Origin of the sequence: Micromonospora sp. S4605 (assembly GCF_003176715.1) — a bacterium.
Lineage (GTDB): Bacteria > Actinomycetota > Actinomycetes > Mycobacteriales > Micromonosporaceae > Micromonospora > Micromonospora echinaurantiaca.
In genome coordinates, this window is record NZ_QGSW01000172.1 from 1 (window position 1) to 46,913 (window position 46,913).

Here is a 46,913-nt window from a genome sequence, read left to right on the forward strand (position 1 = left end):
AGTCCGGATCGGTGCCGCGTTGCACAGCGGGACGGGCCTCCCCGACGGGCCCGGCGGCCTGGGCGGGCCAGGCCGGATCGTTGGCGCGTGCGGTGGCAGCGGGATGGTTCGGCCTGGCGGGATCGGCGGGCCAGACCGACTGGTCGGCGCGGGTGGGCTCGGCGGGGCGCGGCACGTCGACAGGGTCGCGCCCGGGGGTCTGGCCGCCATCCGACGGCTCGGCTGGCACGTTGCGCGGCAGGACCGGATCCGGCCAGCCGCCCGTCGGGCGGGGCGTCGGAGCGGGCCGGTCGGTCTTGGGGATGAACGCGGTCGGCTCGTCGGCCGGGTCGCGGTGTCGGCCGTCCCGGCTCTCCCACCAGTCCTCCGGCGCGCGACTCACCGGGGCACCGTCGCCGAACGCAGGGCGGTCGAGTCCTCGAACGCCGGGACGGTCACCGTGGAGACGTACTCCTTGTAGCCGAGCTGGTAGTGGTCGACCGCGTCCTTGAACAACCGGACTCCCTCAGAGCCGGCGAGGGCCTGCTGGAGGGCAGCGGGATCGCCGATTGCTACGATCTTGAATGGTGGGGAGTACACCCGACCGTGCAGCAGCAGGGTGTTACCCACGCAGCGTACCGCGCTGGTGGCGAGCACGCGGACGTTCATGATTGACATGGCCTCCGCGCCGCCTGCCCAGAGCGCGTTCACCACCGCCTGGACGTCGCCCTGGTGGACGACCAGGTAGTCGTTGCTGACCCCTTCGGGCAGGTTCTGCTCGCTGCGCCGGGGGGCGTCGTCGAGTTCCACCGTGACGCCGGGCCCGGTGAGGGCGGTGAAGCCGGCGGCCTCCCGAGCGGCGTCGGCCCGCTGCTGCTGTTCCTTGATCGGTCCGTCGGTGTCGGCCAGCGCGCTGGTCTGCTGCTCCACCTCGTGGCGGAGCGCCGCGGCCTGGCGCTCGCTCGCCGCCACCTGCTCGCGGCGGTCCTCGATCAACTGGTTGAGCTGGGGCCGCCGGTCCTCGCGCAGCGCGGTGCCGCCGGCCGTGGTGGCGGTGGTGGTGAAGAGCAGTCCGGCCGCGGCGGCGATCAGCGGCACGCCGATCGACCAGCCCGGTCGTCGCTGCCGGGGTCGCCGGGGCAGCAGCGCGGCGACGGCCCGCCGGAGCACCTTCTGCCAGGAGGCCGCGCCGGATGTGTACTCCACCGAGCGTTCCTTCCGCGTCGTCTGGTTTCCGCCCGGCACCGCGCGAGCTGGTGCGGTGACCGATTCGCCCCGCCTTTTTCGGTCACCCGGTGCACCGGCCTGACCCCATTCGTGGCCTGGACGGGTCTTCGGGACTACGCTAGCTGTCGAACATTATTGGCCATGGACCGTCGCCCCCGCGCCCGGTTGTCAGGCCGGACGAGGTCAGTCATCCCCTCTGGAGAGCGTCGTGCCCAAGTCTCAGGTCCGCAAGAAGAAGGTGTACACCCCGCCGACGGACGTGCGTCCGACGGCGACGGCGGCGACGCGTAAGCCTAGCCCGGTGTGGTTGCCGGTCACCGCGGTCGCGCTCATCGTCGCCGGTATCGGCTGGCTGGTGGTCTACTACCTGTCCGAGCAGGAGTACCCGGTCATGTCGTGGGGTTACTGGAACCTCGCGGTCGGCTTCGGCGCGATGGTCGCCTCGCTGCTCCTGCTTTCCCGCTGGCGCTGACACCCGACCGCCGCCGCTGACCCGCCGCGGCAGCGCACCCAGGGCCGGCGTGGGCCGCGCGGCGAGACCGAGGCACCCGCTCCGCCCGGGCCCCTGTGCGGCAATCCACATCACTCGACGCGGCCCCTGCCCGGCGGTTCCGGGCGGGGGACCCTATGGTGTGCGCAGGGCGGCGTGGCCGGGTGCGAGAAGACTCACGTTACCGCTGGGTAACCTTGCGCGTAGGCTGCACTGCATGACCGAGCGGAGCGAGGTCATCGACCGGTCCGGTCGAGGGTGCGGCAGCGGCGACTCGCCGATCGCGCCCTGACCCGGCCCCCGGTCGCCGAGCCGCTCGCCAGGCAGCAGACCGGGAGGCCAATCTCGATGGGCAGCGTCCAGATCGTCACCACGATCCTCGCGTTCGCCATCACCGCCGTGGCGGTGGGGCTGGCGGTACGCGCGGTCATGAAGATGACGGCCGTCATCCGGCTGGGTCAGCCCGACCCGGAGCGGTTCGGAGACAAGGGCACCCGCACGAAGACCATGCTGGTCGAGACCGCCGGCCACACCCGGATGCTCCGGTGGAGCGTGGTCGGCGCGGCGCACTGGTTCGTGATGATCGCCTTCATCGTGCTCTCGCTGCTGGTGCTCGAGGCGTACTTCGAGGTGGTCAGCACCACCGGTGAGCTGCCGGTGATCGGGCACTGGACGATCTTCGGCCTGGCCACCGAGGTCATCGGGGTGCTCGGCCTGGTCGGCATCGTGGTGCTGATGGCGATCCGGCTGCGCAACCGGCCCAGCCGGCCGGGTGGCCGCTCCCGGTTCACCGGCTCCACCATGTGGCAGGGCTACTTCGTCGAGTGGGTCGTGCTGCTGGTCCTGATCTTCGGCTTCCTGATCCGCGGCTTCAAGGTGGCCACCGACCACTTCGTGTACCCGGCCTGGGCCACCCCGGTCAGCCACGCCCTCGGCGCCGCGCTGCCGAACTGGGAGGCGGGCGTCAGCCTCGCCGCGCTCATCAAGATCGTCATCTCGATGACCTGGCTCATCGTCATCTCGCTGAACGTCACCATGGGCGTGGCCTGGCACCGCTTCCTGGCGTTCCCGAACATCTTCTTCAAGCGCAACCCGGACCGGGCCGGTTCCGGCCTCGGCGCGCTGCGGCCGATGATGAGCGCCGGCAAGCCGCTCGACTTCGAGGAGGCCGACCCGGAGAAGGACCAGTTCGGCGTCGCCCAGGTGGAGCAGTTCACCTGGAAGGGCCTGCTGGACTTCAGCACCTGCACCGAGTGCGGCCGCTGCCAGTCGCAGTGCCCGGCGTGGAACACCGGCAAGCCGCTGTCGCCGAAGCTGCTGGTGCTGAGCCTGCGCGACCACGCGTACGCCAAGGCGCCCTACCTGCTGGCCGGCGGCGGCAAGGACCTGACCGGTGAGGAGAAGGCCACCGCCGCCCAGCTCGCGCACGTCGACGTGCTCGCCCTCGCCGAGGCCGACAAGCCGCTGATCGGCACGGCCGAGGAGGGCGGCGTCATCGACCCGGACGTGCTCTGGTCCTGCACCACCTGCGGTGCCTGCGTCGAGCAGTGCCCGGTGGACATCGAGCACGTCGACCACATCGTCGACATGCGCCGCTACCAGGTGCTGATCGAGTCGAGCTTCCCGTCCGAGGCCGGCGTGATGCTGCGCAACCTGGAGAACAAGGGCAACCCGTGGGGCGCCCCGCAGAACACCCGCGAGGACTGGACCAAGGGCCTGGACTTCGAGGTGCCGCGGGTCGGCGAGGTCGAGGACTTCGAGTACCTCTTCTGGGTCGGCTGCGCCGGCGCGTTCGAGGACCGGGCCAAGAAGACCACCCGGGCGGTCGCTACGCTGCTCAACGAGGCGGGCGTGACGTTCGCGATCCTCGGCGAGGGCGAGACCTGCTCGGGCGACCCGGCCCGCCGGATCGGCAACGAGTTCGTCTTCCAGATGCTCGCCCAGCAGAACGTCGAGACGCTCAACGAGGCGTTCGAGGGCCGGGAGAAGAGCAAGCGGAAGATCGTCGCGACCTGCCCGCACTGCTTCAACACGCTGGGCAACGAGTACGGCCAGCTCGGCGGCGAGTTCGAGGTGGTGCACCACACCCAGCTGCTGGCCCACCTGGTCGCCACCGGCAAGCTCACCCCGGTGCAGCCGGTCGACGGCGGGGTCACCTACCACGACCCCTGCTACCTGGGCCGGCACAACCGGGTGTTCGCCCCGCCGCGCGAGGTGCTCGGTAGCGCCATCGCCGGCGGAGCCGGTGATGGCCAGGGTGGCGCAGCGATCGACTCCGGTGAAGGCCGCGCCAGCGGCCTCATCGAGATGCCGCGGAACAGCGAGCGCTCCTTCTGCTGCGGGGCCGGCGGTGCCCGGATGTGGATGGAGGAGAAGATCGGCAAGCGGATCAACGTGGAGCGGGTCGAGGAGGCCATGTCCACCGGGGCGAAGACGGTCGCCGTCGGCTGCCCGTTCTGCTCGACGATGCTCAACGACGGCGTGAACGGCAAGGGCGCCAGCGAGCAGGTCGAGGTGGTCGACGTGGCCAGCGTGCTGCTCCGCTCGGTCAAGCCGGAGCAGGCGCAGGGCGACAAGGAGACCGAGCCGGTCGCCGGCTGAGGCGTACCGCCGCGGGCGCGGTGCCACCGGGAGGTGGTGCCGCGCCCGCGCCGGTTCAGGAGGTGGCGGCGGTCATCGTCGCGGCGGCCGCGGCCGAGGTGATCACCATCAGCACGGCGGCCTCGGTCTCCTGGATGGCCTTGCGGGTCGCGGCGGACGCCCAGTCGCCGGCGGCGATCTCGGCCAGCCGGCGCTTCAACCGATCGCGGGGCAGGTCCTGGAAGAGGTGCCGGTCCAGCCGGACCGCCCGGGCCAGGCCGATCAGCGCGGCGGTGCGCGGCTCCACCGGGCCGTCGGCGGCCACCGCTGCGGTCATCCGCTGCCGGGCCCGGGTCTCCGCCGCCGGCTCCGCCCCGGTCTCGGACGGATAGCGGGTACGCGGGAAGACCCACAGCACCCGGTCCGACTCCCGGCGCAGCACGCCGGCGGTGACCAGCCCGTCCAGCACCTGCTCGGGCAGGTCCCGGGCGAGCCGGCCGACCCAGTCCTTGGGCCGGCGACGCTTCTCGTCGGCGCCGATCCGGGCCAGTGCGTCGTCGAGTTGCCGCTGACCGAGCGGGGCCGGGTCGGCCACCACCAGGCGGTCGTCGACCACCTCGACCCGGCCGCCGAGCGCCAGTTCCAGCAGGAGCGCCCCGGCCAGCCCGTGGTCGAGGGCGGGCCGGTCGAGCTGGAGCGTCCCCTTGTCGTCGTAGGCCAGCAGGGCCAGTTCGTGCGCGAGGGTGAGTTCGGCCATGGCCTCGACGGTAACCCGGTGGGGGCCGCTCCACCCGCGACGCGCGGGTCGTGCCACGACGACCTGCCCGTGCGAGAATCGCGCCGAGGTGAGGCGACCATCGACGGCCTGCTCCTGACCACGCTGCTCCCCCTGGTCGGCTTCCTGCTGCTGACCAGCGGCAACGCGTTCTTCGTCGCGGCCGAGTTCGCCCTGGTCACCGTGGACCGCGCCGAGATCGACCGGCGGGCCGCCGGCGGTGACGGCCCGGCCGCGACCGTACGGCGGGCGCTGCGCGAGCTCTCCTTCCAGCTCTCCGGCGCGCAGCTCGGCATCACCATCACCGCGTTGCTCACCGGCTACCTCGCCGAACCCGCGCTGGCCCGGCTCTTCGCACCGCTGCTGGACCCGATCGCCGGGCCGGCCACCGACCGGATCACCCCGTTTCTGGCGCTCGCCCTGGCCACCCTGATCTCCATGCTCTTCGGGGAGCTGGTGCCGAAGAACCTCGCGCTGGCCCGGCCGATGCCCGCAGCGCTGGCCACCGCGGCGCCGATGCGGGCCTTCTCGCGCACCTTCGGCTGGCTGATCCGGGGCCTGAACGGCTCGGCGAACCGCCTGGTCCGCGCGTTCGGCATCGAGCCGCAGGAGGAGCTGGCCAGCGCTCGCTCACCGGAGGAGCTGGGCCTGCTGGCGGCCATCTCGGCCCGGGCCGGTGCGCTGCCACCGGACACCGCGATGCTGCTGCGGCGCACCATCCGATTCGGTGAGAAGCGGGCGGCCGAGGCGATGACGCCCCGGGTGGACGTGATCGCGCTGCGCGCCACGGCGACGGTGGCCGAGCTGCTCGATCTCGCCAGGCACACCGGCCGGACCCGGTTCCCGGTCTACGAGGAAACGCTCGACCTGGTCACCGGCGTCGCCGGGGTGTCGGACGCGCTCGGCGTGCCGCCGGACCGGCGCGCCTCGACCATCGTCGGCTCGGTGGCCCGCGAGCCGGTGTACGTGCCGGAGAGCCTCGACCTCGACGGGGTGCTCGCCGCGCTCCGGGCCGCCGACGCCGACCTGGCCATCGTGGTCGACGAGTACGGCGGCACGGACGGCGTGGTGACCGTCGAGGACCTGGTGGAGGAGCTGGTCGGCGAGATCGCCGACGAGTTCGACCCGGCCGCGGTGCCCGACGTCGGGCCGGTCGAGCTGACGGTGCCCGGCGGGGAACGCACGGTGCTGGTCGACGGCGTGCTGCGCTCGGACGAGGTGGTCGAGCAGACCGGGTTCCGGCTGCCCGAGGGGCCGTACGAGACGCTCGCCGGGTTCCTGATGGCCCGGCTGGGGCACATTCCGGTCGCCGGCGAGACGGTCGAGGATTCCGGGTACGAGTTCACCGTCGTGGAGGTGGAGCGGCACCGGATCGAGCAGGTCCGGGTGCTCCGTCCCGAGGACCCGGACGACGATGGCTGAGCTGCTGGTCACGGTGCTGCTGCTGCTCGGCAACGCGTTCTTCGTGGGCAGCGAGTTCGCCCTGATCGCGTCCCGGCGCACGGTGGTGGAACCGCTCGCGGCGACCTCCCAGCGGGCCCGGTGGGCGCTCTCCGCGATGAACCAGATCCCGTTGATGATCGCCGGCGCCCAGTTGGGCATCACCATCTGCTCGCTGGGTCTCGGCGCGATCGCCGAGCCGGCCCTGGCCCACCTGCTGGAGCCGGCGTTCCACGCACTCGGGCTGCCGGCGCCGGCGGTGCACCCGGTCGCCTTCGTGCTCGCCCTCGGGATCGTGGTCTTCCTGCACACCGTGGTCGGCGAGATGGTGCCGAAGAACATCACGCTGGCCGGGCCGGAGCCGTCCGCGCTCTGGCTGGGCCCGGCGATGCTGGCGTTCTGCCTGGCCACCAAGCCGCTGCTGCTGGCCATGAAGTGGGCGTCCCGGCGGGTGCTGCGGCTGTGGCGGATCGAGGCCACCGAGGCGGTCAAGACGGTGTTCACCGCCGAGGAACTGGCCGGGCTGGTGTCGCAGGCGCGTACCGAAGGGCTGCTCGACGCCGAGGAGCACGCGCGGATCACCGGCGCGCTGGCCCTGCACGCGCGGACCGCTGCCGACGCGCTGCGGCCCTGGTCGGCGGTGACCACCGTGGCCGAGGACGTCTCGCCCGCCTCGCTGGAGGTGCTGGCCACCCGGACCGGCCGGTCCCGGTTCCCGGTGGTGCAGCGCTCCACCCGACGGGTGCTCGGCTTCGTGCACGTCAAGGACGTGCTCGGGTACGCCGGGGTGAGCCGGCGGGCGCCGGTGCCGGCGGAGGTGTACCGGCCGCTGGCGGTGGTGCCACCGGAGCGTACGCTCGCCGATCTGCTGATCGCGATGCGCCGCGAGCGGCGGCACATGGTGCTGGTGAGCGACGGCCGCCGACCGCTCGGCGTGGTGACGCTCGACGACGTATTGACAGCGATCGTTGGCTGACGAACGCACACCCTTGGTACACAAGCGGTTGCGCAGGCGTGATGTGGACGTTGGTCGCCTTGATTCCGCTGCGGCGCTTCCCTAATGTGGGGCACCGGCCGCTGTGGGTCGTCTGCCTCGCCCCTTCCCCTCCGCGAGGCGCCCGGCGGTCGGACGCTAAGGAGTCGGTGCCGGTGGCAACCATGCCCCCTCATCGTCACGCACCGGGACGGCCTGCTCGTCCGGGTGGCCTGCGCCGGGCCGCCCACCGTCTGCTCACCCTGGTCGCCGCCGCGGCCGTGGGTGCCGGTCTGCTCGCCGCGCCGGCGTACGCCGCGCCCTCGGTCGACGAGATCGAGCGGCAGATCGACAAGCAGTGGGAGCAGTTGGAGCCCACCATCGAGCAGTACAACAAGGTGCGGGCGCAGCTGAAGAAGAACCGCAGCAAGTCGGCGGACCTGGAGAAGAAGATCCAGCCGCTGGCGCTGGAGAGCGAGCTGGCGATGGACCGGGTGGGCGATCTCGCCTCCCGCTACTACATCACCGGCCCGTCCCAGGACGTCGCGGCCCTGCTGGTCAGCGCCAAGCCGAGCACGCTCACCGAGCAGCTCACCCTCCTCGACCGGCTGGCCGCGCAGGAGCGCAAGCAGATCGAGGGTGTGCTCGCGGTCCGCAAGAAGTACGACGACCAGAAGCAGCAGCTCGACGCGCTGATCGCCGACCAGGTCAAGCAGCAGAACGAGCTGGCGGCGAAGAAGAAGCAGATCGACGCGGAGATCAAGCGGCTGGAGAAGCTGCTGCCGGTGACCACTGTCAAGACCGAGAAGTGCCCGACCATCAACGGCGTGGTCAGCGAGGCGGCCCGGATCGCGATCAAAACCGCCTGTGCCCAGGTCGGCGACCCGTACGTGTGGGGTGCCACCGGCCCGAACTCGTTCGACTGCTCCGGCCTGACCCAGTACGCCTACAAGGCCGCCGGGATCCACCTGACCCACTTCACCGGCGCGCAGTGGAACGAGGGCAAGGCCATCTCGCGTTCCGACGCCCGCCCGGGTGACCTGGTCTTCTTCTTCAGCGACCTGCACCATGTCGGGCTCTACCTCGGCAACGACAAGATGGTGCACGCGGCGCGGGCCGGCAAGCCGGTCAACGTCTCCAGCATCAACACCATGCCGGTCGCCGGGTTCCGCAGACCCGGCTGATCCGCCGCCGTACCGCACGAGGGCCCCCGGTCGATCGACCGGGGGCCCTCGGTGTTTCATGGCTCGGCGACGAGCCTTGTCTCACGCTGGGCGGCTCACTGGGGAGCGCCGACCGGGGACGGCAGGATCAGCACGTCGTCCAGGTTCACGTAGCCGATCCGGTGACCGAACTGGACCTGCACGTAGCGCAGGTCGCCGCTGACGACGGTCCAGTCGCCCGGGGACGACCCGTCGAAGGTGACGGCCCGGTAGTACTCGCTCGGCAGGACCCCGCCCACCGCGTACCGCTGGCCGGCGGTGAGCGTGTACTGCAACGGGGTGATCGCCTGGTAGGGCACCCCGGTCGGGTAGGCGTCCCGCTCCGGGTAGCCCCGCCCGTAGACCGGGATGGTGGCCTTGCCGGGCTTCGGCGTCACCACGAAGCCGGTGGCCCACTTCGCGGTACGCGCCGACGCCGGGTTGTGGAACCAGGCCTTCTGGCCGAGGTACCAGATCGCCGTCCAGTCACCGCGCACCTCGGCCACCGCGTACGTCTGGCCGGCCGACGCCCGGGCGCTGTGGTCCGGGACGTACATGGTGCCGGGCGATCCGTCCGGGTGTTCGCCGAGGTCCACGGCGAGCGGCGCGTCGTGGCTCGGCGCGGTGCGCAGCAGCACCGCCGACGAGCCGCGCAGCGGGCAGGGGTCGGTGACCGGCGGCGGCGGGTTCGGCACCCCCGGGGGCTGCCGCGAGCAGCCGGTGAACGCCGGCTGGTTGTCGGCGAACTCGGGGTCGATGGTCACCAGCCCGGTGTGGGCCGTGCCGGTGGTCCGGAACGGCGCCTTCAGCAGGTCGAAGTAGTGCGACCAGTCCCAGTACGGCCCCGGGTCCCAGTGCATCCCGGCGACGGTCGACGGCACGGTGCCCGGGACGTTGTCGTGCCCGATGATGTGGTGCCGGTCGAGTGGGATGTTGAACCGCAGTGCCAGGTGCCGGACCAGTTTGGCCGAGGTGCGGTACATCGCCTCGGTGTACCAGGTGCCGTGGCCGGCGAAGCCCTCGTGCTCCAGGCCGATGGACTTGGCGTTGACGTACCAGTTGCCGGCGTGCCAGCCGACGTCCTTGGCCTTGATGTGCTGGGCGATGTGGCCGTCCACCGAGCGCAGCGTGTAGTGCCAGCCGACGTAGTCGGCCCGCTTCACCAGGCCGACGCTCGGCCAGAAGTAGCCCTCGGTGTCGTGGATGACGATGTACTCGATCTTCTGCTGGGCCGGCCGGTTGCCCAGGTCGTGGTTGCCGTAGTCGCCGGCGCCCGGGCCGTACTTCTCGTACGGTGCCGGGATCCACTCGCAGCCCAGGCCGACCGGGCACTCCAGCCCGTCGGGCCGCTCACCGCGCCGCAGCCCGAGCTGGTGCAGCGTCGAGGTGTCCGGGTTGACCTCCCGCGCGGCCAGGGTCACCAGGTGCCCGTCGTCGGTCGTCCGGCTCGCGCCCTCCCGGAGCTGCCCGTACACCTCGTCGGCGAAGGCGGCCGCGGTGTCCTCGGCGCCGGCGCCGGAGTAGCGGGCCACTGCGCCGTACCAGGCCGCCGGGTCGCTGGCCGCGCCGACCGGGCCACCCAGCTCCCGCTGGTACGCGGCGAGCAGCGCCGCTCCGCCGCGGATGTTGGTGGTCGGGTCGGCGCGCAGCGCCTCCTCGCTGGCGCCGGTGAGCGCGGCAGCGGCCTGGAGGGTCTGCAGCGCGGCGTCGCCGAGAGCGGCCGGCGCCAACTCGGTGGCGGCGGGCGCGGCGACGGTCAGCGGCCGCGCCTCGTCACCGCGCGGGTCCTCGCCCTCGTCGATGTGACCACCGGCGGGTTGGGCGGTGACGTGGGCGGCGTCGGTGAGGTGCATCGGACCGTAGCCGCCACTGGTGCTCGGGTTGCCGGGATGGGTGTCCCAGCGCGATTCGAGGTACGACACGGCGAGCAGGACGCTCTCCGGCACGCCGAACTCCGCGGCCGCGGCGGCGTACTGCTGCTGCCGGTCGAGGGGCTCGGCGGCGGCCGGACCGGCGGTGAACGGGGTGACCGCCAGGGCGAGCGCCGCGGCGGCGGCGAGCAGGGTGCGCCTGCTCCTCGATCTCGTGGATCTCGTGGATTCTGTGGACCTTGTGGACCTTGCGGACAACTGCATCGGACCCCCTGGTCAGACGGGTGGACGATGCGGCCACCTTCACCCCGGGCCCGGCCTGTCGTCAATACCTTTCCATGCATCAACTCCTGAGGAAGAAAACCTTCGACACGTCCCGTCGAGAGCCGTGGATCGCCGGGGCGTACGGAGTGTCACGGCGACACGGGTTGCGGATTGATAACGACCATCTCTACTCTGGTCATTCGTCGGCCCGGCAACAGGTCCGTCCAACCCGGGCGGTAACGGTCCGACACCGCCGAATCGCTCGACGAGCGAACCGGGGAACCAGGTAACCCGGGGTGAATCCGCAGCCACTGCGGTAGGGCGTCCCCTTCCCGCCCGAACCCGTCAGCTAACCCGGTAGGCGGTCTGGGAAGAAGGAGTACGGAGCCCGGTGGCACACCATGCCCCGCGGCCACCGTCGGCACGGTCGGCGTACGCCGGCCCGGCGACGGCTGCGCCGCGTTCACGCTGGTCCCGCTTCACCACCGCACTCGCCGCCCTGGCCGGCTTCGCCGTCGTCCTGACCGGCGGCGCCACGGCGGCCCACGCCGAACCCACCGTCGCCGAGATCGAGCGCCAGATCGACGAGGACTGGAACAAGCTCGAACCGATCATCGAACGGCACAACGCGACCCGCCAGGACCTGGCCGCCAAGCGGAAGCAGGCCGACGCCCTGGCCGCTCAGATCAAACCCCTTCAGGCCCAGGTCGACGAGGCGATGGAGAAGGTCAGCGCGCTGGCCGTCCGCGCCTACAAGGGCGAGAACGTGCTCACCATCAACGCCCTGCTGGGCAGTCGCTCGCCGGGCGAGGTGGTCGGGCAGCTCGAAATGCTCGACCGGTTCGCCGACCGCCAGCAGCAGGACGTTCGGCAGGTCGCCGACCTGCGCGACCAACTGGCCGCCAAGAAGGCGCCGCTGGACGAGATGGTCGCCCAGCTCGCTCAGGCCGAGGCGCAGCTGGCGGCGAAGAAGAAGCAGATCAACGCCGAGATCGACCGGCTGCAGAAGCTGCGGATCAAGGTGTACGGCAACGGCGGCGGCGGGCCGCTGCGTCCCGCCCCCTGCCCGGCCAGCTATCCGGGCGGCGCGGCCGGGGTGGCTGTCAAGTTCGCCTGCGCCCAGATCGGCAAGCCGTACGTCTGGGGCGCCGAGGGCCCGAACTCGTACGACTGCTCCGGGCTGATGCTGGCCGCCTGGGCCAAGGCCGGGGTCTCGCTGCCGCACAACGCGGCGCAGCAGCGCGGGGTCACCAAGACGGTCAGCCGGGGCGAGCTGCGCCCGGGTGACCTGGTCTTCTACTACTCCGACCTGCACCACGTCGGCATGTACGTCGGCGGCGGCTGGGTGGTGCACGCCTCCCGGGCCGGGGTGCCGATCAAGATGAAGAAGGTCGACGACGGCCCGATCCACAGCTACGGCCGGCCGGGCTGACCGCGTACCGCCGAAAGGGCCCGCTCCGGCGTCGGAGCGGGCCCTTTTCCTGCCTGCGTCAGCGGGTCGGCCAGGTGCGCCACTGCTGCCAGGAGCGGCTCGGTGTCGGGCCGCGCTGCCCCTGGTAGCGGGAGCCGTAGACGGCCGAGCCGTACGGGTGCTCGGCAGGGGAGGAGAGCCGGAAGATGCAGAGCTGACCGATCTTCATGCCCGGCCAGAGGGTGATCGGCAGGTTCGCCACGTTGGAGAGCTCCAGCGTCACGTGGCCGGAGAAGCCCGGGTCGATGAAGCCGGCGGTGGAGTGGGTGAGCAGGCCCAGCCGGCCCAGGCTCGACTTGCCCTCCAGCCGGCCGGCGAGTTGGTCGCCGAGCGAGATCACCTCGAGCGTGGAGGCGAGCACGAACTCGCCCGGGTGCAGCACGAACGGCTCGCCGTCGGGCACCTCGACCACCGAGGTCAGCTCGTCCTGCTGCTGCGCCGGGTCGATGTGCGTGTAGAGGTGGTTGTTGAAGACCCGGAACAGCTTGTCCAGGCGTACGTCGATGCTGGACGGCTGCACCAGCGTGGGCTCGAACGGCTCCAGCGCCAGGGTGCCCGCCTTGATCTCGGAGACCAGGTCGCGGTCGGAGAGCAGCATCGGAACACCATAGCGAAGCCGCCCGGGTGACCTGCGTGTCGGACTAGGTGTTCGTACACCTGTTCGATAGACTGTCCACATGGCTTCCTGGTCCGAATTCGCCGCTGACGAGCCCCGACTCGCCGACGGGATCCGCCTTCTCATGCAGCAGTACGGGCCGGGCTTCGGCTACCTGGCCACGGTCCGCGCCGACGGCGGGCCCCGGGTGCACCCGGTCTCCCCGGTGATCACCGACGAGGGGCTGTTCTGCTTCGTGGTCGACTTGCCGAAACGGCGTGACCTGGAACGCGACGGGCGCTACGCGCTGCACTCCTTCCCGCCGGAGGAGAGCGACGACGAGGCCTACGTCGCCGGGCGCGCCCGCCCGGTCACCGACCCGGCCCGGGTCGCCCGGCTGGCCCGCAGCCACCGGGCCGCTCCGCACGTCGACTGGCGGCTGTTCGAGTTCACCGTCGACGTGGCGATGCTGACCCGCCGTGACGCGGGCGCTGCGGGTGGCCCCGGCAACGGTCACGGCCGCCCCGCCGTCCAGGTCTGGCTCGATCCGGGTGCTCCCGCCGACGCCCAGGCCGCCGACCCCGCCCCCCGGTTGCGCCGCCGCGAGGCCGCCTGAGCCGCGACGACAGCGGTGCCGGCTCCGTGGACCGGAGCCGGCACCGATGGCCGTACGTCAGATCAGGCCGCGCGGTACGCGTTCCACGCGGTCAGCATCCGGCTCGCCTGGCCGGCGGTGAACTGGTACATGCACGAGTCGTAGGTGTAGTCCATGAAGTTGGTGATCGGGTCGGCGCCCGGGGCGGTGCAGGTGTCCCGCCCGGTCGGGCACTGGAAGGCCGGCGAGGCCTCGGCCGGGGTGTCGCTGACGCCGTCACCCTGGCCCGAGCAGCCGCCCTGGAAGGTGTGGTAGAGGTTCAGCCAGTGGCCGACCTCGTGGGTGCCGGTGTCGCCCTGGTTGTAGTTGGCGGCGGTGCCGCCCGGCAGCGACTCGCTCAGCACGACCACGCCGTCCATGCTGCTCAGCTTGCGCTGCGGGAAGGTCGCCCAGCCGAGCAGGTCGTTGCTCAGCTCGCCCAGGTACACGTTGAGGGTGTTCTTGCCGCCCTCCCGCAGCGAGGACTTCATCGACCGCTCCGCCGACGAGCCCTGCACGATCGGGTACCACGCCGGGTTGGTCACCCGGTTGATCTTCTGCAGCTGGAAGCTGAACGCGGTGGCCGCGCCGCCGGTCGCGCCGCTGTAGGACTGGTTCAGCACGTTGATCTGCGACGTGATCATCGAATCCGGGATGTTGCCGCCGGCCCGGGTGCTGTTCTCCTGGATCACGTGCACCACGACCGGGATCGTCACGGTGGCGGCGAGGGTGCTCGCCCCGGCGCCGGCGCGGAAGCGCGCCCGCTCGCGCAGCGCGGCGGCCAGGTCGGCCTCCCGCTCGCGGGTCTCCGCGAGGGTCAGCTCGTTCGGTTCGTGCCTGGCCGCGCCGCCCGCCTTGATCCGGGCGTCGGCGTGGACGTCGGCCGGCTCGACGCATGCCTCACCGGGTGCGGCGGAGAAGGCCGAAGCGGCCGGTACGACGCCCACCGCGGCGGTGCTGAGCAGCAGCGCGAGGGTCGTCGACGCGACACCGGCGGCGCGCCGGGTCAGCAGGTCGGGACGAAGTCCCATGGGCCCACCTCTTTCTGGCGGCGCGACAGGGGGTATGTCACGCCGTGGCTGAGAACGTGGGCCAGACGTTACAATCGATCGACAGATTTGAGAATGACCATATGTTGCCGGACTGAAACTTTTTCCTGGCAGCGGCTGGTCCCTCGGCCGGCGGCCTGGCTGGGTCGGCGCAACATGCCGGAAGTTGTTGCCTCGCGGGGTCTGGGAGGCCGCAACGTCCCGGATGTTGTGTCGATCTTGCGCCGCGCCGCCCCGGGGCTGACGGCGCGGTACGGCGGAGGGGGTACCTGGATGCACCGGCGTGGTGACTCAGGTACAGTGGTGCCGCTTGCGGGTGTAGTTCAATGGCAGAACATCAGCTTCCCAAGCTGACAGTGCGGGTTCGATTCCCGTCACCCGCTCCACCGTGAGGCCCCAGCTCAGGGCAGGTTTCCTGGCTGGGGCCTTGATCGTTCCTGCCGGTTCCGGCGCTGGCCGTGCCCGCAACGTGCCCGATCCCTGCTCCCGGAACGCCACGGCGCTGTGAGGTCCAGGGCTGCTGCGCTCGCTGTCGGATGGCAAGCTCGTGCCTCGTGATCGATGATTTCGCCAAGGACCATCTGTACGGCCAGCTCAGGTCGATACGTCAGGCGCTGACGTGGAGGCTTGGTGGGGACGCCGCGAGAAATCCGGATCTCGTGGAGGTTCGCCCGTGAGGGCGGTCATCGTCGCGGCCGCGGTCGCGTTCATCATCTCCCTGTTCGGCACGCCGGTGGCGATTCGCGTCTTCACCGCACTCAAGGCCGGCCAGCCGATCCGATCCATCGGGCTCGCCAGCAACCAGGGCAAGAAGGGCACGCCCACGATGGGCGGCGTCGTCTTCATCGTGGCGACCGTCCTCGCCTACGTCGCCGGGCACATCGCCCTGACCACCCTGCCCGAGCGGCAGATCGCGCAGGAGGGGCCGACCATGACGGCCCTGGTGCTGCTCGGGCTGTTCGTCTTCTGCGGCGCGGTCGGCTTCTTCGACGACTTCCTCAAGGTGCGCTGGCGCAACTCCGATGGCCTGTCCGCCAAGGGCAAGCTCCTCGGCCAGGCGATCGTCGGCGGCGGGTTCGGCATCGCCGCGCTCTACGTGCCGAGCACTGCCGGCCAGACCGTGGCCAGCGAGCACATCTCGCTCATCCGCGACATCAGCTGGCTGGACGTGGGCAAGGTCGGCGCGGTCATGGTCATCGTCTTCGTGATCATGGCGATGTCGAACGGCGTGAACCTCACCGACGGCCTCGACGGCCTGGCCACCGGCGCGTCGATCCTGGTGCTCAGCGCGTACGCGCTGATCGGGTTCTGGCAGTACCGGCACTGGTGCGCCGACGACGCGTACGCCCGCGTGAACGACTACTGCTACCAGGTCCGGGATCCCCTGGAGATCGCCATGATCGCTGCGGCGGCGGCCGGCGCCTGCGTGGGCTTCCTGTGGTGGAACACGTCCCCGGCGCGGATCTTCATGGGTGACGTGGGCTCGCTCGGGCTCGGCGCCCTGATCGGCGGGCTCGCGGTGGCAACCCGTACGACGCTGCTTTCGATCATGATCGGCGGGCTCTTCGTCATCATCACGACGACCTGGGTGATCCAGATCGTCTCGTTCCGGACCACCGGTAGACGTGTCTTCCGGATGGTGCCGTTGCACCACCATTTCGAGTTGGCCGGATGGAGCGAGGTCAACATCGTGGTCCGGTTCTGGATCGTGGCTGGCGTCTGCGTGGCGGTCGGTCTGGGCCTGTTCTACTCGGATTACTTGGCGGCTGTTGGATAAGAGCCAGGCGAAAGTGCAGCCCCGGCATTGGTGGTTGCCGGTAATCATCGGGCCGGAGATGACACAAGCCACGGTGAGAGTTCGTCAACGAGGCGGGAGTCTTGGATGGGTCCACCGGGGAAACGCGATGAGGATTGGTTCACCAGCGTCTACGCGGCCTATTACCCACACGTGGTGAAGTACGGCCAGCGTCGGCTCACCAATCCGGACGCGGCGGCTGAACTCGCCCAGGAGGTGTTCGTCGTCGCCTGGCGGCGCCGCCGCGAGGTTCCGGACCGCAGCCTGCCCTGGCTGTACGGGGTGGCCCGGCGCCTGCTGGCGAACGAATGGCGAGCTCGGAGAGCTGCGCCGGAGGTACTACCGATTACCGACGCTGGCCTTCTGCGAAACCGGGCTCGTCCGGCGCCGACGCGACAGTGGGCGTGGCCGATCTCCACGCCGCTCTGGCCACCCTCGCCGACCTCGACCAGGAGATCCTCCGGCTGGTCGGGTGGGAGGAACTGACAGTTTCCGAGGCCGCTCAGGTCCTCGGCTGTACCCGCACCACCGCTGCCGTGCGTCTGCACCGCGCCCGTAGGCGCCTCAACGAAGCCATGTCGCACCGAGTTGTACCGCCGGCGCAGCAGCCGGTGTTGGCGTCTCCTCGAAAGGCCATCTGATGTTCGGAGAAGAGCGAACGCGTACCCTCCTCGGTCCGGCTGACCCGGCCCGGCACAGCACCATCGCACCGCCGCGGCTGTCGGCACACGATCTGATCGTCCGCGCGGAGGCGGTCGCCGAGCCGACCGCCCAGCACCGCCGGGCCCGCCCGACCCGCCGGCTGGTTCTGACCGCCGGGGCGCTGACCGCCGCGGTCGGCGCCGCCGCGATCGTCCAGACCTTCGGCCAGTCCAGCCCGGACACCTCGGGGATCGCCGGTCCGCCCGGGGCGGATCCGGGGGTGGTGCTCGTGCCGGTGGCGTACGGCTCTGACACCCGTGATGCGGGAAGCGAACTGCGCGCGTTGGCCGGCCGGCTTGTCGACGCGGAGTACGACGACCGCACCGGTCGGTACATGTACCACCACACGAAGACGTGGGGCGACCCGGTGATGACGTCTGCCGACGGTCGCCACCATGTCGCTTTCGCCGACGAGACCAAGGTCTGGCAGGCGGCCGACGGGACCGGCAAGCAGATCACGACCCAGCTTGAGCCGCAGTATCCGGACCAGGAGTCCCGGGATTACTGGCAGCGGAACCTCAAGCCCAAAGCTGCCGCCTCCGGAACGCAGGCGCCCGACGACATGCCGCTGCCGCCGGAGGACCTCGCACCGCTACCGTCGGGTCGAGCCCAGTTGACCGACCTGCTCAAGGTCAGGTACGGCGCGGGCGCCGTCAGCAAGGAGGTCAGCAGGGTGTACGGGCGGTACGTCGTTCCGCGCCAGACGCGAGCTGAGATCCTGCGGGTCCTTGCCGATGTGCCCGGTTTCCGGTGGCGGGGCCAGGTGACCGATCGTGCCGGCCGCAAGGCTGTAGCCATCACCTTCGACGACCGCGAGCACAACCAGCAGTCCCTTCTGATCTTCCACCCGAACACTGGGGAACTGCTCGCCCACGAGCTGCTGACCCTCTCGCCGGTACGGATCAGCTCGTACCAGGTGATCCTCGATACCGCCTGGGCCGATCAACCCAACTGAATCGCCGGTGCCGGGAGCCACTCCTCCGGGGTGGCCTCCGGCCACCTCCTGCAGCGCCTGGGCGATGGCCCGGCCAGCCTCCGCCGTGGCGTGCCGCGTTCGGCCATACTGGTCCGCCATGGACCTGGACGAGTATCAGCGCGGCGCCCTCCGTACCGCCGCTCCACGTGACAAGAGGAACGAGCTGCTTCACCTGGTGCTCGGGCTGGTTGGCGAATCGGGTGAGATCGCCGAGAAGTTCAAGAAGTGGGTTCGCGACCTAGACAGCGACGAGTCGCGGATCGACCGGGCCGACATCGCCAAGGAACTCGGTGACGTGCTCTGGTACGTGGCCGTGCTCGCCGACTACCTCGACCTGTCGCTGGACGACATCGCGACGGCCAACCTGGCCAAGCTGGCCAGCCGCCAGGGCCGTGGCGTGCTGAGTGGCAGCGGCGACAACCGCTGAGCCAGGGGTTCGGCGTACCCACAACCATCGACCGTGCGGATGCTTCGTCGGGGAAGTCGTACAGGACCTGGCCTGGGGTTTCCTTCTCCACGGAGCGGGGAGATCGGACGCGTGGAGCATCTGGAGGAGTCCCCCGAGGGTCAGCTGGTTCGGGAGCTGAGAGGGCTGAGCAGGGAGGAGGCCGGGCTGTCGTTCTGGTCCGCTCTGCAATACATAACGGACGCCGCCGCCGTCCATCGCGACGAGGAGCTGTACCGCGCCGCCCGCAAGATCGGCATGGCCGCGTTGTCCCAGGGCATCCCGTTGCCGTTCAACGCGAAGTACGTACTGTGCCCCGTCTGCCATGCCTATCCCGGTCAGAGCTGCAGCAACCTGCCGGGCCACGTCTTGGAGGACGAGTTGCACCCGGAGCGGGTCGAGCGGGGTCGGAAGCTGCGCGAGCTGATCAGAAATTGAAGCTGCCCCGCGCGCACCACGACGCGACGCAAGGGTGACCCGGGTCTGGTGGGTTCGGCCCGATAGCGTGTCGGCATGAACGAATCGACCGAGGGCGACGAGTACGAGGCCGAGTCCAGGCCGGTGCAAGCCTTGCCGGAGGCGACCGTCGCGGGAGACTGGCCTATCCTCGCCGCCATCGCGGTCGCAGTCGCAGGTCTGCTCATTTGGCGTCGACGGAGCCGGCGCGGCTAGCAGCGACACGTCGTGGCGGGTTCGGGCTTGCGGCCACGAGCAGGCACGAGACGCATCTCCGCCGACCTCCGGCCGCAAGCGCTTCGGGCATCACGACCCCTTGAGCGCGCTTGTCCGAACTGAGGCTCGCCGGACAGCGGTGCCCGGGAAGCGGTGCCTATCCTCTCGGCCATGGGAGCGATCAAGCCGTGGCACCTGTTCGTCCTGACACTCTGCTGCCTTGTGCCGACTGCCGCGGCGGTCGTTGGCGGCGTCTGGGCGGTCCGCCGATCCCGTAACCGTCGCTGACCGCAGTCGCCGGGCGCCTCCGGCCAGCGGTCGCTCGTCACGTGGGATGTGGTTCGTAGAACGGGCGGAGCTTCACGGCGCGGACGTCTTCGAACAGGACGTTGAGGTGCTCGTCGTAGCCACTGTCGGCGTGGGCGTGCAGCAGCAGGGTTGAATGGCTGATGCTGTAGCGCCAAGGGCGGAATCGGCGGTGCAGCGTGAGTGGGCCCATCGCCCGATCATGGCCAGAACAGCCACCCGTCGACCACCCGGCTCAGCGGACCCGGGAGGCCAGCCGATCTTGTCCGGTCCCCGAACGGACAGTGGCCGTCCGCGACCCGCAAGCTCGAAACTGCCGGCGATGATCTCAGTAGGATTTCTCCATGTCCCGGCCCGTGATCTTCGACCTCTTCCACACCCTGGTCCACGGTGCCGACGACGAACGCGACCGGGTGGTCGGCGAGATGGCGCTCATGGTCGGGGTGGATCCGGCCGCGCTGGTCGCCGCGTATCACGCCACCTGGCGTGACCGGCTTGTCCGGTGGGACGTGGAGGAGACGATCCGCGTCCTCGCCGGACGGCTCGGCGGCCTCCCGACCGACGAGCAGGTGAGCCGTGCGGCTGACCACCGACGATCCCTCGCGCGCCGAGTGCTGGGCTCGGTCTCGACCGCGACCCTGGACATGCTCGACGCGCTGCGCGACGGCGGGCATCCGTTGGCACTCATCAGCAACGCGACGTCGGAGACCGCCGAGGCATGGCCGCAGGGTCCACTCGCCCGCCGCTTCGACGTCGCGGTCTTCTCCTGCGAGGTCGGGCTGGCCAAACCGGACCCGGCGATCTACCGGACGACCGCTGAGCTGCTGGGCGTCGCGCCGGCGGAGTGCGTCTTCGTCGGGGACGGCGCGGATGGCGAGCTGGCCGGCGCGGCAGCGGTCGGGATGACAGTGCTCCGGACCACGGAGCACAACGACACCGACCCGAGCTGGGACGGGCCGGCCTTCGCTACCCTTCGCGACCTGCCCAGCCTGCTGCACCAGCCGCCCGGGACTTCTGGAAGTACCGGCCGCACGTCTCGTACAGGGCCACCGATGACCTGAGCTGAAGGCGGGACGTGACCAGCCTGCCGAGCAAATGGGCTCCTGTGGGTAGGGTGCTCGCCATGGTCGGGGACGCCGCATGCCGTTGACGAATCCGTGGCTGTCCGGGCCCACGCCGAACAAGCGACTCGACCGCGAACGGCTGGAAGAACGCATTCTCAACCTGTTGTCGTCGCAGAACATGTGTGTGCTCGCGACCACGGGTCCGGACGGCCCCCTGGCCACCCCGGTCCGCTACTACCCGCTCGGCTTCGCGGTGCTCTTCACCGCGGCGCCGCGTTCGCCCAAGGTGCGCAACATCGCCGCCGACCCGCGCGTCTCGGTCGGCGTCTTCGCGCCGCTGGTGGGGCTGGCCAGCAGCCGCGGCGCCCAACTGTTCGGAACCGCCAGGGTGCTGGATCCGCAGCATCCGGACCGTGCGCACTACTGGACGGCGTTCCGCTGGGAGAACGAGCACGCGGAGCGCGGGCGACCACTGTCCGAGCCGCCCGAGGACACCCTCGTGGTCATCGAAGCGGAGCGGATCGTCTACACCGAGCACTGGCTGCGGCGGGAAGGGTTCGCACCACGCCAGTTCTGGCGTCGCTGACGCCGCGTCCTGCGGCGTGACTGGCGGGTAGCACTGTCAGCGCTGCATCTCCCGCCACGTCGCATCAGGACAGGTGGCCGGTGGCCGAATTGGCGGACCTCGCCGCTGGCACGACGTACGCACCGGCCCGTGCCGCAGCTGCGGCGGCCTCGGCGGCGCGGTCCGCGGCGGCCTCGTCGAGTGGGTCACCGCTGAGCAGCAGGCGATGGTAGAGCGGAGCGGAAACGGCGCGGATCACCTCGCGGGCGTCGGTGCCGGCGGGCACCTCGCCGCGATCGGCGGCTCGCCGCACGCAGGGCGCCCACTCCTGCAGGCGCGTGTCGTAGAACCGGTGTAGGGCCGCCGCGGTCCGCTCGTCCCAGCTGGCGGCTGCGATCACCGCCTTGAAGAGGGGCCCCTGTCGCGGGTCGGTCAGCGTGCGCTGCACGAGTCGGGCGTTCGCCCGCAGATCGTCGAGGAGCGACCCGGTGTCGGTTCGGGGCAGTGATTCCTCGGCCATCTCCACCAGCAACTCGGCCACCAGTCCGGCGGCCGAGCCCCAGCGGCGGTAGACGGTCGTCTTGCCGACGCCGGCGCGTTCGGCGACCTCCCCCAGGTCCAGGTGACGGAAGCCCTTCTCGGCCAGTACGTCTCCGGTAGCCCGCAACACCGCTTGCCGCACCCGCGCGGTCCGCCCGCCGGGCCGCAGCGTCCCAGCCGGCGCCTCGTCAGCCGCCATAACGGGCCTCCAGTTTCGTTAAGGGCGGGTCGCTGCTATCGTAACCAAGCATCTAACGGAACTACAGTTCCGTTAAATGCTGCTGCTGCGAATCTAGGGAAGGACCGGTCATGGAATTTCGACGCCTGGGAGCGTCCGGCCTCAAGGTGCCCGTGTTGAGCTTCGGCGCCGGCACCTTCGGCGGTCGGGGGCCGTTGTTCGGAGCCTGGGGCACCACGGACGTGCCGGAGGCCCGGCGGCTCGTGGACATCTGCCTGGACGCCGGCGTCACGATGTTCGACACCGCCGATGTCTACTCCGACGGAGCCTCCGAAGAGGTGCTGGGCGCGGCGATCAAGGGGCGCCGGGACGGCCTCATCCTCTCGACGAAGAGCGGCCTCCCGATGGGCGACGGACCCAACGACGCCGGCTCCTCGCGGCTCCGGCTGATCCGAGCGTGTGAGGACGCACTGCGTCGGCTCGGTACCGACTACATCGATCTCTTTCAGCTGCACGCCTTCGACGCCGGCACCCCGATCGAGGAGGTGCTCTCGACGCTCGACGACCTCGTACGAGCCGGGAAGATCCGCTATGTCGGCGTCTCCAATTTCGCCGGCTGGCAGTTGATGAAGTCCCTCGCCGTCGCCGAACGCTACGGCTACCCCCGCCACGTCGCCCACCAGGTCTACTACTCCCTCGTCGGGCGCGACTACGAATGGGAGCTGCTACCCCTCGGGCGTGACCAGGGGGTTGGCGCCGTGGTCTGGAGCCCGCTCGGCTGGGGCCGGCTCACCGGCAAGGTGCGCCGGGGCGCGCCGCTGCCGGCACAGAGTCGCCTGCACCAGACCGCCGACTACGGCCCGCCGGTTCCCGACGAGCTGCTCTACCGGGTGGTCGATGTCCTCGACGAGATCGCGGCGGAGACCGGCAGGGCCGTACCGCAGATCGCCCTCAACTGGTTGCTGCGACGCCCGACCGTGTCGTCAGTTGTCGTCGGCGCCCGGAACGAGGCCCAACTCCGCCAGAACCTCGGCGCCGTTGGTTGGTCGCTCAGCGACGAGCAGGTGGCGCGGCTCGACGCGGCGAGCGCGACGACGCCGCTCTACCCGTACTTCCCCTACCACCGGCAGGAGGGGTTCGCTCGCGTCAACCCGCCGGCGGTCCCCGCCGCGGTCCACCCCGGTCGGGGTTGACCCAGGAACGACGAGGTCTCGGCTCCGCGGGCGTGCTGCGCCAGGTGCCGCCCTGGCGCTGGCCGCCCGACCGGCCTGAACATGCAACCGAAGGTTGCGCATCGGGAGGTGGCTGGGTAGGTTAGACGCAACCAAAGGTTGCGAAAGGGTGGTAGGCATGGAGTACGGATCGATCGAGCGCGACATCCAGGTCGACGCCTCGCCCGAGGTGGTCTTCGAGGTGATCAGCCGGCCCGAGCACATGCGGGAGTGGTGGCCCGACGACGCGCGGTTCGAGCCGGTCGCCGGCGCACCAGGCGAGCTCGTCTGGCGCGACGCGGAGACCGGCGAGACGACGACCGTCGCCCTCGCCGTCGTCGAGGTCGATCCACCGAAGCGGTTCTCGTTCCGGTGGTGCTACTCGGACCCGGACCGGGCCGGGAACTCGCTGTTCGTCACCTTCGACCTGGTCCCCGCCGGCGGGGGCACCCGGGTCCGGATGACGGAGACCGGGTTCCGGGAGATGGGCTGGGAGATCGCCCAGCTCGAGGCGCAGTACCGCGACCACGAGAGCGGTTGGGACCACTACCTCCCCGCGCTCGGCGCGTACGTGGCGCGGCTGGTCGCCACCGCATGAGCACGGCGATCGACGACGAGCTGTGGTCGGCGGTCGGCGACCCCATCCGGCGTACGATGATCGATCTTCTGCTCGCCGGCGGGCCGGGCACGGCCACGTCACTGAGCGACCGGCTGCCCGTCACCCGCCAGGCCGTCTCGAAGCACCTGGCCGTCCTGGACCGGGTCGGCCTGGTGCACGGCACCCCGGCCGGTCGGGAGCGCCGCTACCAGGTCGACGAGGCGCAGCTCGCCCGAGCTGTCGCCCAGTTGTCGGCGGTGGGCGCCACCTGGGACGCCCGACTCCGCCGGATCAAGCGGATCGCCGAGGCGATCGAACGCAGCCGCGACAACAACCACGTCGAACGCAGCCACGACAACAACCAAGGAGACTGAGATGGTCGACATCCTGCACCGGGTCGGCGTCGTCGCCCCGCTCGACGACGTCTACCGGGCGGTGGCAACGCCGGAGGGCATCGCCGGCTGGTGGACGACGGACACCACGGGCAAGAGCGAGGTCGGCGGGCAGTTGGCGTTCCGGTTCGGCGACGTCGGCGGCTTCGACATGGAGGTCCTGGAGCTCGATCCCGCCGGCCGCGTCCGGTGGCGGGTCACCGACGGGCCCGCGGAATGGGTCGGCACCGAGATCGACTGGCGCCTCGACCAGCGCGGCGAGTACACCATCGTCCAGTTCCGGCACGAGGGCTGGCGCGAGCCGGTCGAGTTCATGCACCACTGCAGCACCAAGTGGGCGACGTTCCTGCTGAGTCTCAAGGAGCTGGTGGAGACCGGGCGCGGCAGGCCGGCGCCGGACGACGTCCGGATCAGCGACTGGCACTGATCCCGGCTGCCGGGCCCGGACCGACGCGCCGACGCCGGTCCGGGCGCGGCACCCGCTCAGAGATGGAACCGGGTTCGGCACCCGCTCAGAGGTAGAGGCAGAAGGGGTGGCCGGCCGGGTCGAGGTGCACCCGTACGTCGTCCTGGGGTTGGAACTCCGCCAGGGTGGCCCCGGCGGCGACGGCGTGGGCGGAGGCCGCGTCCAGGTCGTCGACCTGGATGTCGAGGTGGACCATCATCTGCGGATCTCCCGGCCCGGCCGGCCAGACCGGCCGTACGTGGTTCGACTCGGTCTGGAACGCCAGGCCGGCGCCGCCGCCCGGCGCGCGCAACGTGACCCAGTCCGGTTCGTCCTCGTCGCGCGACCACCCGAGCAGGCGTTCGTAGAACCCGGCCAGTTCCCGGGCGTCGGGCGAATCCAGCACGGTGGCGGTCAGCGTCAGCCGAGGTCGATCTCCCATACCACCGTCCATACCCAGGTATCGGCGTGCGTCAAGCACGAGCGCTCCGGCCGGCCGTCCGCCCGGCCGGCCGGGACGCCGCGGCTCAGGCGCGCCCGCTCAGCCGTTCCGCGGCGTCGACGGCGTTGCGGAAGAGCATCGCCACCGTGGTCGGGCCGACCCCGCCCACCCGGGGCGTGATCGCGCTGGCCACCTCGGCGCACGACTCGTCGACGTCCGGCAGCAGCCGGCGGCCCTCGTAGCGGACGCCGGCCCCGATCACCACCGCGCCCGGCTTGACGTGCTCCGGCTGGATGATCCCGGGTACGCCGGCGGCGGCGACCAGGATGTCGGCGCGCCGGGTGTAGCGGTCCCAGTCCGGCACGCCGGTGTGCACGACGGTGACCGCCGCGTTGGCGGTGGGCCGCTTCTGCGCCAGCATGATCGACAGCGGCCGACCGAGCGTCGCGCCCCGGCCGAGGATGACCACCTCGCGCCCGGCGACCGGGATGTCGTAGTGGGCCAGCAGCGCCTCGATGCCGGCCGGCGTGCAGGGCAGCGGCCCGGGCAGCCCGAGCGCCAGCCGCCCGATGTTGAGCGGGTGCATCCCGTCGACGTCCTTGTCCGGGTCGACGCTCTGCAACGCCCGGTCGTAGTCGAGGTGGGCCGGGACCGGGTACTGCACGAGCAGCCCGTGCACCCCCGGGTCGGCGTTGTAGCCGGCGATCACCCGGTGCAGGTCCTCCTGCGTGGCGTCGGCCGGCAGGTGGGTGTGCGGCGACTCGAAGTCCAGCTCCGCGGCCTGGCGCTGCTTGATCCGGATGTAACCGGCGCTGGCGTCGTCGTCACCGACCAGCACGGTCGCGAGCGCCGGCACGACGCCCGCCCGGCGCAGCCGGGACACCCGGTCGGCCACCTCGGCGAAGACCTTCTCGGCGAGCGGCTTGCCGGACAGCAGCCGGACGGTGTGCGGGATCACGGCGGTGTCGTCTGCGATGGGCATGGCTCCCCCAACGTGGGTGCCCAGGCGGTCGACTCCCACGGCGAGCTCCCCGATGGTTGGTGCCATCCCCGTGCCGCCAGTCGCGTTCCCGTCCAGCTTGCCCCATCCGGCGTCGGCGGCGCCAGGCGACCCCCGGGCGCCGCCGACACCGTCGCCGGGAAAAATCTTGGCCGGTGCGGTCCGGAACCGGGCCACCCGTTCGTCACCCTGGTGAGAATCACCGATCAGGGAGTGCCGAGATGAAGTACATGATGTTCGTCTGCAGCGACACCGAGCCCGACACCGACCGGGAGAACTGGCCGGACATCGAGGCGTGGGTGGCCGAGAACGACGCCCGTGGCCGCCGGCTGACCGGCAACGTGCTGGCCGAGACGACGGCGGCCACCACGGTCCGGGTGCGCAACGGCGAGCTGCTGGTGTCCGACGGTCCGTTCACCGAGACCAAGGAGGTGATCGTGGGCTTCGACCTGCTGGAGTGCGCCGACCTGGACGAGGCGATCGAGGTGGCGCGGACCCACCCGATGGCCCGCGCGGGCCGGATCGAGCTGCGCCCCTTCGCCGACCTGGCCCCGGGTGACTGACCCACCGGCGGTCGCGACGGCGGACGCCGTCGCGACCGCCTGCGCCGACTCGTACGCCCGGATCGTCGCCGCGCTGATCCGGGTGACCGGGGACTGGACGCTGGCCGAGGACTGCGCCCAGGAGGCGCTGGCGCTCGCCCTCGAACGGTGGCCCGGCGACGGCGTGCCGGCCAACCCGGGCGGCTGGCTGATGACGGTGGCCCGCAACCGCGCGCTGGACGTGCTACGCCGGGCCTCCGTCGAACGCCGCAAGCTGCACGAGCTGGCGCTGCTCACGCTGGCCGACCCGGAATCCAGCGCGGTCGGCCGGGAGGCCGCGACCGGGGAGGAGATCGTGGACGACCGACTACGGCTCGTCTTCACCTGCTGCCATCCGGCGCTGTCGCTGGACGCCCGGGTGGCGCTGACACTGCGCGTCGTCTGCGGCGTACCGACCGCCGACATCGCGCGCGCCCTGCTGGTCAGCGAGTCGACGATGACCCGGCGACTGACCCGGGCGAAGACCCGGATCACCAGCGCCGGCATCCCCTACCGGGTGCCGACCGGTCCGATGCTGGCCGAGCGGCTGCCCGGCGTCCTCGCGGTGCTCTACCTGCTCTTCACCCGGGGCTACGACGCCGACGGCGAGCCCGCGTTCGCCGACGAGGCGATCCGGCTGGCCCGCCTGCTCGTCCGGCTCATGCCCGACCAGCCGGAGGTCGCCGCGCTGCTCGCGCTCTTCCTGTTGCAGCACTCCCGTCGGGACGCCCGGCGCGACGCCGACGGCAACCTGCTCACCCTCGACCGGCAGGACCGGGCCCGCTGGGACCACGCGGCGATCGCCGAGGCCGTGGACCTCCTGGCCCGGGCGCGCCCGGCCGGCCCGTACGCCCTCCAGGCCCGGATCGCCGCGTGCCACGCCACCGCCGCCTCCGCCGCGGCCACCGACTGGCCGGCCATCGCCCGGGCGTACGACGACCTCGCCCGGATCCAGCCGTCACCGGTGATCGGGCTGAACCGCGCGGTGGCGCACGGCTTCGCGCACGGGCCGGCGGCCGGGCTGGCGCTGCTGGCCGAGGCCCGGGCCGGCGGGGCGCTGGACGGCTACCCGCCGGCCGTGGCGGCCGAGGCCGAGTTGACCGCCCGCCAGGGGGACCGTGAGCGGGCGGCGGCGCTGTTCCGGCGGGCCGCCGCGATGTGCAGGGCGGAGTCCGAGCGGCGCGCCCTGCTGGACCGCGCCGCCGACCTGTCGACCTGAACCGCCGCCGACCGGATCAGGTGCCCACCGTCAGTGCCGGTGCGCGGCCATCCAGGCGGTGGCGTGGTCGACCAGTGCGGGCTGCGGCATCAGCCGGGCGGTCGCCGAGCCGACCCGACCGGTCGTCACCCGCCCGGTGGCGTCGAAGTCGGCGCCCAGGCGGTCGAAGTCGCTCTCGTCGGTCACCACGTCGACCCAGGTGGCCCACCGGCTGGTTCCGTCCGGCTGCCGCAGGGACGACCCGGTCGCCGCGCGCGGCGGCGCGGCCTGCCGGTACTCGGCGAGGTGCAGGGAGGTGTTCGAGTCGTACCCGCAGCCGAGCAGCAGCACCTTGCCGGCCAGCCGGTACACCACGCCGAGCGGCGAGCGCTCGCCCAGCGCGTCGTCCAGCGGGTGCCCGGCCACCACCTCCGCCGCGTGCCGGCCGAGGGCGGCGAAGGAGACCTGCGGGTGGTCGCTGCGCAGCGCCCCCGGCCAGGTGCGGACCGTCTCGGCCAGGATCCCCATGTACCGGCTGGGCGTGCGCGCCGGGTCGAAGCCGGGCGTCCGCTCCCGGATCACCGGCCACCACGCCTCCGGTACGGGCGGGTGCCGCCAGCCGGCCGGGTCGGTGTTGTCCGGCGTGTGGGTCGGTACGACCAGGGTCCCGTCGGGGCCGACGGCGGCCAGCAGCGCCTGCACGACCGCCTGGGTGCCACCGGCGACGAACCCGAGACTCCGGTACGACGAGTGCACCAGCACCACGTCACCGGCGGCGAGGCCGAGGGCGCGCAGGTCCGACGCGAGGCTGTCCACGGTGTGCGGCATCGACTGGTCCACGCGGCGCAGCGTACGAGGCGGAAGTGCCGTCGCCCATCGGTTTCCGGCGGTCAGCCCGCCGCGGCCGTGGGCAGCGGGTCGGCGGCGCGGCGCGGCAGGGCGGCCAGCGCCAGCCCGAGCAGCGCGCAGAGCGCGCCGGCCACGAAGAACATCGCGAGCGCGGGTTGCCCGAGCCATTCCCACAGCGGGTGCCAGCTCGGGTGCGGTTCGTCGAGGTGGTGGCCGAGCAGGTGCGGGACGGTCAGCAGGACCGGTGACCACCACAGGAACATGCTCACCGCGAACAGGACGGTGACCGCCCCGCGGGCCGGGTGCGCGGCCTCGGTGCGCCGGCTCGCCCACCCGAAGACCAGCCAGCCGAGGCCGGCGCCGAGCAGGCCACCGAGCAGGCCGGCGGGCAGCACCGCGGGCGGCGCGGTCCGGTTCATGGTGACCACCAGGTAGCTGCTGACCCCCTGGGGCGGCGAGGTGATCGTCACCCGCAGCGCGGTGTCGCCGCGCCGGGCCAGGACGGTGGTCTGGGTGTACCGCACGACCGAGGCGCACCACTTGTCGGTGCAACCGGAGTCCCCGGTGACCATCGGCTCGTACAACTGCCAGCCGGCCTCCCGGAGCCGCCGCTCGGTGTCGGCGACCGTCCGCTCGGCTGGCGCGGGGGGCGCGCCGGCCGCGGTGAGCAGCGTCTCGCCCTGCTGGTACTCACCGCCGTCCGGGAAGAGCACCTGGTCGAGGTTGCGCAGCCGCAGGGGCTGGCTGTAGAAGGTGAACAGGGCCGCCGCGGGCTCGACGTCGCCGAGCCGGTGACCGGGGAACACGTCGGCGAAGAGCGCGACGGCCTCGGCGCGGTCGGGCTGCGGGCGGGAGGTCTCCCAGGCGACCCGGGTGGCGGCGGCCGCGGTGAACAGCCCGCAGATGACGGCCGCGAGGGTCGCCCAGACGCCCACCGTACGGCTGGCCGGGCGGCCGAGCCGACAGCGCAGCCCGTGGCGGAGCAGGTCGACCGCCTCCCGCGGGGTCGGCCGGGTGCGGCTGGGTGGTGCGGCGTCCAGCAGCACGCCGACCATCTCCTCGCCGCGGGCGCGGCGGTAGGCGCGCGGGTGGCAGCAGAGCAGCCGCCGGTAGCGGCGGGCGAGTGGGTCGCCGGTCGGCGGCATGGCCGTCCCTTCGAAGGTGGCGCGGTTCAGGCGGTACGCGGGCGGAGCGGGCGCAGCCGGGCCTCGGCGGCGGTGGTGAGCTGCCGCAGCCGGGCGGTCTCGGCGTCGAGGGCGGTGACGCCGTCCGGGGTGAGCCGGTAGTAGCGGCGTAGCCGCCCGTCGACGGTCTCCTCGCGGTCGGGAGCGACCAGCCCCTGCGCGCTGAGCCGGTCGAGGGCGGCGTAGAGGGTGCCGGGCAGCAGCGTGACGCGCTGCTCGGAGAGGGCGGCGACCTCCTGGATGATGCCGTAGCCGTGCCGTGGGCCGGCGGCGAGCGCGGTGAGGATGAGGAACGTCGGCTCGCGCATCGGGGTCACGCGGGTCAACATATTCAGATCATCGATACATGGTCAAGGTCGGCTGCCCGACTCGGCAAGTTCCGTCGGTGCCGGTGGTTAGGCTGCTGATCATGCGGATTGGCATCGTGATCCTTCCCGACCAGCGCTGGTCCGAGTCGCAGCGCCGCTGGCGGCAGGCGGACGAGTGGAGTTTCGACCACGCCTGGACGTACGACCACCTGGGCTGGCGGGACCTGGTCGACGGGCCGTGGTTCGACTCGATGACCACGCTGACCGCCGCCGCGACGGTGACCTCCCGGATCCGCCTCGGTACGCTGGTCGCCTCGCCGAACTTCCGGCACCCGGCCGCGTTCGCCCGGCAGGTGACCGCGCTCGACGACGTCTCCGGCGGCCGGCTGCTGCTCGGCCTCGGCGCCGGCGGTATCGGCTTCGACGCCGCTGTGCTCGGCGGCGAGACGCTGCCACCGCGGCAGCGGGTGGACCGGTTCGGCGAGTTCACCGAGCTGCTGGACCTCGTCCTGCGCGAGGACGGGACGACCTGGCGGGGTGACTGGTTCGCGGCGGTGGACGCCCGGAACAACCCCGGCTGCGTCCAGCTGCCCCGGGTGCCGTTCGTGGTGGCGGCGAACGGACCCCGCTCGATGAAGCTGGTGGCCCGGTTCGGCCAGGGGTGGGTCACCACCGGCTCCGGCGGCGACGACCTGGACAGCTGGTGGGACGGGGTCGGCGAGCTGTGCGCCCGGCTGGACAAGACACTGGCCGCCGCCGGGCGCGACCCGGCGACCCTGGACCGCTACCTCTCGCTCGACTCGGCGCCGGAATTCTCGCTGCGCAGCGCCCAGTTCTTCGCCGACCAGGTCGAGCGTGCCGCCGCGCTCGGCTTCACCGACGTGGTGACCCACTGGCCCCGGGCCAGCAGCTGGTACGCCGGTGACGAGGAGGTGCTGGTGGACGTGGCCACCCGGCTGCTGCCCGAGCTGCGCCGCGGCTGACCGGTCCCTCCGCCGGCCCGACCGACGGCGGTTCCGTCGGCTACGGACCGAGGTCGCCGGTGGCCACGCCGCCCTCGCCGGCGGACACCAGCCGGAAGCGGATGCAGACGATGTCGGTGTCATCGGTGACCGGGGTGCCGACCCGGTCCCAGTAGGCCGCGTGCCCCGCCCGCCACTCCTCGATCGACCGGTCGCCCTCCCCCTCGGACCGGGCGAAGTCCCAGGACACCTCGGCGAACGGGACCACCTCGACGCCGGTCACCTCGACGACGCCGGCCAGCGCGTCCGCGTCGTCGACGAGGACCAGCCGCTCACCGACCTGCTCCAGCTCCTCGCCCTCCTCGGCGTACTCGGTGAGCAGGCCGGCGGTGGCGGTCTTCACCCCGGCCAGCACCAGCGTGTTCAGCCGCGTCCGCAGCTCGCCGGGAGTGCCGAGGGCGAGCGTGCGCAGTCCACCGATCCGAGGCCACATCCTGCCGAGGCTACGCCCGGGACGGTCGGGGGTCGCCACATTTGTCCCCCACGCACGGACGGTCCGGCGATACGGTGGGCGGATCGACGATCAGGAGGCAGCCATGGCGGACCGGCGTGCGGTGCTCATCCCCGGCCGAGGCTACGACACCCGGTTCCCGCTCTTCCTCTACCTCGGTGAGGCGCTGCGCCGCGCCGGCTTCGCCCTGCACGCCATCTCCTGGCAGGTGCCCGAGGGGCTCGGGTCGGACCGGGACGGGGCGGGCGCGGCCGCCGACTGGGTGACCGGGCAGGTCGCCCCGACCCTCACCGGGCGGATGGAACTGCTGGTTGGCAAGTCCCTCGGTACGCTGGCCGCGCCGCTCGCCGCCGACCGGGGGCTGCCCGCCGTCTGGCTCACCCCGCTGCTGCACATGGCGTCGGTGGTCGACGCGCTGGACCGCGCCACCGCACCGTTCCTGCTGATCGGGGGCACCGCCGACCCGTCCTGGGACGGCGCGGTCGCCCGCCGGCTCACCCCGCACGTGGTGGAGATCGACCAGGCCGACCACGCGCTGATGGTGCCGGGCCCGCTGGCCCGCTCGGCCGAGGCGCTCGGCCGGGTCTGCACCGCGGTGGAGGAGTTCGTCCGCTGAGCCGGCCGGCCGCCCGGTGCCACGCCCACTCGCCGCGACTGCGGGCAGCGAGGTGGCCCCGCCCGGCCGGTCAGGCGTGCAGGGCGTCGGCCGTCACCAGCCCGAGGATCCGTAGCTCGGCGGCGACCTCCGGGGCGCAGTCGAGGACCACGGTGGCGGTGCCGACCGGTTCGGCCCCCCGGGCGGCGCAGATCTCGTAGATCGCGCGCACCTGTGCCGCGGTGGCCACCCAGTCGTCCACCACCAGCACCCGGTCGGTCCGGTCGAGGGCGTTGTCCCGCACGGCCAGGTCCACCCGCCGACCACGGAAGTCCGGCGGGCTCTGCGCCCAGGTCAGTGGCCCGGCCGGCAGGCGACCGTCGCCCGGCTTGTGCGCCGGCACGAAACCCACCCCGAGCGCGGTCGCGGCGAGCGGTCCGAGCAGGAAACCGGTGACCGCCGGGGAGACGACCACGGTGGGCCGGGCCGCCCGGAACGGCTCCACCAGGGCCGGACCCAGGCGGGTGAGCACGTCCGGATCCCGCCACCAGCCGGAGACGTCGCTGACCAGGTGGCTGGCGCCGGGGCCGGGGTCGATCCAGCGGAACAACTCGGCCAGACGTTCGCTCAGCTCAGCGGGCATGTCACCCATCCTGCGGGATCGGCGCGAACCCCGGCGGGGCAGGCGGGCACCAGGCGGTCACCGGGCGGTCGACGGGCCGGGCGGCCCACCTCGGGTCGGATGATCGGCCACACGTATCACCGCAATTCCGGGCATACCACCATGATCACGTTGACTTCGGAAGTACTTCTCTCGTTACGGTCCGAGCCGGTTTGTTCAGATCGCGAAAGGACCGGTTCCGGTGGCTGGTAGGCACCACGTCCGTACCCGCAGGTTCTCCTCGCCGGCCGGGATCGCGGCCGCCGCGGCGCTCGGCGTCGCGCTCGCCGTCGGCGGCACCGTGGGCGCCGTGCAGCTCACCGCCGGCTCGGAGCCGGCGCGGCCGGTCGCCGTCGACCTCTCGCCCGCCACGCCCACCAGCGCCGCGCCCAGCTCGTCGAGCCTGAGCCCGTCGCCGAGCGTGACCGCGAGCCCCACGGCCACCCGGTCGCCGCAGGCGCCGTCGCGGAGCAAGCCCCGCACCGCCAGCCCGAAGCCGACCGCGACGGCGAAGAAGACCGCCACCACCAAGGTGGTGGAGAGCGGCTCGTGCGGCGCCTCCTTCTACTCCGACGGCCAACTGACCGCCAACGGCGAGAACTTCAACCCGGACGCGCTGACCGCCGCGCACAAGACGCTGCCGTTCAACACCCGGGTCCGGGTGACCAACCCGGACAACGGCAAGTCGGTGACCGTACGGATCAACGACCGGGGGCCGTTCATCGAGGGCCGCTGCATCGACCTGTCCCGGGCCGCGTTCGCCGAGATCGCGTCGCTCGACCTCGGGCACGTGGACGTGCGCTACGAGGTGCTCGGCTGAGCCCGTGCCCGACGGCGATCGGCCCGCCGACGGGGTCCGCGCGGCCAGAACCTCCTCAGTCGACGGGTCAGGTTCATTCAACCGTTCACGTCCATCAGGCATGCTGTCCCTCGTACGTACGCAACCCTTCCAGTCGGGCCGCGGCCCGCTGAGCCCCGGATCCCGCGCCGGTCTCGGCGCGGCCCTCGCCCTGCTCGCGATCGTGTCCTCGGTCGAGCTGGCCGACGGGCGGCCGGCCCACTACATCGCACTCATGGTGGCCGCGCCGTTCCTGGCCGCCGCGCTGGCGTCCTGGCGGGTGGTGCTCGGCGTCGGGGTCGTGGCCACTGCGATCGGCGCGACGTTCGCCCTCTGTGACTGGTCGATCTCCCTGGTCAACGGGGTGAACGTGGCCGGCATCGCGCTCGGCACCGGCATCGCGGCCGCCGTCGCCGCGGTGCGGCAGCGGCAGGCCGAGCAGATCGCCGAGCTGTCCAAGCTGGCGGCGGTGGCCCAGCAGGCGGTGTTGCGCCCGCTCGGCCCGCAGGTCGGCACGCTCTCGGTCGCCGGTCGGTACATCTCGTCCACCGCCACCGCCGAGATCGGCGGCGACCTGTACGAGGCGATCGACACCCCGTACGGGGTCCGCATGATCATCGGCGACGTACGGGGCAAGGGGCTGGAGGCGGTCCGGCTGGCCAGCATCGTGCTGGGTTCCTACCGGCACGTCGCGTACGAGCGGGCCGACCTGCGCGCCGTGGTGGCCGACCTGGACCGGGCGGTGGCCCGCAGCGTCGGCGACGAGGACTTCGTCACCGCGGCGCTGGTCGAGGAGCGGGGCGGGACGCTCACCATCGTCAACTGCGGCCACCCGCCGCCGCTACTGCTGCGCCGGGGCGCGGTGATCCCGCTGGAACCGCCGGCGCCCGCCCCACCGCTGGGCTTCATGCCGGTGGTCCGGCCCCGGGTCGAGCGGCTGGAGCCGGGCGACCGGCTGCTGCTCTTCACCGACGGGCTCGGCGAGGCCCGGCGGGACGGGGAGTTCTTCCCCACCGCCGACCGGGCCTGGCGGCTGCTCGGCCACGGCACCGTCGCCGACGGGCTGGCCTCGCTGGAGACCGCGCTGGTGGAGTGGGTGCACGGCCGGCTCGACGACGACATCGCCCTGGTGCTGATGGAGTACACCGGCTCCCGGGGCGGCTCGGACACGCCCGTCCCCAGCTGGGAGGTCGGCGCCGCCGAGAGCTGAGCGCGACGGCCGCCGGCACGGCGTACCGGGCCTGACGGACAGCTGAACCGCAAGTGTGTAATCGCTGTCACTTCCGGAACCGGGTTGTCGGTACCTACCCGTGAGTAATACAGTCTGGGTTACTGATCGGTAACACCTGTCCGGAAGCGGGGCCAGCGAGCATGACCCACTACAAGAGCAACCTTCGGGACCTCGAGTTCAACCTCTTCGAGGTCTTCGGGGCGGACCGGGCGTTCGGCCAGGAGCCGTACTCGGATCTCGACGTCGACACCGCGCGCAGCATCCTCGCCGAGGTCGACCGCCTCGCTCGCGAGGACCTGGCCGCCAGCTACTCGGACAGCGACCGCAACCCGCCGGTCTTCGACCCGGCGACGCACACCGCGCCGCTGCCGGAGTCGTTCAAGAAGTCGTACCGGGCGTTCATGGAGTCCGAGTTCTGGCGGCTCGACCTGCCGCCGGAGCTGGACGGCACCAACGCCCCGCGGGCCCTCTGGTGGGCGCTCGCCGAGCTGGTCCTCGGCTCGAACGCCCCGGTCTGGATGTACGCCTCCGGCCCGTCCTTCGCGCACGTGCTGCACGTCGAGGGCACCGAGCGGCAGAAGAAGTGGGCCAAGCTCTTCATCGACAAGCAGTGGGGCTCCACCATGGTGCTCACCGAGCCGGACGCCGGCTCGGACGTCGGCGCCGGCCGCACCCGCGCCATCCCGCAGCCGGACGGCTCGTGGCACATCGAGGGCGTCAAGCGCTTCATCACCTCGGGCGAGCACGACCTGACCGACAACATCGTCCACTACGTGCTGGCCCGGCCGGTCGGCGTGGAGGGCGTGGGCGGCCCGGGCACCAAGGGTCTGTCGCTGTTCGTCGTGCCGAAGTACCACTTCGACGAGGAGACCGGCGAGCTGGGCGAGCGCAACGGCGTCTTCGCCACCAACGTCGAGCACAAGATGGGCATCAAGGTCTCGAACACCTGCGAGATGACCTTCGGTGAGCACGGCGTGCCGGCCAAGGGCTGGCTGCTGGGCGACAAGCACGACGGCATCCGGCAGATGTTCATGATCATCGAGTACGCCCGGATGATGGTCGGCACCAAGGCGATCGCCACCCTCTCCACCGGCTACCTGAACGCGCTGGAGTACGCGAAGAACCGCGTGCAGGGCGCCGACCTGATCCAGCAGGCCGACAAGACCGCGCCCCGGGTGACCATCACCCACCACCCGGACGTGCGCCGCTCGCTGCTGCTGCAGAAGTCGTACGCCGAGGGTCTGCGCGCGCTGGTCCTCTACACCGCGTCCTGGCAGGACAAGGTCGCCATCGCCGAGGCGGCCGGCGACGAGAAGGCGACCAAGCTCGCCAAGCGGGTCAACGACCTGCTGCTGCCGCTGGTCAAGGGCGTCGGCTCGGAGCGGGCGTACGAGCTGCTCGGCCACGAGGCGCTGCAGACCTTCGGCGGTTCCGGCTTCCTCCAGGACTACCCGCTGGAGCAGTACGTCCGGGACGCCAAGATCGACACCCTGTACGAGGGCACCACGGCGATCCAGAGCCTCGACCTGATCTTCCGCAAGATCGTCCGGGACAACGGCAAGGCCCTGATGGCGGTGGCCGCCGAGATCCAGGAGTTCATCACCACCGAGGGCGGCAACGGCCAGCTCAAGGAGGAGCGGCAGGCGCTCGGCAAGGCGCTCGCCGAGGTGCAGAACATCCTCGGTGTGATGACCGGCTGGCTGGGCGAGGCGCAGGGCGGTGACACCCGGGCCCTCTACAAGGTCGGCCTGAGCAGCCGCCGGTTCCTGCTGGCGATCGGCGACCTGGTGGTCGGCTGGCTGCTCCAGCGGCAGGCCGACGTGGCGCTGAGTGCCCTGAACGGCGAGGTGTCCACCGCCGACAAGGCGTTCTACACCGGCAAGGTGGCCGCCGCCCGGTTCTTCGCCCGCGAGGTGCTGCCCCGCATCGGCGCCGACCGGCGGATCATCGAGGGCACCGACCTGGACGTCATGGACCTCCCGGAGGAGGCCTTCTGAGTCACGCCGTACCGCGCCCCGGCGCGGCGGCGAAGCCGGGGTGACCCGGCACCGACGGCCGGCGGGCAGCAGCCCGCCGGCCGTCGGCGTGTCTCCGGGCCGGGGTGTCGTTCCGGGTCCCTGCCGTCCGGATCGCCCCGGGGTCGGCCATAGCGGGTGCGACCGCGCTCGGGTGGGAAGTCGCGGGATTTGCCGGTGCCGGCCGGGTAGCCCGTCGGTGTGGCGGGTAACCCTCGCGCGACGAACGTCAGAGCACGCCCAGAGCCACCGCACGGGGGAGTGCAGCGCACATGGGCATTGGTAGCGGGATCTTTCTCATCGCCATCGGCGCGATCCTGACCTTCGCCATCCGGGCCAACGTCTGGTGGATCGACCTGCGCGCGGTCGGCTGGGTCTTCATCCTGGCCGGGCTGGCCGTACTGCTCACCACGCTCTGGTTCTGGCAGGACCGGCGCAAGCGGGCGCGGACGCTCATCGTGGAGGAGAACCGGCTGTCCCATCCGACCGCGATGATGCCGCCCCCACCGGACCCGCCGCCGCCGACGGCCCCGCCCTCGTGAGCCGGCCGGCGACGGCCTGAGGGCCGCCTCCGGAGCGCCGCGTCCACCAGCGGTACCCGAGCCACCCGCCGAGCACCGGGCGGGTGGCTCGACCACGTCCACCCGCCCGCCGGCTCAGCCGCGGGCGGTGTGCCGGTCGGTGATCTCGGCTCGCCCCCGGCCCAGTTCCGCCCAGGTCACCCCGGTGCGGTGCACCACGACGTCGCTGGTGCGAAGGCCGTCCTGGTCCGCCCGCTCCGGGTCGAGCAGCGCCGAGAAGAGCGAGATGCCCGGGTTGTGGGCGACCAGCAGCACCGTCCGGGCGGCCGGGTCGACCCGCCGGACCAGCGCCAGCAGGTCCTCCGGCTGCGCCTCGTAGGCGTCGGCCTCGTAGTGCACCGCCGGCGCGGGGCCCGCCGGACCGCCCTCCGGCGGCGTACCGGTCATGCCCATCGCCACCCGGTGCCAGGTCTGCCGGGTGCGCCGGGAGGCCGAGCAGATCACCACGTCGGGCAGCAGCTCGCGCCGGGCCAGCCAGGCGCCGGCCGCCGCGGCGTCGGCCGCCCCGCGTACGGACAGGCCCCGGTCGACGTCCGGCCCGTCGTCGGGCGGCTCGGCCTTGGAGTGCCGGAGCAACACCAGCGTCCGTTCCTCGGCGTACGCGTCCGTCATGTCCTCAGCTTGCCCGATTGGCGATCACAGCGCCGGGGTAAGTCGATGGATGCCGCAACCTCACCGATGGCCGCGGCGGAGGTAAACGCCAGCTGACAGCCGAGGAGGCGCCGAGATGGGCATTGGTGGCAGTATCTTCCTGATCGCACTGGGTGCGATCTTCGCGTTCGCCGTGCAGGCGGATCTGGGCTGGCTCGACCTGAGCGTCGTCGGCTGGGTGCTGATGCTCGCCGGGGTCGCCGGCCTGCTCGTCACCCTCTACTTCTGGAACTCCCGGCGGCGCACCGTGGTCGCCACCCCCGCCCGCGAGGACCGGGTGGTCGCCGAGCGGGTCGTGCCGGTGCAGGACGACCGGGTCGTGCAGGAGTACCGCGAGGTGCGCCGGCCGGGCCGGACGGTCTGACAGCGCCAACCACTCTTCCGGGGGCTCCGCGACGTGGCGGGGCCCCGGCGCGCGTCCTCCTAACGGAGCACGGCTTCGCCGAGGGGCGTACGCCGATAGCGGATCTCGTGCCGGTGTCGTTCCCCGGCGACGAACCCGGCCTCGCGCAGCACCGACAGGTGCTCGGAGACCGTCCCGGCCGCCAGCGCGTGGCGGTGGGCCAGCGTCGTCGTGCTGGCCGGCTCGTCGAGGCTGAGCAGCAGCACCGCCCGGGTCGTGCCGATCAACCGGCCCAGCGCCGCGTGCCGATCGGCGGAGAGTGGCTGCCAGAGCGTGCCGAGCCCGCGCGCCGGATAGATCACTGTGGGCTGCCACGGCGGGTCCACGATGACGATGACCTGATCCCACTTGAATGCACTGGGCGCCAGGACGAGCCCTTCGCCGCGCAGATCGCGACGTTCGTCGTCGCCGTACTCGCGGGTCAGCACGCCGTTGTTCCACCGCAGTCGTGGATGCAGTTCGGCGAACAACCGGTCCAGACCGCCTTCGGCCATACGTCGGGTCTGGAAGCCCACATCGGCGTCGAGCAACCCGCGTATTTGCGGCCAGACCGGTTCGACCAGGACCTCCCACGCCTGCCGCACGAGGGAGACCAGCGTCCGGAGCACGAGAGCCGGGTCGCCCAGCAGGAGCCGTCCGGTGGCGGACTCGGCCGCCCCCGGGCTCTCCGCCAGTGACCGTCGCACCTCTGCGCGTACCCGATCAGGATCAGTGGCCGCCACGGCCGCCAGCTCGTCCTCGAACCGGGCGTGCGGGCTGACCGGAGGCGGCGCGAGGAAGTCGGGGGTGTAGCCGCGACGCGGCTGGAGCAGGGCGATCGGCCGCAGGTCGAGTTCCCGCGTGTCGATGGTGTCGAGCCAACGGCGGTGCGGGCCGACGCCTTCGCGCGGGGAGAGCAGACGCACCGCGGAGAGCGTCTCGAACATGGGTGAGCTGGCGAAGCGGCAGCGCAGCAGGTCGGCAGGGCTGAATCGCAGCGTGATCGCCATCCGCACCACCGTCCGAAAGGAAAAGTGATTCGGCCGTCGCCGAATCACTGGCGGCCACGGTACCAGCGGTCGCAGAGTTCTCCCGTCCGGAACGACGATCATGAGGAGCAGACGATGGACCCGAGCGCCGACTGGGAGCAGCGCAGCGCGGACCTGTGGGCGGCCTTCAACGCGGCACCCGACGACTGGGACGAAGCGGAGTTCCGCGAGCGGGTTGGCGTCCTCGCCGACGAGTTGGGGCCGGACCATCCGGTGGCGGCGTTCGAGCGGGCCTGCGCCTGGGACTCGACCGGTCATTCGGACCAGGCTGTTCCGCTCTACCGCAAGGCGCTGGAGCTGGGCATCGACGGCATCCGCCGGCGGCGCTCTGTGATCCAGATGTCCAGCTCGCTGCGGAACATCGGGCAGGCCGAGGAGAGCGTCCGGCTGCTGACCGAGGAGCGCGACCGCGGCTCCGACGAGCTCGACGACGCGGTCAGCGCGACGCTCGCGCTGGCCCTGACCAGCGTCGGCCGGGAGCGGGAGGCGGTGTCGATCGCCGTCGGGGCGCTCGCCCGGCACCTGCCGCGCTATCAGCGGTCGATGGCCAACTACGCCCGGCTCCTGATCGAGCCCGACCAGTCCGCCAGCTAGGCGAAGAGCGCGAAGTAGATGGCGATGTGGTGACAGATCGCGGCGACCAGCGTGCAGGCGTGGAAGAACTCGTGGTGGCCGAAGACGGTGGGCCACGGATTGGGCCGGCGGAGCGCGTAGAAGATGGCGCCGACGCTGTAGATGGCGCCGCCGACGATCAGCAGCACCAGCGCGGCCACCCCGCCGGAGTGCAGGATGTCCGGCAGCATCGCCACCGACACCCAGCCGAGGGCCAGGTAGAGCGGCGCGGAGACCCAGCGCGGCGCGTGCGGCCAGACCAGCTTGAGCGCCACTCCGCCCAGCGCACCGCCCCAGACCACCGACAGCATGACCACCGCCGGCCGGAAGTCCAGCAGCAGGACGCAGAACGGCGTGTAGGTGCCGGCGATGAACACGAAGATCATCGAGTGGTCCAGCCGGCGCATGATCTGGTAGCCGCGCTCCGACCACACCCGACGGTGGTAGAGGGCGCTGGTGCCGAAGAGCCCGCAGACCGTCAGGCTGTAGACGACGCAGCTGACCAGCGGCGCCCAGCCGGGCCGGGTGGCGGCGATCGAGCAGAGCACGATCCCGCAGACGAGGGCGACGAAGAACGCGTACGTGTGCAGCCAGCCGCGCATCCGGGGTTTACCGATGTCGACCGGCTTGAGTCGAAGCGGTGCGGAGGTCGTCACGCCCCATAGGTTACGACACCGTAGGTTACTTGTTGGTAGTGCAACCGGTCACTCCCGCCGCGGGACCTCCGACCCTCCCGCCACCCCAGCCGGATCGGCGAGGATGGCCGGATGCGGATCCGACCCGTCGGGGCGCACGCCCTGCTGCTCGACTGCGCCGAACCGGAAGCCCACAGCGAGCCCGCACCGGCCGGCCCGGACGTCGCGGAACTGGTCGAGGCGTGGCGGGCCGAGCTGTGGCGCCGCCGGGAACGCGGTGAGCTGGACGCCGCCGAGATCGTGCCGGCGGCCAGCACCGTCCTGCTCGACGGCGTGCCGGACCCGGCCGCCACCGCAGCCCGGATCGCCGGCTGGACCCCGCGACCGCCCGCCACCACGGCCGCCGCCGCGACGGTCGAGATTCCGGTGACGTACGACGGGGCGGACCTGCCCGCCGTCGCCGGCTACTGGGGCGTGGACGTGCCGGCGGTGGTCCGGCGGCTGCGCCAGACCCGGTTCCGGGTGGCCTTCTGCGGCTTCGCGCCCGGGTTCGCGTACCTGACCGGGCTGCCGGCCGGGCTGGCCGTGCCCCGGCTGGCCAGTCCGCGTCCCCGGGTGCCGGCCGGCTCGGTCGCCCTGGCCGGCCCGTACGCCGGCATCTACCCGAGCGCCTCACCGGGCGGCTGGCTGCTGGTCGGGCGCACCGGGACGACCCTCTTCGACGTGCACGCCGACCCGCCCGCCCGGCTCACCCCCGGCACCGAGGTACGCCTGGTGGCCGCATGACGGTCGCTACCGTCGAGGTGCTCCGGGCCGGCGCGCTCACCACCGTCCAGGACCTGGGCCGGCCCGGCTGGGCGCACCTCGGCGTACCCCGCTCCGGCGCGCTCGACCCGGCCGCGCTGCGGCTGGCCAACCGGCTGGTCGGCAACCCCGAGGCGGCAGCCGGCCTGGAGATCACCCTGACCGGCTGCGAGCTGCGGTTCCCCCGGGCCGCCACGGTAGCGGTGACCGGCGCCGCCACCACCGTCCGGGTCGACGACCGCCCCGGCGACGTGGGCCGGCCGCTGTCCGTGCCGGCGGGCACGCTGCTGCGGATCGGCCCGCCCCCCGACGGGCTGCGCAACTGGCTCGCGATCGGCGGCGGGATCGCCGTCGAGCCGGTGCTCGGCAGCCGGTCTACCGACACCCTCTCCGGGCTCGGCCCGGCACCCCTGCGCGACGGCGACCGGCTGCCGCTGGGCACGCCGTCCGGGCCACCCGCCCCGGTGGACCTGACCGTCGGCGCGCCGGCCCCGGCCGAGCTGCGGCTGGCCCTGCGGCTCGGACCCCGGCACGACTGGTTCACCCTGGACGCGCTGGACCGGCTGCTCGGCACGGCGTACGCGGTGAGCCCGCTGAGCAACCGGGTCGGCGCGCGCCTCACCGGCGCGCCGCTACCCCGCGCGGTGGCCGGGGAACTGCCCAGCGAAGGGCTGGTGCTCGGCGCGGTGCAGGTGCCGGCGGACGGTCAGCCACTGGTCTTCCTCGCCGACCATCCGACCACCGGCGGCTACCCGGTCGTCGGGGTGGTGGCCGACGTGACCCCGCTCGCGCAGGCCCGGCCAGGCACTACGGTGAGGTTTCATGGACCTCAACGCTGACCTCGGCGAGGGTTTCGGCATCTGGCGGCTCGGTGACGACGACGCGCTGCTGGGCCTGGTCACCTCAGCCAACGTCGCCTGCGGCTTCCACGGCGGCGACCCGCCCACCATGCGCCGGGTCTGCGCCGCCGCCGTCCAGCGGGGCGTCGCGATCGGCGCCCAGGTCGGCTACCGGGACCTCGCCGGGTTCGGCCGCCGGCACATCGCGTACGCCTTCGCCGAGCTGCGCGACGAGATCATCTACCAGCTCGGCGCGCTGGACGCGTTCTGCCGGGTGTTCCACGGCCGGGTGCGCTACCTGAAACCGCACGGCGCGCTCTACCACGCCGCGGCCCGCGACGAGTCCCAGGCCGCGGCGGTGGTCGCCGCCGTCGGCGAGTACGACCACGAGCTGCCGGTGCTCTGCGCGCCCGGCTCGATGCTCGCCCAGCTCGCGGCCGGCGCCGGCCTGCGGGTGGTGGCCGAGGGCTTCGCCGACCGGGGCTACCTGCCCAACGGGCAACTGGTGCCGCGCACCGCGTTCGGCGCGCTGGTCACCGACCCGGAGGAGGTGGCCGCCCGGGCCGTCCGGATGGCCACCGAGCGGACCGTGGTGGCGGTCGACGGCAGCGTGATCCCGTGCCACGTGGAGTCGATCTGCCTGCACGGCGACAGCCCCGGCGCGGTGGCCGCCGCCGAGCTGGTCCGCGCCGCTCTGATCGACGCTGGCGTCACGCCCAAGCCGTTCGCCTGACCCCCGATCGGTCACCGGGACAGCCGCACGGCAGGAGCGCCCTCGGCGGTCACTCCTGCCGTGCGGCTGCGCGGATCGTGACCGGGGTCAGGTGTCGAGGCCCCGGAGGACCAGGGGGAGGCGGCTGGTGGCGCCGTCGACCACCCGGACCGGCACGCCCCAGTCCTGCCGGGTCAGGTGGCAGGCCGCGTGCTCGACGTCGGCGTCGCAGGTCGCCGCCTGCGCGGTCACCTGGAGCACGCCTTCGGTGACGTCGCCGTTGACCACCAGCCGGCGGGACAGCTCGGTGCCGGTGCCGGCCCCCTCGACCAACAGCTCCGGCGGGGACGCGGAGACCACCAGCCGGGTGGACGGCCCGTACGTCTCGTCCAGCTTCTGCCCCGGCGCCGGGGTGAAGATGACGTCCAGCGACAGCTCGCCGGCCGCGACGTCGGTCGGCTTCCGCTCGGCGCGGTGCCGGGGCCCGTCGACGGTGCTCGCCCCGGCGGCGGAGAGCGCACCCGGGGCCAACCGGGTGAGCCGGTGCGCGGCGGACTCCACCACCAGCACCTCGCCATCCGGGGTGAGTACCAGGTCGCTCGGCTCGGCCAGCCCGTCGGCGACCGTGGAGACCTGGTCGCCCGCCGGGTCGTAGCGGCGGACCGCGCCGTTGTAGGTGTCGGCGATCAGCACCGAGCCGTCCGGCAGCGCGCAGACCCCGAGCGGGTGCTGGAGCAGCGCCGACGCGGCCGGCCCGTCGACGTGGCCGAAGTCGAAGAGGCCCTGCCCGACCGAGGTGCCCAGCACGCCGTCCTCGACGTACCGGATGGCGCTGGTCTCGCTGTCGGCCACCCAGAGCCGGGCGCCGTCGGCGGAGACCGACAGGCCGGAGGGCTGGGCCATCCAGGCGTCGGCCAGCGGCCCGTCGCGCAGCGCCTCAACCGTGGTGCCGGCGTACATGCCGGCGGTCCGCTTCACCGGGTCGAACCACCAGAGCTGGTGGATCCCGGCCATGGCGATGACCACCTTGTCGTCGTACCAGGCCAGATCCCACGGGGAGGAGAGGTCCACGGCGAGGGCGTCGTGGGCGTGGTCGTCGACGGTGGAGCGCCACTGCCGCCCGGTGCCGGCCACGGTGACCACCTCGCCGGTGGCCAGGCGTACGCCGCGCAGCAGGTGGTTGACGGTGTCCGCGACGACCAGGTCGTAGCCGGCCACCTCGGCGACGTGCGCGGGGAGCAGGCAGAGCCCCTGCGGCTCGGAGAACCCGGCCGCCTCGGCCGGACCGTCGGCCCGGCCCCGGCTGCCCGAGCCGATCCGGCGGACCAGCGTCTCGCCGTCCGGCGCCAGCTCGGCCAGCGAGTGCCGGGCCGAGTCCGACACCAGCAGGTTGCCGTTCTCCAGCAGCACGGCCTTGCCGGGGAAGCGCAGCGTCGTCTCCGGCTCGGCCGGCGGCACGTACGGGCCGTCACCGCGGTGCAGGGTGCCCTTGGCCTCGTGGGTGGCGATCAGCTCGTCGATCAGCCGGGCCAGCCCCTCGGCGTGCCCCTCACCGGCCATGGTGGCCACCACGTAGCCCTCCGGGTCGATCACCGACAGGGTCGGCCAGGCCCGGGCCGCGTACTGCTGCCACATGTGCAGCTCGGGGTCGTCGAGCACCGGGTGGTGGACCCCGTACCGCTCGACCGCCGCGGCGAGGGCGTCCGCGTCCTTCTCGTGCTCGAACTTCGGCGAGTGCACGCCGATCACCACGAGCACGTCGCCGTACTTCTCCTCCAGCGGGCGCAGCTCGTCGAGTACGTGCAGGCAGTTGATGCAGCAGAAGGTCCAGAAATCGGCGATTACGATCTTGCCGCGCAGGTCGGCGAGCTTCAGCTCCCGACCGCCGGTGTTCAGCCAGCCCCGGCCGCGCAGCTCCGGTGCCCGTACTCGTGCGCTCATGCCGCCAGTCTGCCGGACGGCACCCGTCGTTCCGGCCGGTACCCCGGCGCGGGTTCCGTCACATCCGCCCGCGACCGTCGGGCCGCGTCCGGGCCGGAAACGGCGGCGGGGCCACGGTCACCCGTGGCCCCGCCGGTCGTCTCGTCCGGCTACTGCCCGGCGGGCTTCAGGCAGAGCACCCGGTTGGCCCCGTCGCCGGCGAGCCGCACGTGCGGCTGGGCCGGGTCGGCGCACTTCTCCGGCGCGTCCACCTTGGAGACGATGGTGAACGCGCCGGCCTCGGCGCAGTCCGCGGCGGCCGCGCCGTCGCCGGATTTCTTGACGCAGGTGCCGACCGCCGGGTCGAACGCCGGCGTGTCGGAGCCGCCGACCTTGCCGAGCAGCATCAGCAGGCCCAGCGGCACGGCCAGGATCAGCACGGCGGCCACCAGCACTGCGGCGAGCACCCGGCCGTTGCGCACCTTGGGGGTGGGCGCCTCGGTCTTCGGTTCCGCCTCCGGCTTGAACGCGTCGAACCGGTTCTGCTCGGCCGGGGGCTGGTCCCAGGACGGGCCGGCCGGCGGCTGCGCCGGCGGCGGGAACGACGGCGGGAAGCCGCCGCCCGGGGCCGGGTCGGCCGTCGGGGCGGGGCCGTAACCGGGCACCGGAGCGCCCACCGGCGCACCGCCACCGGCACCCGGGCCGCCGAAGTGGTCCGCCGGGCCGCCGAACTGGTCGGCCGGGCCGCCGAACTGGTCGGCCGGACGGTCGCCGGCGTGCGGCCGGACCCCGTTCACCGGCCGGTTCTGCGGCGGCGCGTCGACGAAGGAGGGCACCCCGGGCGGGAACGCCGGCGGCGGCGCGGGCGAGGCCGGCGCGACCGGGGCGGCCCCGGCGAAGCCGTTCGGCCCGGCGGACGCGCGGTCGTCGAAGCCGTTCGGGCCCGCTGCCACCCGGTCGTCGAAGCCGTTAGGCCCGGCCGGCCGGTCGTCGAAGCGGGGCTCCGGCGTCGGCTCGAACCGTGGCGGCGGGGCGTGCTCGGCGCGGACCGCCTCCTGCTCGGCCGGCTCCGGCTCGTCCACCGGCTCCGGGCGGGCCGGGCGCCCGTACACCCGGGGCTGCGGCGTGGGCGTGCCGGCCGGTCGCAGCGCCTCGTCGGCGGGGGGCATCACCCGGCTGGCCAGCGGCACCGCGGCGCTCGCCGAGACGCTGCCGGCGGCGGGCTCGGCGGCCTCCGGGGAGGTACGCGGAGCGGGCACCACCGGACCGGCCGGGGACTGCGGCTTTTCGTGCCGCGATCCGGCCGGCGCCCAGCCCGCCTGCTCCCGCTCGTACGCGGGCGCGCCGGCCTCGCGGGCGGACTGCTCGGCGTACGCCGGCTGCTCCGGCGCGAACTGGGCGGGCGGGGTGTAGTCGGCCGGCGGCGCGGCGGCCAGGCTGGCGCCCGGCACCCGCTGCTCCTGCGGGGGCAGCGGCACCGCGTTGGCCGGCGAGATGCCGGGCCCGGGGGCGGGCTGGTAGATCGGGGACTGCTCGGCCCGGTCGGCCTCCCGGTCGGTGTCGGCCCGGGCCGGCTCGGCGTCGGCGCGGCCCCACGCCTCGGCGGCATCCCAGGGCTCGACGTCGGGCAGGCTGGGCGTCCGCGAGGGCAGGTCGTTGTCGAGGGCTGGACGGTCGGCGCCGGTCCGCTGCGGCGGCTGCCCGGCGGCGACCGGCGACCAGACCGGCGGTCCGCCGTCGCCGGGCACGGACGCGGTGGCGCGGGCGGGTGGCGTGGCGGCCGGCTCCGCCGGCGTCCAGCCGTTCTCGTCAGGCCGGTCGACCGGCTGGGGCGCGGCGGCGGCACCCCAGGCGCCGGGCTCGTCGCGGGCCGGTGCCGGGTCGTCGGCCGATCCGCCCCAGGCGCCGCCGGGG

General features: G+C 72.5%; 52 protein-coding genes, 1 tRNA gene, 1 pseudogene and 2 riboswitches. Of the genes and pseudogenes, 34 read left to right on the forward strand and 20 right to left on the reverse strand.

What is annotated here, in order from left to right:
- Positions 1-382 (reverse strand): annotated as a pseudogene (locus DLJ47_RS36840) (hypothetical protein); the annotation flags it as partial.
- The gene (locus tag DLJ47_RS12870; RefSeq protein ID WP_109900261.1) at positions 379-1,185 is read right to left on the reverse strand and encodes a DUF881 domain-containing protein; all 807 of its coding nucleotides are present in this window, start codon (positions 1,183-1,185) and stop codon (positions 379-381) included. The gene DLJ47_RS12870 and the pseudogene DLJ47_RS36840, both read right to left, overlap by 4 nt.
- Before the next feature lie 229 nt (positions 1,186-1,414).
- On the opposite strand from DLJ47_RS12870, the gene DLJ47_RS12875 reads away from it, so the two are divergent.
- Together DLJ47_RS12875 and DLJ47_RS12880 are read left to right on the forward strand one after the other, a co-directional pair.
- Entirely contained in the window at positions 1,415-1,678 is a 264-nt protein-coding gene (locus tag DLJ47_RS12875) for a cell division protein CrgA (protein WP_109900262.1), read from the forward strand.
- Positions 1,679-2,044: 366 nt separating this feature from the next.
- Complete coding sequence (locus DLJ47_RS12880; protein WP_109900299.1) at positions 2,045-4,297, forward strand: (Fe-S)-binding protein; 2,253 nt, start codon at positions 2,045-2,047, stop codon at positions 4,295-4,297.
- A 55-nt stretch (positions 4,298-4,352) separates the two neighbouring features.
- On the opposite strand, the gene DLJ47_RS12885 is transcribed toward DLJ47_RS12880, so the two are convergent.
- Positions 4,353-5,033 carry a GOLPH3/VPS74 family protein gene (locus DLJ47_RS12885; protein ID WP_109900263.1) on the reverse strand — a complete coding sequence of 227 codons (681 nt, stop codon included), beginning with the start codon at positions 5,031-5,033 and terminating at the stop codon, positions 4,353-4,355.
- A 69-nt stretch (positions 5,034-5,102) separates the two neighbouring features.
- Here DLJ47_RS12885 and DLJ47_RS12890 point away from each other — a divergent pair, with 69 nt between their 5' ends.
- From DLJ47_RS12890 to DLJ47_RS12900, 3 genes are all read left to right on the forward strand, one after another.
- Positions 5,103-6,473: a hemolysin family protein gene (locus DLJ47_RS12890; RefSeq protein ID WP_446723557.1), complete on the forward strand. Its 1,371-nt coding sequence runs from the start codon at positions 5,103-5,105 to the stop codon at positions 6,471-6,473.
- On the forward strand, positions 6,466-7,467 hold the full coding sequence (locus tag DLJ47_RS12895) for a hemolysin family protein (protein ID WP_109900264.1): 1,002 nt from the start codon (positions 6,466-6,468) through the stop codon (positions 7,465-7,467). The genes DLJ47_RS12890 and DLJ47_RS12895 overlap by 8 nt, the downstream gene beginning before the upstream one ends.
- A 167-nt stretch (positions 7,468-7,634) precedes the next feature.
- Complete coding sequence (locus DLJ47_RS12900; RefSeq protein ID WP_109900265.1) at positions 7,635-8,648, forward strand: C40 family peptidase; 1,014 nt, start codon at positions 7,635-7,637, stop codon at positions 8,646-8,648.
- Positions 8,649-8,743: 95 nt separating this feature from the next.
- Here the strand turns inward: DLJ47_RS12900 and DLJ47_RS12905 are convergent, their stop codons facing one another.
- A complete protein-coding gene (locus tag DLJ47_RS12905) occupies positions 8,744-10,801 on the reverse strand; it encodes an N-acetylmuramoyl-L-alanine amidase (RefSeq protein WP_109900266.1) in 2,058 nt (685 codons plus the stop codon).
- A gap of 241 nt (positions 10,802-11,042) precedes the next feature.
- Positions 11,043-11,180: riboswitch (cyclic di-AMP (ydaO/yuaA leader) on the forward strand.
- A gap of 12 nt (positions 11,181-11,192) precedes the next feature.
- Here DLJ47_RS12905 and DLJ47_RS12910 point away from each other — a divergent pair.
- Complete coding sequence (locus DLJ47_RS12910; protein WP_109900267.1) at positions 11,193-12,233, forward strand: C40 family peptidase; 1,041 nt, start codon at positions 11,193-11,195, stop codon at positions 12,231-12,233.
- 58 nt (positions 12,234-12,291) lie between these two features.
- Here the strand turns inward: DLJ47_RS12910 and dcd are convergent, their stop codons facing one another.
- Positions 12,292-12,870 carry a dCTP deaminase gene (gene dcd / locus DLJ47_RS12915; protein ID WP_109900268.1) on the reverse strand — a complete coding sequence of 193 codons (579 nt, stop codon included), beginning with the start codon at positions 12,868-12,870 and terminating at the stop codon, positions 12,292-12,294.
- Positions 12,871-12,949: 79 nt separating this feature from the next.
- On the opposite strand from dcd, the gene DLJ47_RS12920 reads away from it, so the two are divergent.
- The gene (locus tag DLJ47_RS12920) at positions 12,950-13,483 is read left to right on the forward strand and encodes a pyridoxamine 5'-phosphate oxidase family protein (protein ID WP_109900269.1); all 534 of its coding nucleotides are present in this window, start codon (positions 12,950-12,952) and stop codon (positions 13,481-13,483) included.
- 62 nt (positions 13,484-13,545) lie between these two features.
- Here DLJ47_RS12920 and DLJ47_RS12925 read toward each other — a convergent pair whose 3' ends face one another.
- Entirely contained in the window at positions 13,546-14,532 is a 987-nt protein-coding gene (locus DLJ47_RS12925) for a zinc metalloprotease (RefSeq protein WP_109900270.1), read from the reverse strand.
- Positions 14,533-14,862: 330 nt separating this feature from the next.
- Between DLJ47_RS12925 and DLJ47_RS12930 the strand changes: the two genes are divergently transcribed.
- The 8 genes from DLJ47_RS12930 (at position 14,863) to DLJ47_RS35715 (ending at position 19,140) form a co-directional block, all read left to right on the forward strand.
- Positions 14,863-14,936, forward strand: a tRNA-Gly gene (locus DLJ47_RS12930).
- A 287-nt stretch (positions 14,937-15,223) separates the two neighbouring features.
- Entirely contained in the window at positions 15,224-16,327 is a 1,104-nt protein-coding gene (gene mraY, locus DLJ47_RS12935) for a phospho-N-acetylmuramoyl-pentapeptide-transferase (RefSeq protein WP_109900271.1), read from the forward strand.
- A 105-nt stretch (positions 16,328-16,432) separates the two neighbouring features.
- On the forward strand, positions 16,433-16,831 hold the full coding sequence (locus DLJ47_RS12940) for an RNA polymerase sigma factor (protein ID WP_233257809.1): 399 nt from the start codon (positions 16,433-16,435) through the stop codon (positions 16,829-16,831).
- A complete protein-coding gene (locus DLJ47_RS36845) occupies positions 16,750-16,986 on the forward strand; it encodes an RNA polymerase sigma factor (protein WP_233257810.1) in 237 nt (78 codons plus the stop codon). The genes DLJ47_RS12940 and DLJ47_RS36845 overlap by 82 nt, the downstream gene beginning before the upstream one ends.
- Positions 16,986-18,002: a CU044_5270 family protein gene (locus tag DLJ47_RS12945; protein WP_109900272.1), complete on the forward strand. Its 1,017-nt coding sequence runs from the start codon at positions 16,986-16,988 to the stop codon at positions 18,000-18,002. Before DLJ47_RS36845 ends, DLJ47_RS12945 begins: the two co-directional genes overlap by 1 nt.
- A gap of 118 nt (positions 18,003-18,120) precedes the next feature.
- Complete coding sequence (locus DLJ47_RS12950; protein ID WP_088996783.1) at positions 18,121-18,450, forward strand: nucleoside triphosphate pyrophosphohydrolase family protein; 330 nt, start codon at positions 18,121-18,123, stop codon at positions 18,448-18,450.
- A gap of 111 nt (positions 18,451-18,561) precedes the next feature.
- Entirely contained in the window at positions 18,562-18,906 is a 345-nt protein-coding gene (locus DLJ47_RS12955) for a zinc finger domain-containing protein (RefSeq protein WP_109900273.1), read from the forward strand.
- Between the two features lie 75 nt (positions 18,907-18,981).
- Complete coding sequence (locus tag DLJ47_RS35715) at positions 18,982-19,140, forward strand: hypothetical protein (protein WP_158289813.1); 159 nt, start codon at positions 18,982-18,984, stop codon at positions 19,138-19,140.
- A 325-nt stretch (positions 19,141-19,465) separates the two neighbouring features.
- Here DLJ47_RS35715 and DLJ47_RS35720 read toward each other — a convergent pair whose 3' ends face one another.
- Positions 19,466-19,639, reverse strand: coding sequence for a hypothetical protein (locus DLJ47_RS35720; protein ID WP_158289814.1), 174 nt, complete (start codon positions 19,637-19,639; stop codon positions 19,466-19,468).
- Between the two features lie 151 nt (positions 19,640-19,790).
- Here DLJ47_RS35720 and DLJ47_RS12960 point away from each other — a divergent pair, with 151 nt between their 5' ends.
- Together DLJ47_RS12960 and DLJ47_RS12965 are read left to right on the forward strand one after the other, a co-directional pair.
- Positions 19,791-20,507, forward strand: coding sequence for an HAD family hydrolase (locus DLJ47_RS12960; RefSeq protein WP_109900274.1), 717 nt, complete (start codon positions 19,791-19,793; stop codon positions 20,505-20,507).
- Positions 20,508-20,586: 79 nt separating this feature from the next.
- The gene (locus DLJ47_RS12965; RefSeq protein ID WP_109900275.1) at positions 20,587-21,096 is read left to right on the forward strand and encodes a pyridoxamine 5'-phosphate oxidase family protein; all 510 of its coding nucleotides are present in this window, start codon (positions 20,587-20,589) and stop codon (positions 21,094-21,096) included.
- 64 nt (positions 21,097-21,160) lie between these two features.
- Here DLJ47_RS12965 and DLJ47_RS12970 read toward each other — a convergent pair whose 3' ends face one another.
- Positions 21,161-21,814 (reverse strand): TetR/AcrR family transcriptional regulator, encoded by a 654-nt coding sequence (locus tag DLJ47_RS12970; RefSeq protein ID WP_109900276.1) that lies wholly within the window; start codon positions 21,812-21,814, stop codon positions 21,161-21,163.
- A gap of 110 nt (positions 21,815-21,924) precedes the next feature.
- Here DLJ47_RS12970 and DLJ47_RS12975 point away from each other — a divergent pair, with 110 nt between their 5' ends.
- From DLJ47_RS12975 to DLJ47_RS12990, 4 genes are all read left to right on the forward strand, one after another.
- Complete coding sequence (locus DLJ47_RS12975) at positions 21,925-22,986, forward strand: aldo/keto reductase (RefSeq protein ID WP_109900277.1); 1,062 nt, start codon at positions 21,925-21,927, stop codon at positions 22,984-22,986.
- Positions 22,987-23,143: 157 nt separating this feature from the next.
- Positions 23,144-23,602 carry an SRPBCC family protein gene (locus DLJ47_RS12980; RefSeq protein ID WP_109900278.1) on the forward strand — a complete coding sequence of 153 codons (459 nt, stop codon included), beginning with the start codon at positions 23,144-23,146 and terminating at the stop codon, positions 23,600-23,602.
- Positions 23,599-23,976, forward strand: coding sequence for an ArsR/SmtB family transcription factor (locus DLJ47_RS12985; RefSeq protein WP_109900279.1), 378 nt, complete (start codon positions 23,599-23,601; stop codon positions 23,974-23,976). The genes DLJ47_RS12980 and DLJ47_RS12985 overlap by 4 nt, the downstream gene beginning before the upstream one ends.
- A 1-nt stretch (position 23,977) precedes the next feature.
- Positions 23,978-24,421, forward strand: coding sequence for an SRPBCC family protein (locus DLJ47_RS12990; RefSeq protein WP_109900280.1), 444 nt, complete (start codon positions 23,978-23,980; stop codon positions 24,419-24,421).
- Between the two features lie 85 nt (positions 24,422-24,506).
- Here DLJ47_RS12990 and DLJ47_RS12995 read toward each other — a convergent pair whose 3' ends face one another.
- Both DLJ47_RS12995 and DLJ47_RS13000 read right to left on the reverse strand, forming a co-directional pair.
- Positions 24,507-24,881 carry a VOC family protein gene (locus DLJ47_RS12995; protein WP_109900281.1) on the reverse strand — a complete coding sequence of 125 codons (375 nt, stop codon included), beginning with the start codon at positions 24,879-24,881 and terminating at the stop codon, positions 24,507-24,509.
- An 85-nt stretch (positions 24,882-24,966) separates the two neighbouring features.
- Entirely contained in the window at positions 24,967-25,863 is an 897-nt protein-coding gene (locus tag DLJ47_RS13000) for a bifunctional 5,10-methylenetetrahydrofolate dehydrogenase/5,10-methenyltetrahydrofolate cyclohydrolase (RefSeq protein WP_109900282.1), read from the reverse strand.
- Between the two features lie 11 nt (positions 25,864-25,874).
- A riboswitch (ZMP/ZTP riboswitch) is annotated at positions 25,875-25,957 on the reverse strand.
- A gap of 145 nt (positions 25,958-26,102) precedes the next feature.
- On the opposite strand from DLJ47_RS13000, the gene DLJ47_RS13005 reads away from it, so the two are divergent.
- Both DLJ47_RS13005 and DLJ47_RS13010 read left to right on the forward strand, forming a co-directional pair.
- Positions 26,103-26,444, forward strand: coding sequence for a YciI family protein (locus tag DLJ47_RS13005; protein ID WP_109900283.1), 342 nt, complete (start codon positions 26,103-26,105; stop codon positions 26,442-26,444).
- Positions 26,437-27,681: an RNA polymerase sigma factor gene (locus tag DLJ47_RS13010; RefSeq protein WP_109900284.1), complete on the forward strand. Its 1,245-nt coding sequence runs from the start codon at positions 26,437-26,439 to the stop codon at positions 27,679-27,681. The genes DLJ47_RS13005 and DLJ47_RS13010 overlap by 8 nt, the downstream gene beginning before the upstream one ends.
- A 30-nt stretch (positions 27,682-27,711) precedes the next feature.
- Here DLJ47_RS13010 and DLJ47_RS13015 read toward each other — a convergent pair whose 3' ends face one another.
- Genes DLJ47_RS13015 through DLJ47_RS13025 form a run of 3 tightly spaced genes read right to left on the reverse strand, consistent with a single transcriptional unit; the run spans position 27,712 to position 30,001 of the window.
- Positions 27,712-28,500: an aminoglycoside N(3)-acetyltransferase gene (locus DLJ47_RS13015; protein ID WP_109900285.1), complete on the reverse strand. Its 789-nt coding sequence runs from the start codon at positions 28,498-28,500 to the stop codon at positions 27,712-27,714.
- Between the two features lie 50 nt (positions 28,501-28,550).
- Positions 28,551-29,654 (reverse strand): hypothetical protein, encoded by a 1,104-nt coding sequence (locus DLJ47_RS13020; protein ID WP_109900286.1) that lies wholly within the window; start codon positions 29,652-29,654, stop codon positions 28,551-28,553.
- A 26-nt stretch (positions 29,655-29,680) separates the two neighbouring features.
- Positions 29,681-30,001, reverse strand: coding sequence for a PadR family transcriptional regulator (locus DLJ47_RS13025; RefSeq protein WP_088998035.1), 321 nt, complete (start codon positions 29,999-30,001; stop codon positions 29,681-29,683).
- Between the two features lie 95 nt (positions 30,002-30,096).
- Here DLJ47_RS13025 and DLJ47_RS13030 point away from each other — a divergent pair, with 95 nt between their 5' ends.
- The gene (locus tag DLJ47_RS13030) at positions 30,097-30,984 is read left to right on the forward strand and encodes an LLM class flavin-dependent oxidoreductase (RefSeq protein WP_109900301.1); all 888 of its coding nucleotides are present in this window, start codon (positions 30,097-30,099) and stop codon (positions 30,982-30,984) included.
- Positions 30,985-31,024: 40 nt separating this feature from the next.
- On the opposite strand, the gene DLJ47_RS13035 is transcribed toward DLJ47_RS13030, so the two are convergent.
- The gene (locus tag DLJ47_RS13035) at positions 31,025-31,456 is read right to left on the reverse strand and encodes an ASCH domain-containing protein (RefSeq protein WP_088996798.1); all 432 of its coding nucleotides are present in this window, start codon (positions 31,454-31,456) and stop codon (positions 31,025-31,027) included.
- Positions 31,457-31,559: 103 nt separating this feature from the next.
- Here DLJ47_RS13035 and DLJ47_RS13040 point away from each other — a divergent pair, with 103 nt between their 5' ends.
- Positions 31,560-32,090 (forward strand): alpha/beta hydrolase, encoded by a 531-nt coding sequence (locus tag DLJ47_RS13040; protein WP_109900287.1) that lies wholly within the window; start codon positions 31,560-31,562, stop codon positions 32,088-32,090.
- Between the two features lie 70 nt (positions 32,091-32,160).
- Here DLJ47_RS13040 and DLJ47_RS13045 read toward each other — a convergent pair whose 3' ends face one another.
- Positions 32,161-32,712 carry a phosphoribosyltransferase gene (locus DLJ47_RS13045; RefSeq protein WP_109900302.1) on the reverse strand — a complete coding sequence of 184 codons (552 nt, stop codon included), beginning with the start codon at positions 32,710-32,712 and terminating at the stop codon, positions 32,161-32,163.
- A gap of 220 nt (positions 32,713-32,932) precedes the next feature.
- Here DLJ47_RS13045 and DLJ47_RS13050 point away from each other — a divergent pair, with 220 nt between their 5' ends.
- The 4 genes from DLJ47_RS13050 to DLJ47_RS13065 all read left to right on the forward strand — a co-directional run bounded on the left by DLJ47_RS13050 (position 32,933) and on the right by DLJ47_RS13065 (position 37,356).
- On the forward strand, positions 32,933-33,550 hold the full coding sequence (locus DLJ47_RS13050) for a septal ring lytic transglycosylase RlpA family protein (RefSeq protein WP_109900288.1): 618 nt from the start codon (positions 32,933-32,935) through the stop codon (positions 33,548-33,550).
- Positions 33,551-33,650: 100 nt separating this feature from the next.
- Positions 33,651-34,778, forward strand: a complete 1,128-nt coding sequence (locus DLJ47_RS13055; protein WP_088996802.1) for a PP2C family protein-serine/threonine phosphatase — start codon at positions 33,651-33,653, stop codon at positions 34,776-34,778.
- Positions 34,779-34,939: 161 nt separating this feature from the next.
- Positions 34,940-36,796 carry an acyl-CoA dehydrogenase gene (locus DLJ47_RS13060; RefSeq protein WP_109900289.1) on the forward strand — a complete coding sequence of 619 codons (1,857 nt, stop codon included), beginning with the start codon at positions 34,940-34,942 and terminating at the stop codon, positions 36,794-36,796.
- Positions 36,797-37,086: 290 nt separating this feature from the next.
- Positions 37,087-37,356 carry a DUF6458 family protein gene (locus DLJ47_RS13065; RefSeq protein ID WP_088996804.1) on the forward strand — a complete coding sequence of 90 codons (270 nt, stop codon included), beginning with the start codon at positions 37,087-37,089 and terminating at the stop codon, positions 37,354-37,356.
- A 114-nt stretch (positions 37,357-37,470) separates the two neighbouring features.
- On the opposite strand, the gene DLJ47_RS13070 is transcribed toward DLJ47_RS13065, so the two are convergent.
- Positions 37,471-38,007, reverse strand: a complete 537-nt coding sequence (locus tag DLJ47_RS13070; protein WP_109900290.1) for a SixA phosphatase family protein — start codon at positions 38,005-38,007, stop codon at positions 37,471-37,473.
- 115 nt (positions 38,008-38,122) lie between these two features.
- Here DLJ47_RS13070 and DLJ47_RS13075 point away from each other — a divergent pair, with 115 nt between their 5' ends.
- Positions 38,123-38,410, forward strand: coding sequence for a DUF6458 family protein (locus DLJ47_RS13075; protein ID WP_109900291.1), 288 nt, complete (start codon positions 38,123-38,125; stop codon positions 38,408-38,410).
- Between the two features lie 59 nt (positions 38,411-38,469).
- Here the strand turns inward: DLJ47_RS13075 and DLJ47_RS13080 are convergent, their stop codons facing one another.
- Positions 38,470-39,438: an ArsR/SmtB family transcription factor gene (locus DLJ47_RS13080; RefSeq protein WP_109900303.1), complete on the reverse strand. Its 969-nt coding sequence runs from the start codon at positions 39,436-39,438 to the stop codon at positions 38,470-38,472.
- A gap of 114 nt (positions 39,439-39,552) precedes the next feature.
- Between DLJ47_RS13080 and DLJ47_RS13085 the strand changes: the two genes are divergently transcribed.
- Entirely contained in the window at positions 39,553-40,071 is a 519-nt protein-coding gene (locus DLJ47_RS13085) for a tetratricopeptide repeat protein (RefSeq protein ID WP_109900292.1), read from the forward strand.
- Here the strand turns inward: DLJ47_RS13085 and trhA are convergent.
- A complete protein-coding gene (gene trhA / locus DLJ47_RS13090; RefSeq protein WP_109900293.1) occupies positions 40,068-40,745 on the reverse strand; it encodes a PAQR family membrane homeostasis protein TrhA in 678 nt (225 codons plus the stop codon). The two genes, DLJ47_RS13085 and trhA, sit on opposite strands and share 4 nt — an antisense overlap.
- Before the next feature lie 111 nt (positions 40,746-40,856).
- Between trhA and DLJ47_RS13095 the strand changes: the two genes are divergently transcribed.
- From DLJ47_RS13095 to DLJ47_RS13105, 3 genes are read left to right on the forward strand one after another with little or no spacing between them, the layout of a single operon-like run.
- On the forward strand, positions 40,857-41,510 hold the full coding sequence (locus DLJ47_RS13095; protein ID WP_109900294.1) for a 5-oxoprolinase subunit B family protein: 654 nt from the start codon (positions 40,857-40,859) through the stop codon (positions 41,508-41,510).
- Entirely contained in the window at positions 41,507-42,367 is an 861-nt protein-coding gene (locus DLJ47_RS13100; protein ID WP_109900295.1) for a 5-oxoprolinase subunit C family protein, read from the forward strand. The genes DLJ47_RS13095 and DLJ47_RS13100 overlap by 4 nt, the downstream gene beginning before the upstream one ends.
- A complete protein-coding gene (locus DLJ47_RS13105; protein WP_109900296.1) occupies positions 42,351-43,100 on the forward strand; it encodes a LamB/YcsF family protein in 750 nt (249 codons plus the stop codon). Before DLJ47_RS13100 ends, DLJ47_RS13105 begins: the two co-directional genes overlap by 17 nt.
- An 87-nt stretch (positions 43,101-43,187) precedes the next feature.
- Here DLJ47_RS13105 and DLJ47_RS13110 read toward each other — a convergent pair whose 3' ends face one another.
- Positions 43,188-45,020 (reverse strand): NHL domain-containing thioredoxin family protein, encoded by a 1,833-nt coding sequence (locus DLJ47_RS13110; RefSeq protein WP_109900297.1) that lies wholly within the window; start codon positions 45,018-45,020, stop codon positions 43,188-43,190.
- 149 nt (positions 45,021-45,169) lie between these two features.
- Positions 45,170-46,913 (reverse strand): hypothetical protein (locus DLJ47_RS35725; RefSeq protein ID WP_109900298.1); only part of this gene is annotated, 1,744 nt, incomplete at its 5' end.

What these genes read in the sequence shown, in the direction of transcription:
- DLJ47_RS12895 (WP_109900264.1), top strand. Translation starts at nt 6,466, where the DNA reads ATGGCTGAGCTGCTGGTCACGGTGCTGCTGCTGCTCGGCAACGCGTTC.
- DLJ47_RS12885 (WP_109900263.1), bottom strand. Translation starts at nt 5,033, where the DNA reads ATGGCCGAACTCACCCTCGCGCACGAACTGGCCCTGCTGGCCTACGAC.
- DLJ47_RS13040 (WP_109900287.1), top strand. Translation starts at nt 31,560, where the DNA reads ATGGCGGACCGGCGTGCGGTGCTCATCCCCGGCCGAGGCTACGACACC.
- DLJ47_RS12950 (WP_088996783.1), top strand. Translation starts at nt 18,121, where the DNA reads ATGGACCTGGACGAGTATCAGCGCGGCGCCCTCCGTACCGCCGCTCCA.
- DLJ47_RS12880 (WP_109900299.1), top strand. Translation starts at nt 2,045, where the DNA reads ATGGGCAGCGTCCAGATCGTCACCACGATCCTCGCGTTCGCCATCACC.
- DLJ47_RS35715 (WP_158289813.1), top strand. Translation starts at nt 18,982, where the DNA reads ATGAACGAATCGACCGAGGGCGACGAGTACGAGGCCGAGTCCAGGCCG.
- DLJ47_RS13070 (WP_109900290.1), bottom strand. Translation starts at nt 38,007, where the DNA reads ATGACGGACGCGTACGCCGAGGAACGGACGCTGGTGTTGCTCCGGCAC.
- DLJ47_RS13060 (WP_109900289.1), top strand. Translation starts at nt 34,940, where the DNA reads ATGACCCACTACAAGAGCAACCTTCGGGACCTCGAGTTCAACCTCTTC.
- DLJ47_RS13045 (WP_109900302.1), bottom strand. Translation starts at nt 32,712, where the DNA reads ATGCCCGCTGAGCTGAGCGAACGTCTGGCCGAGTTGTTCCGCTGGATC.
- DLJ47_RS12990 (WP_109900280.1), top strand. Translation starts at nt 23,978, where the DNA reads ATGGTCGACATCCTGCACCGGGTCGGCGTCGTCGCCCCGCTCGACGAC.
- DLJ47_RS12945 (WP_109900272.1), top strand. Translation starts at nt 16,986, where the DNA reads ATGTTCGGAGAAGAGCGAACGCGTACCCTCCTCGGTCCGGCTGACCCG.
- DLJ47_RS35720 (WP_158289814.1), bottom strand. Translation starts at nt 19,639, where the DNA reads ATGGGCCCACTCACGCTGCACCGCCGATTCCGCCCTTGGCGCTACAGC.
- DLJ47_RS12970 (WP_109900276.1), bottom strand. Translation starts at nt 21,814, where the DNA reads ATGGCGGCTGACGAGGCGCCGGCTGGGACGCTGCGGCCCGGCGGGCGG.
- DLJ47_RS12920 (WP_109900269.1), top strand. Translation starts at nt 12,950, where the DNA reads ATGGCTTCCTGGTCCGAATTCGCCGCTGACGAGCCCCGACTCGCCGAC.
- DLJ47_RS13005 (WP_109900283.1), top strand. Translation starts at nt 26,103, where the DNA reads ATGAAGTACATGATGTTCGTCTGCAGCGACACCGAGCCCGACACCGAC.
- DLJ47_RS13105 (WP_109900296.1), top strand. Translation starts at nt 42,351, where the DNA reads ATGGACCTCAACGCTGACCTCGGCGAGGGTTTCGGCATCTGGCGGCTC.
- DLJ47_RS13000 (WP_109900282.1), bottom strand. Translation starts at nt 25,863, where the DNA reads ATGCCCATCGCAGACGACACCGCCGTGATCCCGCACACCGTCCGGCTG.
- DLJ47_RS12965 (WP_109900275.1), top strand. Translation starts at nt 20,587, where the DNA reads ATGCCGTTGACGAATCCGTGGCTGTCCGGGCCCACGCCGAACAAGCGA.
- DLJ47_RS13080 (WP_109900303.1), bottom strand. Translation starts at nt 39,438, where the DNA reads ATGGCGATCACGCTGCGATTCAGCCCTGCCGACCTGCTGCGCTGCCGC.
- DLJ47_RS13020 (WP_109900286.1), bottom strand. Translation starts at nt 29,654, where the DNA reads ATGCCGCCGACCGGCGACCCACTCGCCCGCCGCTACCGGCGGCTGCTC.
- dcd (WP_109900268.1), bottom strand. Translation starts at nt 12,870, where the DNA reads ATGCTGCTCTCCGACCGCGACCTGGTCTCCGAGATCAAGGCGGGCACC.
- DLJ47_RS13095 (WP_109900294.1), top strand. Translation starts at nt 40,857, where the DNA reads ATGCGGATCCGACCCGTCGGGGCGCACGCCCTGCTGCTCGACTGCGCC.
- DLJ47_RS13025 (WP_088998035.1), bottom strand. Translation starts at nt 30,001, where the DNA reads ATGCGCGAGCCGACGTTCCTCATCCTCACCGCGCTCGCCGCCGGCCCA.
- DLJ47_RS12980 (WP_109900278.1), top strand. Translation starts at nt 23,144, where the DNA reads ATGGAGTACGGATCGATCGAGCGCGACATCCAGGTCGACGCCTCGCCC.
- DLJ47_RS13110 (WP_109900297.1), bottom strand. Translation starts at nt 45,020, where the DNA reads ATGAGCGCACGAGTACGGGCACCGGAGCTGCGCGGCCGGGGCTGGCTG.
- DLJ47_RS13075 (WP_109900291.1), top strand. Translation starts at nt 38,123, where the DNA reads ATGGGCATTGGTGGCAGTATCTTCCTGATCGCACTGGGTGCGATCTTC.
- DLJ47_RS13085 (WP_109900292.1), top strand. Translation starts at nt 39,553, where the DNA reads ATGGACCCGAGCGCCGACTGGGAGCAGCGCAGCGCGGACCTGTGGGCG.
- DLJ47_RS13100 (WP_109900295.1), top strand. Translation starts at nt 41,507, where the DNA reads ATGACGGTCGCTACCGTCGAGGTGCTCCGGGCCGGCGCGCTCACCACC.
- DLJ47_RS12905 (WP_109900266.1), bottom strand. Translation starts at nt 10,801, where the DNA reads ATGCAGTTGTCCGCAAGGTCCACAAGGTCCACAGAATCCACGAGATCC.
- DLJ47_RS12975 (WP_109900277.1), top strand. Translation starts at nt 21,925, where the DNA reads ATGGAATTTCGACGCCTGGGAGCGTCCGGCCTCAAGGTGCCCGTGTTG.
- DLJ47_RS12940 (WP_233257809.1), top strand. Translation starts at nt 16,433, where the DNA reads ATGGGTCCACCGGGGAAACGCGATGAGGATTGGTTCACCAGCGTCTAC.
- DLJ47_RS12960 (WP_109900274.1), top strand. Translation starts at nt 19,791, where the DNA reads ATGTCCCGGCCCGTGATCTTCGACCTCTTCCACACCCTGGTCCACGGT.
- DLJ47_RS12985 (WP_109900279.1), top strand. Translation starts at nt 23,599, where the DNA reads ATGAGCACGGCGATCGACGACGAGCTGTGGTCGGCGGTCGGCGACCCC.
- DLJ47_RS13035 (WP_088996798.1), bottom strand. Translation starts at nt 31,456, where the DNA reads ATGTGGCCTCGGATCGGTGGACTGCGCACGCTCGCCCTCGGCACTCCC.
- DLJ47_RS12925 (WP_109900270.1), bottom strand. Translation starts at nt 14,532, where the DNA reads ATGGGACTTCGTCCCGACCTGCTGACCCGGCGCGCCGCCGGTGTCGCG.
- DLJ47_RS12995 (WP_109900281.1), bottom strand. Translation starts at nt 24,881, where the DNA reads ATGGGAGATCGACCTCGGCTGACGCTGACCGCCACCGTGCTGGATTCG.
- DLJ47_RS13065 (WP_088996804.1), top strand. Translation starts at nt 37,087, where the DNA reads ATGGGCATTGGTAGCGGGATCTTTCTCATCGCCATCGGCGCGATCCTG.
- DLJ47_RS13055 (WP_088996802.1), top strand. Translation starts at nt 33,651, where the DNA reads ATGCTGTCCCTCGTACGTACGCAACCCTTCCAGTCGGGCCGCGGCCCG.